At 39.3% G+C, this 57,671-nt stretch carries 53 protein-coding genes, 1 tRNA gene and 5 pseudogenes (2 of these 59 cut by a window edge); 31 read left to right on the top strand and 28 right to left on the bottom strand.

All coding sequences use genetic code 11. The features are described 5' to 3' along the window. The 4 genes from ACZ1G6_RS06555 to ACZ1G6_RS06570 all read left to right on the top strand — a co-directional run. Positions 1-840, top strand: the 3' portion of a protein-coding gene (locus tag ACZ1G6_RS06555; protein ID WP_472618568.1) for a putative bifunctional diguanylate cyclase/phosphodiesterase. It extends 456 nt beyond the left edge of the window; only the last 840 of its 1,296 coding nucleotides appear in the window; the start codon falls outside the window, past its left edge; its stop codon occupies positions 838-840. Between the two features lie 75 nt (positions 841-915). Further along, the gene (astE, locus tag ACZ1G6_RS06560) at positions 916-1,986 is read left to right on the top strand and encodes a succinylglutamate desuccinylase (RefSeq protein ID WP_472618569.1); all 1,071 of its coding nucleotides are present in this window, start codon (positions 916-918) and stop codon (positions 1,984-1,986) included. Continuing rightward, positions 1,976-2,407, top strand: coding sequence for an HIT domain-containing protein (locus tag ACZ1G6_RS06565; protein WP_472618570.1), 432 nt, complete (start codon positions 1,976-1,978; stop codon positions 2,405-2,407). Before astE ends, ACZ1G6_RS06565 begins: the two co-directional genes overlap by 11 nt. Then, positions 2,401-2,724 (top strand): heavy metal-binding domain-containing protein, encoded by a 324-nt coding sequence (locus tag ACZ1G6_RS06570; protein ID WP_472618571.1) that lies wholly within the window; start codon positions 2,401-2,403, stop codon positions 2,722-2,724. The genes ACZ1G6_RS06565 and ACZ1G6_RS06570 overlap by 7 nt, the downstream gene beginning before the upstream one ends. Before the next feature lie 51 nt (positions 2,725-2,775). Here the strand turns inward: ACZ1G6_RS06570 and ACZ1G6_RS06575 are convergent, their stop codons facing one another. From ACZ1G6_RS06575 to ACZ1G6_RS06595, 5 genes are read right to left on the bottom strand one after another with little or no spacing between them, the layout of a single operon-like run. Then, entirely contained in the window at positions 2,776-3,003 is a 228-nt protein-coding gene (locus ACZ1G6_RS06575) for a DUF2897 family protein (protein ID WP_472618572.1), read from the bottom strand. A gap of 32 nt (positions 3,004-3,035) precedes the next feature. Next, positions 3,036-3,716 carry a M15 family metallopeptidase gene (locus ACZ1G6_RS06580; RefSeq protein WP_472618573.1) on the bottom strand — a complete coding sequence of 227 codons (681 nt, stop codon included), beginning with the start codon at positions 3,714-3,716 and terminating at the stop codon, positions 3,036-3,038. A gap of 18 nt (positions 3,717-3,734) precedes the next feature. Then, positions 3,735-4,868: a succinyl-diaminopimelate desuccinylase gene (dapE, locus tag ACZ1G6_RS06585; RefSeq protein WP_472618941.1), complete on the bottom strand. Its 1,134-nt coding sequence runs from the start codon at positions 4,866-4,868 to the stop codon at positions 3,735-3,737. Then, positions 4,858-5,208, bottom strand: a complete 351-nt coding sequence (locus tag ACZ1G6_RS06590; RefSeq protein ID WP_472618574.1) for a Spx/MgsR family RNA polymerase-binding regulatory protein — start codon at positions 5,206-5,208, stop codon at positions 4,858-4,860. Before ACZ1G6_RS06590 ends, dapE begins: the two co-directional genes overlap by 11 nt. Positions 5,209-5,252: 44 nt before the next feature. Next, on the bottom strand, positions 5,253-5,636 hold the full coding sequence (locus ACZ1G6_RS06595; protein WP_472618575.1) for an ACT domain-containing protein: 384 nt from the start codon (positions 5,634-5,636) through the stop codon (positions 5,253-5,255). A 251-nt stretch (positions 5,637-5,887) separates the two neighbouring features. On the opposite strand from ACZ1G6_RS06595, the gene ACZ1G6_RS06600 reads away from it, so the two are divergent. The 5 genes from ACZ1G6_RS06600 (at position 5,888) to ACZ1G6_RS06620 (ending at position 8,862) form a co-directional block, all read left to right on the top strand. Then, the gene (locus ACZ1G6_RS06600; RefSeq protein WP_472618576.1) at positions 5,888-6,694 is read left to right on the top strand and encodes a patatin-like phospholipase family protein; all 807 of its coding nucleotides are present in this window, start codon (positions 5,888-5,890) and stop codon (positions 6,692-6,694) included. Between the two features lie 46 nt (positions 6,695-6,740). Beyond that, the gene (locus ACZ1G6_RS06605) at positions 6,741-6,956 is read left to right on the top strand and encodes a hypothetical protein (protein WP_472618577.1); all 216 of its coding nucleotides are present in this window, start codon (positions 6,741-6,743) and stop codon (positions 6,954-6,956) included. A 62-nt stretch (positions 6,957-7,018) separates the two neighbouring features. After that, a tRNA-Val gene (locus ACZ1G6_RS06610) sits at positions 7,019-7,095 on the top strand. A gap of 86 nt (positions 7,096-7,181) precedes the next feature. Next, positions 7,182-7,919, top strand: a complete 738-nt coding sequence (locus ACZ1G6_RS06615; protein WP_472618578.1) for an SDR family NAD(P)-dependent oxidoreductase — start codon at positions 7,182-7,184, stop codon at positions 7,917-7,919. A 4-nt stretch (positions 7,920-7,923) separates the two neighbouring features. Next, positions 7,924-8,862, top strand: a complete 939-nt coding sequence (locus tag ACZ1G6_RS06620) for an amidohydrolase family protein (protein WP_472618579.1) — start codon at positions 7,924-7,926, stop codon at positions 8,860-8,862. Between the two features lie 29 nt (positions 8,863-8,891). Here the strand turns inward: ACZ1G6_RS06620 and ACZ1G6_RS06625 are convergent, their stop codons facing one another. From ACZ1G6_RS06625 to ACZ1G6_RS06635, 3 genes are all read right to left on the bottom strand, one after another. Beyond that, positions 8,892-10,067, bottom strand: coding sequence for a mandelate racemase/muconate lactonizing enzyme family protein (locus tag ACZ1G6_RS06625; RefSeq protein WP_472618580.1), 1,176 nt, complete (start codon positions 10,065-10,067; stop codon positions 8,892-8,894). 17 nt (positions 10,068-10,084) lie between these two features. Next, a complete protein-coding gene (locus ACZ1G6_RS06630; protein ID WP_472618581.1) occupies positions 10,085-10,855 on the bottom strand; it encodes a class II aldolase/adducin family protein in 771 nt (256 codons plus the stop codon). A gap of 119 nt (positions 10,856-10,974) precedes the next feature. Beyond that, on the bottom strand, positions 10,975-12,012 hold the full coding sequence (locus tag ACZ1G6_RS06635; protein ID WP_472618582.1) for a DUF3080 family protein: 1,038 nt from the start codon (positions 12,010-12,012) through the stop codon (positions 10,975-10,977). Between the two features lie 221 nt (positions 12,013-12,233). Between ACZ1G6_RS06635 and thrS the strand changes: the two are divergent. The 9 genes and pseudogenes from thrS to ACZ1G6_RS06680 all read left to right on the top strand — a co-directional run bounded on the left by thrS (position 12,234) and on the right by ACZ1G6_RS06680 (position 20,064). After that, a pseudogene (thrS, locus tag ACZ1G6_RS06640) lies at positions 12,234-14,151 on the top strand (threonine--tRNA ligase). A gap of 92 nt (positions 14,152-14,243) precedes the next feature. Further along, complete coding sequence (gene infC, locus ACZ1G6_RS06645) at positions 14,244-14,561, top strand: translation initiation factor IF-3 (RefSeq protein ID WP_472618583.1); 318 nt, start codon at positions 14,244-14,246, stop codon at positions 14,559-14,561. Next, entirely contained in the window at positions 14,482-14,799 is a 318-nt protein-coding gene (gene infC, locus ACZ1G6_RS06650) for a translation initiation factor IF-3 (protein WP_472618584.1), read from the top strand. Before infC (ACZ1G6_RS06645) ends, infC (ACZ1G6_RS06650) begins: the two co-directional genes overlap by 80 nt. A 118-nt stretch (positions 14,800-14,917) precedes the next feature. Beyond that, entirely contained in the window at positions 14,918-15,115 is a 198-nt protein-coding gene (rpmI, locus tag ACZ1G6_RS06655; RefSeq protein WP_472618585.1) for a 50S ribosomal protein L35, read from the top strand. A 23-nt stretch (positions 15,116-15,138) separates the two neighbouring features. Then, positions 15,139-15,495 (top strand): 50S ribosomal protein L20, encoded by a 357-nt coding sequence (rplT, locus tag ACZ1G6_RS06660; protein ID WP_472618586.1) that lies wholly within the window; start codon positions 15,139-15,141, stop codon positions 15,493-15,495. A gap of 235 nt (positions 15,496-15,730) precedes the next feature. Next, positions 15,731-16,716, top strand: a pseudogene (gene pheS / locus ACZ1G6_RS06665) (phenylalanine--tRNA ligase subunit alpha). A 15-nt stretch (positions 16,717-16,731) separates the two neighbouring features. Beyond that, a pseudogene (gene pheT, locus ACZ1G6_RS06670) lies at positions 16,732-19,120 on the top strand (phenylalanine--tRNA ligase subunit beta). Between the two features lie 5 nt (positions 19,121-19,125). Continuing rightward, positions 19,126-19,423 (top strand): annotated as a pseudogene (locus ACZ1G6_RS06675) (integration host factor subunit alpha). A 71-nt stretch (positions 19,424-19,494) separates the two neighbouring features. Continuing rightward, entirely contained in the window at positions 19,495-20,064 is a 570-nt protein-coding gene (locus ACZ1G6_RS06680) for a hypothetical protein (protein WP_472618587.1), read from the top strand. Between the two features lie 137 nt (positions 20,065-20,201). Here the strand turns inward: ACZ1G6_RS06680 and ACZ1G6_RS06685 are convergent, their stop codons facing one another. Genes ACZ1G6_RS06685 through ACZ1G6_RS06710 form a run of 6 tightly spaced genes read right to left on the bottom strand, consistent with a single transcriptional unit; the run spans position 20,202 to position 28,322 of the window. After that, positions 20,202-22,367, bottom strand: a complete 2,166-nt coding sequence (locus ACZ1G6_RS06685) for a penicillin acylase family protein (protein ID WP_472618588.1) — start codon at positions 22,365-22,367, stop codon at positions 20,202-20,204. A 2-nt stretch (positions 22,368-22,369) separates the two neighbouring features. Then, positions 22,370-22,606 carry an ATP:cob(I)alamin adenosyltransferase gene (locus ACZ1G6_RS06690; RefSeq protein ID WP_472618942.1) on the bottom strand — a complete coding sequence of 79 codons (237 nt, stop codon included), beginning with the start codon at positions 22,604-22,606 and terminating at the stop codon, positions 22,370-22,372. Next, positions 22,557-22,919: an ATP:cob(I)alamin adenosyltransferase gene (locus ACZ1G6_RS06695; protein WP_472618589.1), complete on the bottom strand. Its 363-nt coding sequence runs from the start codon at positions 22,917-22,919 to the stop codon at positions 22,557-22,559. Before ACZ1G6_RS06695 ends, ACZ1G6_RS06690 begins: the two co-directional genes overlap by 50 nt. A gap of 3 nt (positions 22,920-22,922) precedes the next feature. After that, entirely contained in the window at positions 22,923-24,173 is a 1,251-nt protein-coding gene (locus ACZ1G6_RS06700) for a CsiV family protein (protein WP_472618590.1), read from the bottom strand. Next, positions 24,166-27,660 (bottom strand): transcription-repair coupling factor, encoded by a 3,495-nt coding sequence (gene mfd / locus ACZ1G6_RS06705; protein WP_472618591.1) that lies wholly within the window; start codon positions 27,658-27,660, stop codon positions 24,166-24,168. Before mfd ends, ACZ1G6_RS06700 begins: the two co-directional genes overlap by 8 nt. 53 nt (positions 27,661-27,713) lie before the next feature. Beyond that, positions 27,714-28,322, bottom strand: a complete 609-nt coding sequence (locus ACZ1G6_RS06710; protein ID WP_472618943.1) for a PilZ domain-containing protein — start codon at positions 28,320-28,322, stop codon at positions 27,714-27,716. A 108-nt stretch (positions 28,323-28,430) separates the two neighbouring features. On the opposite strand from ACZ1G6_RS06710, the gene ACZ1G6_RS06715 reads away from it, so the two are divergent. Both ACZ1G6_RS06715 and ACZ1G6_RS06720 read left to right on the top strand, forming a co-directional pair. After that, positions 28,431-29,627: a lipoprotein-releasing ABC transporter permease subunit gene (locus ACZ1G6_RS06715; RefSeq protein WP_472618592.1), complete on the top strand. Its 1,197-nt coding sequence runs from the start codon at positions 28,431-28,433 to the stop codon at positions 29,625-29,627. A 42-nt stretch (positions 29,628-29,669) separates the two neighbouring features. Further along, a complete protein-coding gene (locus ACZ1G6_RS06720) occupies positions 29,670-30,239 on the top strand; it encodes a phosphoribosyltransferase (RefSeq protein ID WP_472618593.1) in 570 nt (189 codons plus the stop codon). 18 nt (positions 30,240-30,257) lie between these two features. Here the strand turns inward: ACZ1G6_RS06720 and ACZ1G6_RS06725 are convergent, their stop codons facing one another. After that, positions 30,258-30,920 carry an energy-coupling factor ABC transporter permease gene (locus ACZ1G6_RS06725; RefSeq protein ID WP_472618594.1) on the bottom strand — a complete coding sequence of 221 codons (663 nt, stop codon included), beginning with the start codon at positions 30,918-30,920 and terminating at the stop codon, positions 30,258-30,260. 136 nt (positions 30,921-31,056) lie between these two features. Between ACZ1G6_RS06725 and ACZ1G6_RS06730 the strand changes: the two genes are divergently transcribed. Then, positions 31,057-32,748 (top strand): aminotransferase class V-fold PLP-dependent enzyme, encoded by a 1,692-nt coding sequence (locus ACZ1G6_RS06730; RefSeq protein ID WP_472618595.1) that lies wholly within the window; start codon positions 31,057-31,059, stop codon positions 32,746-32,748. Here ACZ1G6_RS06730 and ACZ1G6_RS06735 read toward each other — a convergent pair. Then, entirely contained in the window at positions 32,745-34,025 is a 1,281-nt protein-coding gene (locus ACZ1G6_RS06735; protein WP_472618596.1) for a glycosyltransferase, read from the bottom strand. The genes ACZ1G6_RS06730 and ACZ1G6_RS06735 overlap by 4 nt on opposite strands. 96 nt (positions 34,026-34,121) lie before the next feature. Here ACZ1G6_RS06735 and ACZ1G6_RS06740 point away from each other — a divergent pair, with 96 nt between their 5' ends. Together ACZ1G6_RS06740 and ACZ1G6_RS06745 are read left to right on the top strand one after the other, a co-directional pair. Then, positions 34,122-35,204 (top strand): 2-dehydropantoate 2-reductase, encoded by a 1,083-nt coding sequence (locus tag ACZ1G6_RS06740; RefSeq protein WP_472618597.1) that lies wholly within the window; start codon positions 34,122-34,124, stop codon positions 35,202-35,204. A gap of 23 nt (positions 35,205-35,227) precedes the next feature. Beyond that, positions 35,228-36,073: an HDOD domain-containing protein gene (locus ACZ1G6_RS06745; RefSeq protein ID WP_472618598.1), complete on the top strand. Its 846-nt coding sequence runs from the start codon at positions 35,228-35,230 to the stop codon at positions 36,071-36,073. A gap of 5 nt (positions 36,074-36,078) precedes the next feature. Here the strand turns inward: ACZ1G6_RS06745 and ACZ1G6_RS06750 are convergent, their stop codons facing one another. Further along, positions 36,079-36,885, bottom strand: coding sequence for an acyl-CoA thioesterase (locus tag ACZ1G6_RS06750; protein ID WP_472618599.1), 807 nt, complete (start codon positions 36,883-36,885; stop codon positions 36,079-36,081). Between the two features lie 107 nt (positions 36,886-36,992). Further along, positions 36,993-38,150 carry an alkane 1-monooxygenase gene (locus tag ACZ1G6_RS06755; protein ID WP_472618600.1) on the bottom strand — a complete coding sequence of 386 codons (1,158 nt, stop codon included), beginning with the start codon at positions 38,148-38,150 and terminating at the stop codon, positions 36,993-36,995. Positions 38,151-38,201: 51 nt separating this feature from the next. Here ACZ1G6_RS06755 and ACZ1G6_RS06760 point away from each other — a divergent pair, with 51 nt between their 5' ends. From ACZ1G6_RS06760 to ACZ1G6_RS06770, 3 genes are all read left to right on the top strand, one after another. Continuing rightward, positions 38,202-39,308, top strand: coding sequence for an AraC family transcriptional regulator (locus tag ACZ1G6_RS06760; protein ID WP_472618601.1), 1,107 nt, complete (start codon positions 38,202-38,204; stop codon positions 39,306-39,308). Further along, positions 39,305-40,129, top strand: coding sequence for an alpha/beta fold hydrolase (locus ACZ1G6_RS06765; RefSeq protein WP_472618602.1), 825 nt, complete (start codon positions 39,305-39,307; stop codon positions 40,127-40,129). Before ACZ1G6_RS06760 ends, ACZ1G6_RS06765 begins: the two co-directional genes overlap by 4 nt. Before the next feature lie 178 nt (positions 40,130-40,307). Beyond that, the gene (locus ACZ1G6_RS06770; protein WP_472618603.1) at positions 40,308-40,892 is read left to right on the top strand and encodes a PEP-CTERM sorting domain-containing protein; all 585 of its coding nucleotides are present in this window, start codon (positions 40,308-40,310) and stop codon (positions 40,890-40,892) included. 80 nt (positions 40,893-40,972) lie between these two features. On the opposite strand, the gene glgC is transcribed toward ACZ1G6_RS06770, so the two are convergent. Continuing rightward, entirely contained in the window at positions 40,973-42,226 is a 1,254-nt protein-coding gene (glgC, locus tag ACZ1G6_RS06775) for a glucose-1-phosphate adenylyltransferase (RefSeq protein ID WP_472618604.1), read from the bottom strand. Positions 42,227-42,407: 181 nt separating this feature from the next. Here glgC and ACZ1G6_RS06780 point away from each other — a divergent pair, with 181 nt between their 5' ends. After that, positions 42,408-43,571 carry an MFS transporter permease gene (locus tag ACZ1G6_RS06780; RefSeq protein ID WP_472618605.1) on the top strand — a complete coding sequence of 388 codons (1,164 nt, stop codon included), beginning with the start codon at positions 42,408-42,410 and terminating at the stop codon, positions 43,569-43,571. A gap of 55 nt (positions 43,572-43,626) precedes the next feature. Here the strand turns inward: ACZ1G6_RS06780 and ACZ1G6_RS06785 are convergent, their stop codons facing one another. From ACZ1G6_RS06785 to ACZ1G6_RS06810, 6 genes and pseudogenes are all read right to left on the bottom strand, one after another. Next, complete coding sequence (locus ACZ1G6_RS06785) at positions 43,627-44,535, bottom strand: hydroxymethylglutaryl-CoA lyase (protein ID WP_472618606.1); 909 nt, start codon at positions 44,533-44,535, stop codon at positions 43,627-43,629. 20 nt (positions 44,536-44,555) lie between these two features. Then, positions 44,556-46,512: pseudogene (locus ACZ1G6_RS06790) on the bottom strand (acetyl/propionyl/methylcrotonyl-CoA carboxylase subunit alpha). Further along, positions 46,505-47,293 (bottom strand): enoyl-CoA hydratase/isomerase family protein, encoded by a 789-nt coding sequence (locus tag ACZ1G6_RS06795; protein ID WP_472618607.1) that lies wholly within the window; start codon positions 47,291-47,293, stop codon positions 46,505-46,507. The pseudogene ACZ1G6_RS06790 and the gene ACZ1G6_RS06795 overlap by 8 nt, the downstream one beginning before the upstream one ends. Positions 47,294-47,334: 41 nt before the next feature. Then, a complete protein-coding gene (locus tag ACZ1G6_RS06800) occupies positions 47,335-48,939 on the bottom strand; it encodes a carboxyl transferase domain-containing protein (protein WP_472618608.1) in 1,605 nt (534 codons plus the stop codon). A gap of 110 nt (positions 48,940-49,049) precedes the next feature. Then, the gene (locus ACZ1G6_RS06805) at positions 49,050-50,219 is read right to left on the bottom strand and encodes an isovaleryl-CoA dehydrogenase (protein WP_472618944.1); all 1,170 of its coding nucleotides are present in this window, start codon (positions 50,217-50,219) and stop codon (positions 49,050-49,052) included. Next, a complete protein-coding gene (locus ACZ1G6_RS06810) occupies positions 50,219-50,611 on the bottom strand; it encodes a MerR family transcriptional regulator (protein ID WP_472618609.1) in 393 nt (130 codons plus the stop codon). The genes ACZ1G6_RS06805 and ACZ1G6_RS06810 overlap by 1 nt, the downstream gene beginning before the upstream one ends. 167 nt (positions 50,612-50,778) lie before the next feature. Between ACZ1G6_RS06810 and ACZ1G6_RS06815 the strand changes: the two genes are divergently transcribed. Further along, positions 50,779-51,963 carry a thiolase family protein gene (locus ACZ1G6_RS06815; protein WP_472618610.1) on the top strand — a complete coding sequence of 395 codons (1,185 nt, stop codon included), beginning with the start codon at positions 50,779-50,781 and terminating at the stop codon, positions 51,961-51,963. 109 nt (positions 51,964-52,072) lie between these two features. Here the strand turns inward: ACZ1G6_RS06815 and ACZ1G6_RS06820 are convergent, their stop codons facing one another. The 3 genes from ACZ1G6_RS06820 to sbcB form a co-directional block, all read right to left on the bottom strand. Next, complete coding sequence (locus tag ACZ1G6_RS06820; RefSeq protein WP_472618945.1) at positions 52,073-52,978, bottom strand: FapA family protein; 906 nt, start codon at positions 52,976-52,978, stop codon at positions 52,073-52,075. Then, positions 52,924-53,631 carry a flagellar assembly protein A gene (locus tag ACZ1G6_RS06825; protein WP_472618611.1) on the bottom strand — a complete coding sequence of 236 codons (708 nt, stop codon included), beginning with the start codon at positions 53,629-53,631 and terminating at the stop codon, positions 52,924-52,926. The genes ACZ1G6_RS06820 and ACZ1G6_RS06825 overlap by 55 nt, the downstream gene beginning before the upstream one ends. Positions 53,632-53,761: 130 nt before the next feature. After that, on the bottom strand, positions 53,762-55,198 hold the full coding sequence (gene sbcB, locus ACZ1G6_RS06830) for an exodeoxyribonuclease I (RefSeq protein WP_472618612.1): 1,437 nt from the start codon (positions 55,196-55,198) through the stop codon (positions 53,762-53,764). Between the two features lie 374 nt (positions 55,199-55,572). Between sbcB and ACZ1G6_RS06835 the strand changes: the two genes are divergently transcribed. The 3 genes from ACZ1G6_RS06835 to hrpA all read left to right on the top strand — a co-directional run. After that, on the top strand, positions 55,573-55,809 hold the full coding sequence (locus ACZ1G6_RS06835; RefSeq protein ID WP_472618613.1) for a hypothetical protein: 237 nt from the start codon (positions 55,573-55,575) through the stop codon (positions 55,807-55,809). Between the two features lie 83 nt (positions 55,810-55,892). Further along, a complete protein-coding gene (locus ACZ1G6_RS06840) occupies positions 55,893-56,957 on the top strand; it encodes an isoaspartyl peptidase/L-asparaginase family protein (protein ID WP_472618614.1) in 1,065 nt (354 codons plus the stop codon). Between the two features lie 111 nt (positions 56,958-57,068). Next, positions 57,069-57,671: the 5' portion of an ATP-dependent RNA helicase HrpA gene (gene hrpA / locus ACZ1G6_RS06845; RefSeq protein ID WP_472618615.1), read on the top strand. Its footprint extends 2,004 nt past the window's final position; 603 of the gene's 2,607 nt are visible here — the first part of the coding sequence; the start codon lies at positions 57,069-57,071; the stop codon falls past the right edge of the window.

A 57,671-nucleotide genomic window follows, 5' to 3' on the forward strand; every position in this document is an offset into this window, starting at 1 on the left:
AATCGACATGAAAACTTTACTGTTTTAAACGATGACACACAAGAATTCACGGGCAGAGGGCTCACTTTAAAAGCTGATCTTTCAAGGGCACTAAAAGAAGATGAGCTTGAGCTGTTTTTTCAAGCCAAGGTTGATTTTAATGATACAAGTATTATCGGTGGAGAGTGCTTACTTAGGTGGAATCACCCCTTAGATGGTGTAGTGTTCCCTGGCACATTACTAAAAGCCGCAGAGTCATATAACATGATGAATGAACTTGGCTATTGGACGATTGAAAGTGCCATAAGTGCGATAGCAAAAATTAATAGTTATGGCTTTGATATTTGTATCTCCGTTAATATGTCTCCGACGCAATTGTACGACCCTCACTTAACATCAAATCTAAGTAATTTGATCTTAAAATATGACATTAACCCTAAAATGTTAGAGATTGAGTTAACCGAAGACGTTGCTTTGTCCAACTCAATCTTAGTCAAACGTCAATTATCTCAAATCGCGGATATGGGCGTATCAATATCAATGGATGATTTTGGTAAAGGATACTCTAACTTAAGTTTTATCAGAGATATCGCCCTAAGTGCGATTAAAATTGACAAAGCCTTTGTGATGGAGCTGCATAAATCGCCTGTAAATGGCGCCATTGTTGAGGCAACCAAAATCATCTGTGATGCAAAACATTGTGAGACATATGCAGAAGGTATTGAGACAGTTGAACAACTAAATATGTTAAAAAGTATTGGCGTTGATAAAGGGCAAGGCTTTTTGTTTTCAAAGGCGGTGCCAATTGATACTTTCTTACTGCAATTACGAATTGGCAATTTTGCCCACGTCCTAAACTAAGTTTGAGTAAACAATCAGACTTAGGTCTGGTATTATTCTTCACAAATAAAAAATATCGCCATTCGGATTTTATTTGTGATCAAGACTTCTTCTCAAGACACTCAAAAAAAGCAAGGTATTATAGAAGCTATTACTAAAGACTATTTAGCATATTTGTTAGACACTCAGTCTCAGACCATGCCGATGTCTTTTGTATTGCCAAATGGAGTTGATGTTTCACTTATCGATGAAGGTATTATTGCGTTTAACGCCAATATGCGCGATAAAAACAAGAAAAGTATAATCTTATCTTGTGGCGTGCATGGCAACGAGACAGCACCAATTGAGATATGCAATGAACTAGTTAATTTGTTACTCAATCAAGTGTTGATGCCGACACATCGATTACTGTTTATATTTGGCAATATTCCCGCTATGAGAATAGGCGAGCGGTTTGTAGAGGAAAATCTTAATCGGCTTTTTAGTAAAAACATTAAGACTTCGAGCATTGAGGGGGAAAGGGCGCAAACACTTATGAGTGCAGTTGAGCGCTTTTTTGATGAGCAAACAACTCAAGAGCCTACGTCAAGCTGCAACGATCATAAGATTCACTATGATTTGCATACAGCAATTCGACCATCAATCAATGAAAAGTTTGCCGTTTATCCATTCTTACATGGTAAAACTCATAGTAAAGAGCAACTTGCTTTTTTATCAGATAGCGGTGTTAGTACAATTTTGCTATCACAAAGTCCAACCGCGACCTTTAGCTACTTTTCATCATTTAATTATAACGCACACGCTTTTACGGTTGAGTTAGGTAAGGTAAAACCCTTTGGGCAAAATGAAAAATCTAGATTTACTGCTATTTTCGATAATTTAAAAGACTTAATTTCGCAAGACTCGCTCAATATTTCTGCTAACAACACAAACACCTTGGAAGTGTATACGGTTAATCAAGTCATCGATAAACAAAAAGAAGATTTCACCCTGCATTTTAGCGACGATATTGCAAATTTTACCCAATTTGCAAAGGGCACCATACTAGCGAGTGAAAGTGGACAAGAATATATTGCACAATATGAAGGCGAAGCGATTGTTTTTCCCAATGCCAAGGTCGCGCTTGGACAACGAGCACTGTTAACGGTTATCCCTTATGAGCTTTAAATTAGATAAAGCACTGGAAAAGGACAGTGAGTTAATACTAGAGATAAATTCCATCCAAATACGGCTTCATAATGATGCGAGATATCCTTGGGTTTTGTTGGTGCCTATGCAAAATAATATCACCGAAATGCATCAATTAGCCCCAAACGTGCAAGAAAATATGCATCAATTAATACGCGTTTGCAGTATTGCGCTTGAAGAGCTTTTTCGACCTGACAAACTCAATACAGCGTGGATTGGAAACATTGTGAAACAATTACATATCCATATTGTGGTACGTTTTAAGTATGATGATGCTTGGCCAAATCCGATTTGGGGTTTTGGTAAGCCTATGTCATATGAACCAGCAAAGCGTGCAGCAATGATGGTAGATATAGCGCGAATAATTAGACATAAACTAGAGGGACAAAACATATGTTAATTACTACTACCAATAGTATTGAAGGTAAAAATATAGAAGCCTATTACGGCGTTGTTATTGGCGAAGCCATAATGGGGGCTAATGTTTTTAAAGACTTATTTGCATCAATTCGAGATATTGTGGGCGGTCGCTCTGGTGCATACGAGGCTGAATTAACTAAAGCGCGTAAAATTGCATTTGATGAGATTCAAAAAGAAGCACTTTCCCTAGGTGCAAATGCGGTCGTTGGTGTTGACTTAGATTATGAAGTCGTTGGCCAAAATGGCAGTATGTTGATGGTAAGCATCAGTGGCACTGCAGTAAAAGTTTCACAGTAATGGTATGCACGGATATGCCTTAATGGCATGTCCTTTTATTGAGCCTATCGTTTATTTATCTTTATTCTGTTTTTGCTTTAACGCTTCCGCTTCTTCTTTACTCAAAGAATTAAAGTCCTTATCACTATTTTCTTCTGCGTCGTCATAGGATGCTTTGTTTTCAAAGTTATCTGGAAACTTAAATGGTTTATTACTGCGTAATAGCGCAGTGATGTTACCTAGAATAATTGCCAGTACAACAACAATAATAATAACAACGGTGGTAGTGCTAAATTGCATAATAAATGACCTAACATATTTGATATTGTTGATTATACGCCTTTATTTAAGGTATATCTGTTAAATAATAATGGTAAATTTTCTAAAATAAGGTCTTTACCCAAAATATCATTATTATTTAGTAAGTTATGAAGTTGTTTAATGTCAAATTGGGTAACTATTTGGTCAGCCAGTTTTTTATATGATAGGTGCCAAGGCTCACTTGAAACGCCGCCATTATAATTAGCATAGGGAAGATAAAAACCATAGTTTTTGGCATTGGCTCTTAACCAAGCCGCTAGTGCCTCGCAGGGTCCGCCTGCTTGGTACTCTGCAGGCACTAACGTAAACTCATGATCTTTGGCCAATATATTTGATTTATCAAAAACGTCTAAATCAGTGCCCCAATGGTGGCGACTTGCACCGGGTAATGCAGACCAGAGCATAATCGCATGTATTTTCTGAATATCGTCAAGCGATGACACTGCAAGTTCTTGATCATGTATGTCAAACAATGGGAGCCTACCTGACCATTTTTTATTCCAGATTAGGCTTTGTCGTTCAAAGTTTCGATGGCTACTGCAAATCTGAAGGTCAAGACCAAAGGACTTTGCCGCTTTTTGCATGGTAAAGAATTGAGTAGCGACTTCAGACACTAGTTTGTGTTGCTCGTCCACACTCACCAAGTGGTCTTCGTGTAAACCCATGATCTGTTCTTGGGTAAGCTTAAACACAAGGTATCTCCATAGCCTTTAATTGGCTAAAAGTTCAACGAGTATTTGATAATACACTTTTTCAAGTTGTTGAACATTGCTTATATTAACGCGTTCGTCAATCTGGTGAATAGTATTGTTTTCAGGTCCCAGCTCTACAACTTGCGCGCCTGTTGGTGCAATGAATCGGCCATCAGAAGTGCCTCCAGCCGTGCTCAACTGAGTTTCAAACCCAAGTATTTCTTTTATACTCTTTTGGCAAGCTTCTACAAGGTTTCCTTGTGCAGTTAAAAATGGTTCGCCGTTATACGTCCACGAAATGTCATAATTTAATTGATATTTTGACAATATTTCTTGGGTTTTTGTGACTAACTCTTGCGCGGTAACTTCAGTTGAATACCTAAAGTTAAATATAATATCAACATTTCCAGGAACGACATTGCTGGCGCCAGTACCGGCATTTATATTTGAAATTTGCATACTGGTAGCAGGGAAAAACGCATTCCCTATGTCCCAAACAGTAGTGCTTAATTCTGCTAGAGCAGGAGAAACCTTATGTATAGGGTTATCAACAAGGTGAGGGTATGCAACGTGTCCTTGTTTGCCTTTTACCGTTAGGTTCGCGGTTAAAGAGCCTCTGCGCCCGTTTTTTATGACGTCACCGGTCTTTAATGTACTAGAAGGCTCACCTACAATACAGTAATCAATCTTTTCACTTCTGGCTTCTAGTGTATCAATAACACGGGTGGTCCCATTGATAAATGGACCTTCTTCGTCACTGGTTATCAAATACGCTATTGAGCCTTTGTGGTTGGGAAAGTCAGCGACAAAACGTTTTGTTGCTACCAACATTGCCGCCAGGCTTGCTTTCATATCAGCGGCGCCTCTTCCATATAAAAAACCGTCTTTTTCAGTCGGCGTAAAAGGAGCAAAGGACCATTTCTCTAATGGCCCTGTGGGCACCACATCGGTATGCCCAGCAAAGCAAAAAACAGGTTTACTAGTCCCTTTTCTTGCCCATAAGTTGGTAGTATCTTCAAACACCATCGTCTCGTTAGTAAAGCCGCTTTCCGCCAGTAAGGACTTCATTAAATCTTGGCAACCAGCATCATCAGGTGTAACAGAAGGCTTTTCAATAAGCGATTTGGTTAAACTAATTACATCAAGCAAGATTGAAAAACTCCTCGTAAAGTGCAGGCTTAAATCCGACAATTATTTTGTTATCAAGACACAGTATGGGTCGCTTTATCATTGAGGTATGCTCACATAAAATATCAATTATTGTCTGCTCATTGATACTCGTTTTTATATCATCAGGCAATTTGCGATAAGTCGTTCCACGTTTGTTAAGGACCGTATCAATACCAAATTCATCTATAGCCGTTTGCAATACTGCTTTATCGGCAGGCGCCTTTTTGTAATCGACAAACTCAAAGCTTAAGTCTTTTTCGTTTAGCCAAGATTTTGCTTTTTTGATGGTATCGCAATTGGCGATGCCGTACATAACTATCATATTAGCCCCTAAAAATGTTCATTAATATTGTTAACTACTAAATATTAATCAGTAAACTGATATCCTGATTTTTTTAATGCCGTAACGGCTTGATTAAGTTGATCTTGTTTGACTAATACGAAGTCAGTATCAAAGGTAGAAACGACAAAAATACTTACTTTTGCATCCGCCAACACTCCGCTTATTTGAGACATTATGCCAACTAACGATAAGTTGAGCGGTCCAAGTAGTTCCAAGACTCTCCAATCATAGTCAGTCTCTATAGATGGCAAAGAGACCGATTGTGGAAGCACAATGCTCAATTCATCCAGTGTTTTACCAATAAAAAAGATTTCACAGGCTAACACTGCTGATGGAATGCTCTGCGTCCCATCAAGGCTATGAATGGCGAACGTTTCTCTTAGCACCTTAAGTGTTTGTTTAGACATAACCTCGCCTTTAATGCTTGGAAAATAAAAATATATTGCGCCACAATGATAAAAGCTTATCCACTTATTCTGTGGATAAGTCTGTGTGTTACCTACTAGTAAGTAAATAAGAGCTTGAATAATATACCAAAAGCACATTGATTATAATACAGTCAAACACTGATTATTGTTCCTAATTAATAGTATTTATTTGTGCTTAGATATGATTATTTGTCATACTTTATACCCTTGATGAATTATAATTATAAAACATGTCACCATTATCAATCTTCGCTGGGAAAACAGCATTAAAACGAATTAAAGAAGAAGGGTTCATACCTGATTTATTTTCAGCTTTTTTAGGCGCAAGTGGTGGTCCTAAATGGTTTGTACTATATGGCCTTGATAAGGTTATTTTTAACGAGTTTATGCATCGTCGAACAAAGTCGATAGATATTATAGGCACATCTGTCGGGGCGTTTAGGGGAGCTTGTTTTGCTCAAAACGACCCTGCTGCTGCTATTGAACGCTTGGCGAATAACTACGCTAATACAATATATTCTGCAAAACCAAGTGTAGCTGAAGTGACTCAGAAAGGGACACTATTGTTATCAAAAATGCTTGGGACTGATGGTGCGATGCAAGCGACACAGTCAACAAACAAAAATTTACATATTATGATCGCTAAATGTCATGGCTTAGTGTCAAGCGAAAATAAGTTTGCACTTATGAGCGGGCTTGCTCTTGCTGCAGCTCGCAACGCAAGGGGCAGACAATATTTGTCTCGGAGTTTTACACGTTTAGTAGCATCAAGTAGGCAAACAGATTTTTCTTTTAGTGAACGCACGCCAATCCCAACTGAATTTGCCAAACTCAATTACAAAAATTTACCCAGCGCCTTAATGGCAACGGGGTCAATTCCTGCGGTGATTGAAGGGGTGAGTGATATACCCGATGTGCCACAAGGGATGTATCGAGATGGAGGGATAATTGATTATCATTTTGATATGAAGTTCCACACCCCTGACTTAGTTCTTTATCCTCATTTTTATAGTACGCCAACGCCTTGGTTGGTTTGATAAATCGCTTAAATCTAGACAATGTCATCCTGATAGCTATGATAATGTGGTATTGATTTCGCCAAGTGCTGAATTTGTAGACACTTTGCCTTACAAAAAAATCCCTGATCGTAAAGACTTTCAAGCACTTGATGCACAAACTAGGATCAAGTATTGGCAAGTTGTAATGCGCGAATCTAAAAGGCTGGCAGAAGAATTTTTAAAAATCGTTCAAAGTGAATCACCAGAAAAACACGTCAAAGAGCTACACTTAGCTAGATAGTTGTTAAAAACACTTGCGATCATTAAAAGGCATCGTTAATATACGCGTCGCATTGATGTTATGCGTCTATAGCTCAGTTGGTTAGAGCGCTACCTTGACATGGTAGAGGTCACTAGTTCGAATCTAGTTAGACGCACCAATTCTCTTTTAATGCATTTCTTACTTTGAATTCTAACAATAATCATCTTAGTATATCTGAATGGTTATTACTGTGTATTTGTGTATATGAAAACTCTCGTCATTACTGGCGGTTCGTCTGGAATAGGGCGAGCTACTGTTGAACTATTTTTGTCTAATAATTATCAAGTCTTTAACTTAGATTGTAATTCAGGTGATATCCTTGATAGCAAATTTTATCAACTGTTGAAGTGTGATATTACCAATCAACGCGATGTTACTGACGCTTTTAAACAGATCCCTGAAACACTTAAAATAGATGTTTTCATCTCTAATGCCGGTATACATTTCTCGGGTAATATGGAAAACACCCAATTAAGTGACTTTGAACGAGTATTTAATATTAATGTTAAAGGGGCTTATTTTGTTTCACAATTAGTATTGGCTCGTATGCGTCAGTATGAACAAGGAAGTGTCATTTACATGGGCTCGGACCAATCGCACATCGCCAAGCAGAATTCATTTGCTTACAATTTATCAAAGCACGCGATTGCATCAATGGCAAAAACGACGGCATTAGACTACGCACAGTACAATATTAGGGCGAACGCTCTTTGCCCAGGAACAATCGAAACGCCTTTGTACCATAAGGCAATTAATCAATATTGTGAGCGCTCAGGTGATATCGCTGCACATGTTCATGAACAGGAAGCCCAACTTCAGCCTTTGGGTCGCTTAGGGCAGGCAAAGGAGGTTGCAGAATTTGCGCTTTTTTTGGCTAGTGATAAAGCACAATTTATCACAGGGTCGCTGCAGATGATTGATGGCGGCTACACAGCTCAATAATTGTATGCAAAAAATTATTGACCCTCATGTCCATTTTATTAACCTTGATAAAGGAAAATATGAATGGTTGAGCAAAAGCAAAGCGCCTTTTTGGCCAGATAAACATCTCATTGCCCAAAACTATGGATATAAAGATTTGCAAATGCCAACGGGGCTTTCGCTATTCTCATTTGTGCATATAGAAGCGGGATTTGATAATCATGCGCCTTATAATGAAATCAACTATTGGAGTGAGCAGGCTCAGCAAAACAATCAACATAAAGGGCACTATGTAGGGTTTGCAGATTTGCTTTGCTCTTCGGTAGATTTTGCAAATGAGTGTACAAAGCTATCACAAACATCACTTCTTGTTGGTCTACGGTATATCATTGACGATGATTTCGCTGAAATTAGCAACAATAGTCTACTTTTAGACCGCGTTAGCCGAAATTTGGCATACATTGAAGAGCTTGGTCTTATCTTTGAGCTACAGATGGATCTTACAAACGAAGCCATTGTTAGTTTATTTATTCAATGTTTGCAGCAATCCAAACGTTTAAAAATAATCATTAATCATTGCGGCTTCTTGCCTCTAGGTGCCAAATTAAATTCGTATAAGCAACAAGTTAAACAATGGCACATACACGCTCGAATGTTCGCTCGATATGAGCACTGTTTTATCAAGTGCAGTGGTTTTGAGATGCAAAATAGGCTTTATACTTGGGATGATGTCTTGCAACAAATAGATACTTTAATTGATGTTTTCGGCGAAGATAGAGTTGTTTTAGCGAGTAATTTTCCATTGACATTATTGTCAAAACCGTATGAAGAATACTGGACTGGCTTGCTAAAATGCGTAAAACGATATAGTAGACAAAAGCATGATGATCAGCATAGCGAAATACGACTAATCAACAAACTTTGCTTAGAAAATGCTCAAAAAGCCTATTGTTTGAAACGATAAACGCAGAAGCGTTTATCGTCTGGAAAATACTACTTAACAGTTACATGGGGAGAACGCATTACGATTTCATCGTTAAGGTCGATCCCTAGTCCCGGTAAATCTGGAACTTTGAAGACGCCATTTTTAGGCTGATAGTCTTGCACACATAGTTCACGATTCCAGTGTTTGATGGCGTAAGTATGATGCTCATGTATTAAAAAATTAGGAATCGCAGCTTCTAATTGCAATGCAGCTGCGGTTGCAACAGGCCCACCACAGACATGAGCTTGAATTCTGATATCGTAGACATCGGCATAGTCACACACTTTCTTTGCTTCAGTAAAACCTCCACATAAACCAACATCGGGCTGTAAAACATCGATAGATTGATCCTCAAAATATGGTCGAACATCCCACCGATGATACAGTCTTTCGCCTCCAGCAATAGGCACATTTACCTTATCAGCCACTTTTTTATGCACTGCAGAATTCAAATAATTAACGGGTTCTTCAAACATCATGCAGCCAACTTCTTCAATAATACTGCCCATTTGAATCGCTGAAGCACACCCCATCAAAGAATGTGCTTCAAAAATAATATCGACTTCATCACCAACTTCTTTTCGTATAGCACGAAGACGGTCACCAAATAATTTCATTTGCTTAGGCGTAAACAATTTTGTTCTGTCAAAGCTCGAATCACCATTTTCGTCATACACGATGGGGTCAACTTTTACCGCGTCATATCCCTCAGACATAGCCTTTGCAGCAGAGCGAGCATAATCGTCAGGTGTTAGCATTTTTACGCAATCTTGACTCCAATCAAATTGTAACTGACTAGCATAAGTGCGCAGGTTGTCGTTTGTTTTACCCCCTAATAGCTTATAAACAGGAACATTAAGGGCTTTTCCTTTTATATCCCACAGGGCAGTGTCAATGGCGCTCATCGCAGCATAAAGTACTGGTCCACCTCCTAAGCCCCAAAAGCTCTCTCTTAACATCCGAGACCAAAGTAGTTCAGTTTTAAATGGATCAAAGCCGATTAATACGGCTTCAGCAATTTCTTTAATCATGGCAGCTGCAGCGCTGTGTCCCCAATCGTAGGCTAGACCAGCTTCCCCTACGCCATGAATACCTTCATCGGTATGTATGCGAACAAAAATAGGGTTCCATGGCGGACGCTCTGGACAGTGGATATCAAAAATTTCAACGTGGCTTATCTTCATGTAACATTTTGCCTTAGTTATTTATCAAAATCTGGATATAGACGTTTTACACGCCTAAGCATAGCTGGCCATGCTTTTTGGCCGCCAGTAAGTCCCGTATGTACGACGTTTGCTTGCGCTTTTATGCCTGCAATGACAGAATCATCAACCTTAACAATCTGATCAGCTGCATGCTGAAGCTTTACTTGTATTTCACACGCTTTCATCAAATCATACATGTGCATAAATGCGTCGCCGATAGTCATACCCATAGTTAATGCGCCATGATTTCTTAAAAGCATAAAATTAGCGTGTCCGAGATCTTGTTGTAAGCGGGTTATTTCCTCATCATTTACGGCTAATCCTTCATATTCATGATAGCTCATGCTCGCTAGTGCAAAAGCAGCATATTGAGAATAAGGAAGTAAGCCGTTTTCACAACTTGCAACGGCTATCGCGTCTGTATTGTGCAAATGCATTGCACATTGTTCTTCAGGGCGAGCGATATGAACGGCGCTGTGGATTGTGAAACCAGCAGGATTTATATCGTAAGGACTATTAGCATCAAGTTTATTACCGTCAATATCAATTTTTACTAAATTAGAAGCATTGATTTCTTCAAAGCTCAAGCCAAATGCATTGATTAAAAGTGACTCTGTGCCGGGAATACGAGCCGATACATGTGTGTAAATCAAATCATCCCATTGGTGCAAGTGTAATAAACGATAGCAAGCAGCTAAATCAACTCTAGTTTGCCACTCAATATTAGACACCTTATTGCGCAAGTCTAGATGAGGTAAATCGTACACGATAGATTCCTATATTACTTTTGTTTTTATTCTCAACTTTTCGTGGATGTTAGCACCAATATGCGTTCGAATATATGCATCTTTAATGCTAAGTTATCTCGCAACGCTATTAGTATTTTCTAATTGCATAGTCCAAATACCTCTTGCCATAATTCAATATGCGACTTCATTGCTTTTCTATAATCTTGATGACCTTCAATAAGGTGAGTATCAATAAATTGTTTATAGTCATCTGGAAAATGAGGATGCGTCAGCATCTTCTCAACAACAGGTGTGATTTGATAATGATAGCGGTTCAGTTGTGAGCCTAAAGGTTGAATTTTGTCAGCAAATAGACTTGTAAAGATGTTTCGCATGATCATTATTTCGTCTTGCTTGGTAACTGAATTGCATTGTGCGTCTTGCAAATATGTTTTGAGCAGCTGTGAGGATTGATTTAAATATGAGCTAAGTAAAGTTTGTGTGCGCCACATGCGTGCTAATAATCTTGATTGAGCTAAGACTTTCAAGTGTTCCTCTAGATCACTTGGAGAAAACGTATCACTTGTGAGGCTGTTACCAATGTAGTAGAGCGCTTGATAGCTTAGCTGGAACTCATCGCTGGGTTCACCTGATATAAAATCCGATGCGCTAGAAAAGTGCAGATAAATTTCGTCTGATTGAGTAAGCATATTCATCCAGACAATTGAAAGCTGTTCTTGTTTCAAAGAGCGCCAAGTTTGAAGTTTTTTCGCCAGATCAAGTTGTCTATTATGTTTGCTCTTGTCCTCTTTTGCTCTGTGGGTTATATCAACTAAAATGGCTTCACACTCAATCATTGCGTCAATTAAATCTTTTTCGTAAGAGAATCGTTTTGATGGAAGTTGCAGCTTTCCTAGCGCGGTATTACGCTGCGCAATAATTTGCTTAAGTGGGCATGCTTCAAATGCATAGAACTCTCGCAAATTGATAGAGATAGGACTAAGTTTACGTTCTAAACTTGTTTTATCAGGCGCAAGCAAACGTAAATCAGGCTTGGGTGTTTGCCATGATTGATTAGTAAAACTTGCTAACCTTTCGCTATATTTATCTAAATCAGATTTTACACGCTTGTTATCGTTGCAGGCACTTACAGTAAAAATGACAAGCAGTATAATAAGAAATCTGGGTTGAACCATGCCAACATAAGCCTCTAAGTAATGAAATGCTTATATGGATACGCAGCTAACAGTTTAATTAGCTCACTTTATGAGGATTCTTCATTGTTGAGCGATACTTGGATTGCAAGATTAGGCAGTATGTCGGTATAATCCACGCTCTTTTATGCGATGTATTTACGTCTCTATTACTTTCACTAAACAAGTGGCGCTTGGTAGGCGTCACCACTGTAAGGAATCTTATGCCTGTAATTACTCTTCCAGATGGTAGCCAACGCTCCTTTGACAAGTCTATTTGTGTTCTTGATGTGGCCAATGATATCGGCCCTGGTTTAGCAAAAGCCACCGTAGCTGGGCGCGTAGATGGCAAGTTAGTAGATGCGACTGATGAAATACATCATGATGCTAATTTACAAATAATTACGACACGCGATGATGAAGGTTTAGAGATTATCAGGCATTCTTGTGCGCATTTGCTAGGGCATGCCATTAAGCAGTTATACCCGAATGTTAAAATGGCAATTGGTCCCACAATTGATAACGGGTTTTACTACGACGTTGATTTGGAAGAGCCTCTTAATGATGAGGCACTTGTTGCGCTTGAAAAACGCATGCTGCAATTAGCGAAGACAAACTATGATGTAGTTAAGAAAGTAGTGACATGGCAAGAGGCGCGTGATGTTTTCGAACAAAGAGGCGAATCTTATAAAATAGAAATATTAGATGAAAATATAGAAAAAACAGATAAGCCTTAGTCTATATCATCATCAAGAATATGTTGACATGTGCAGAGGTCCACATGTGCCAACAATGCGTTTTTGTCATCATTTTAAGTTAATGAAGGTAGCTGGCGCATATTGGCGAGGTAACGCTGATAACAAGATGCTTCAACGTGTTTATGGAACAGCTTGGGCTGATAAAAAGCAATTGAAAGCATATCTTAATCGTCTGGAAGAAGCTGAAAAAAGAGATCATCGAAAAATTGGTAAAACACTTGATCTGTTTCATTGGCAAGAAGAAGCACCGGGTATGGTGTTTTGGCATAACGATGGTTGGACAATATACACTGAACTAGAGCGATTTATGCGCCTGAAGTTACGTGAATATGGCTATGACGAGGTAAAAGGTCCGTTAATGATGGATAGAAGCCTTTGGGAAAAATCTGGTCACTGGGATAAATATGCTGAAAACATGTTTACAACGGAGTCTGAGAAACGTGAATACGCTATAAAGCCAATGAATTGTCCTGGGCATGTGCAGATATTTAATCAAGGTTTAAAATCATACAGAGATTTACCATTAAAAATGGCTGAGTTTGGTTGTTGTCATCGTAATGAACCTTCGGGTGCCTTGCATGGATTGATGCGTGTGCGCGGCTTTACGCAAGATGATGCGCATGTGTTTTGTACAGAAGAGCAAATACTTGATGAAGTTAGTGAATGCATCAAGATGGTATATGACACGTATTCAACATTCGGATTTGAGAAAGTAGCAGTGAAATTATCTACTCGCCCAGAAAAGCGCGTAGGAAGCGACGAAATTTGGGATAAGTCAGAAAAAGCCTTGGCAGATGCCTTAGGTAAAAACGATATTGAATTTGCTTTCCAACCGGGCGAGGGTGCATTTTATGGCCCTAAGATCGAATTTACACTTTACGATTGTTTAGATAGAGCATGGCAATGCGGAACAGTACAATTAGATTTCTCCATGCCTGTAAGATTAGGCTCGACTTATGTTGCAGAAGACGGTGAAAAGAAAGTACCGGTGATGATTCATAGGGCTATATTAGGGTCAATTGAACGCTTTATTGGAATATTAACAGAAGAGTACACAGGTGCTTTTCCTACTTAGCTCGCGCCGAATCAAGTGGTGATTGCTAATATCACTGACTCTCAGTCCCAATATGTGGCAGACGTTGCTAAACAGCTTGCTGTTGAAGGTTTTAGGGTTAAACAAGACGTTAGAAACGAAAAGATTGGCTTCAAAATACGCGAGCACACTCTTAAAAAGACGCCTTACATTTTAGTGGTTGGCGACAAAGAAAAAGAATCTGGCTGTGTAGCTGTCAGAACGCGTAAAGGAGTTGATTTAGGGAGTATGCCGGTTGCAGAATTCATCGAATTATTGACAAACGACGTAAAAACTAAAAAAATTCAATAGCACTACGGTGTAGAATAGGTATAATACGCGAAATTATGGGTGAAAGATGGGTGAAAAACACTCGATTTCGTCTATAATTATCTTTTAAATGCTTGGAGGAAATACAAATTAAAGGCGCTAGTAATAAATCTCAGGGCGACAAAGCCCGTATTAATGAAGAAATTACCGTTAATGAAGTACGTTTAGTAAAAGCCGACGGCGAACAAGCCGGAGTTGTCTCGACTAACGAGGCAATGGCACTTGCTGAAGCTGATAGTTTAGATTTAGTTGAAGTTAGCCCTAATGCTAATCCTCCAGTCTGTAAAATTATGGACTACGGCAAATTTTTGTTTGAAAAGAGTAAAGCTCAAAAAGAACAAAAGAAAAAACAGAAGCAAATTCAGGTCAAGGAGATTAAATTTCGCCCTTAGCACTGATGAAGGCGATTACCAGGTAAAACTGCGCAACCTGCGTCGCTTTCTAGAAGGTGGAGATAAAGCTAAAGTCACGATTCGTTTCCGCGGACGTGAAATGGCTCACCAAGAGATTGGCATCGACTTGCTCAATAGAGTGAAAACCGATTTAGAAGAGATTGCAAATGTTGAATCTTTCCCAAACCGTGTTGAAGGTCGACAAATGATCATGGTTCTTGCACCTGTTAAGAAGTAGTTAAGGTTTACAAGTATTTAAGTCTGCACAACTTACATCACCTTGCTGCAAATACTAACCGCTTGCCAAATAGACTTATTAATTAGTCGGCAAGTCACAACAATGCGGAGTTTTAGCAATGCCTAAAATGAAATCAAATAGCGGCGCTCAGAAACGTTTTCGTAAAACGGGTTCAGGTCGCTTTAAAAGCAAACAGTCACACTTGCGTCACATTCTGACCAAGAAGTCTACTAAGCGTAAGCGTCATTTGCGTAGTAAGAAGTTAGTTCACAAGAACGATACTGCACTTATTCAACGCATGTTGCCGTACGTATAACACAGCATTTAGGAGACTGAAAAATGGCTAGAGTAAAACGCGGCGTCGTAGCACGCGCACGTCACAAAAAAGTATTAAAGCAAGCTAAAGGTTATTACGGTGCTCGCTCACGTATTTATCGCGTAGCAGCACAAGCAGTAACTAAAGCTGGACAATATGCATACCGCGACCGTCGTCAACGTAAGCGTCAGTTCCGTCAACTTTGGATTGCACGTATTAATGCAGCAGCACGTCAAAATGGCATGTCTTATTCACGATTCATCAATGGTTTGAAAAAAGCATCTGTTGAAATCGATCGTAAGATTTTAGCTGACATTGCGGTACATGATAAAGCGGCATTCACCGCTTTGGTATCAGCAGCAAAAGGCGCATTAGCGTAATCTATTTAACCCGTGCTAGTTCAATAGCATAGTTTAAGTTCTTTTTCGAAAAAGCGAGCAGGATGCTCGCTTTTTTGATCTTGTCACTTTTTATTAAATTCCCGGCTATTGAATGCAAATAAACTGCGTAAAAGCACAAAAAAGTGTGTAAAATGTGGCGGTTAATACAAATCTTTCTGTAGCTTGTCATATTGACGCTGCGGTTATAAGACATCAACGGCTCGATGAAGAGGAAATAATGGATCTTGATGCAATAATTATTGAAGCGCGTGAAGCGATTGAGGGCGCGCATACACCCAATGAGCTTGACGAAGTCCGAGTTGCTTTTATGGGCAAAAAAGGAAAAGTAACCGACCTTATGAAAGGATTAGGTGCATTATCTAAAGAAGAACGCCCAGCAGCAGGTCAAGCAATAAATGTCGTTAAGCAAGAGATTCAAAGCTTAATAAGTACCAAAGTTCAAGGTTTAAAAGATGCTCAGTTGAATGAAAAACTAGCGTCAGAATCAATTGATGTGACTTTGCCTTAGTCGTTGTAAAACTTTAGGTAACTTGCATCCGGTCAGTCGAACTATAGCTAGAATAGAGTCCTTTTTTAGTGAATTAGGCTTCAGTGTTAAGCAAGGGCCAGAAATTGAAGATGGCTTTCATAACTTTGATGCGCTGAATATTCCAAAGAATCATCCTGCTAGAGCAGACCACGATACTTTTTATTTTAATCCGAACTTAATGCTTAGAACGCAAACTTCTGGTGTTCAGATTAGAACAATGGAAACGGAAAAACCACCCCTTCGTATTATATCGCCAGGCCGTGTATATCGAAACGATTATGATCAGACTCATACGCCTATGTTTCACTAAGGTAGAAGGGCTTATGCTAGATACCAATGTCAGTTTTGCTGAACTTAAGGGGATCTTGAGTGATTTTTTAAAGCACTTTTTTGAAGAAGATCTACAAGTAAGATTCAGACCCTCTTATTTTCCTTTCACCGAGCCATCACTTGAAGTTGACGTGATGGGGAAAAATGGTAAATGGTTGGAAGTACTAGGCTGCGGCATGGTTCACCCTAACGTACTGAAAGCCGTCAATATCGATCCTGAGCAATTCACAGGTTTTGCCTTTGGAATGGGAGTTGAACGGTTAACTATGCTCAGATATGGCGTAACCGATCTCCGGTCATTTTTTGAAAATGACGTGCGTTTTTTAAGACAGTTTACATAGAAATAGAGTTATTAGATGAAATTTAGTGAATCTTGGTTAAGAGAATGGGTAAGTCCTAGTATTGGCACCGAAGCATTATCAGAGCAGTTGAGTATGGCGGGTCTAGAAGTTGACTCTGTAGAGCCGGTAGCGGGGAGTTTTAGCGGCGTAGTAATTGGACAAGTAGTTGAATGTGGTCAGCACCCCAATGCAGATAAATTGAAAGTCACCAAAATAGATATAGGCGAGCCTGAATTACTTGATATCGTTTGTGGCGCGCCTAACTGTCGATTTGGTCTAAAAGTCGCTGTTGCCGTGGTTGGTGCTATTTTACCGGGTAATTTCAAAATTAAAAAAGCCAAATTACGCTCAGAGCCTTCTTTTGGCATGCTATGTAGTTTTTCAGAGCTGGGCATGGGTGATGACCATGATGGGATTATAGAGTTACCGACGGATGCTCCAATAGGAAAAGACTTACGCGAATACCTTGATCTTGACGACAATATAATCGAGATAGATTTAACACCAAATAGGGCGGACTGTTTAGGTATTAAAGGTATTGCAAGAGAAGTAGGCGTCTTAAACCAGTTAGATGTTAATCATATAGAAGCCACGTCATCTGAGTCTACATCTTCTAAACAGCGGAATATCCACATTGAGGCTCCTGAGGCTTGTCCAACATATTTAGGACGCGTGATTGAAAATGTCGATTTAAGTCAAGAATCGCCATTATGGTTAAAGGAAAAACTTCGTCGCAGTGGTGTGCGAGCAATTGATCCTGTCGTTGATGTTACCAATTACGTATTATTAGAGCTTGGACATCCTATGCACGCTTTTGATAATGATAAGTTACAGGGTGATATCATTATTCGACAAGCCAAAGCGTCTGAACAATTGGTTTTGTTAGATGGCAATGAGGTAAAGTTGAATGAAGATACTTTAGTTATAGCAGATGAAAATAAGGCATTGGCTATTGCCGGTATTTTTGGTGGACAAGATTCGGGTGTAAACGATAAAACCCAATCAATATTTTTAGAGTCGGCGTTCTTTTCTCCTGACGCAATCTTAGGAAAAGCACGTCAGTATGGCTTACACACAGATGCTTCGCATCGCTATGAGCGTGGCGTAGACCCACAATTGCAAGCCCAAGCTATGGATAGAGCCAGCGAACTTTTGCTCAGCATTGTCGGCGGCAGCGCTGGTCCCATTACTATTGCTCAAAGTCAGCCACATTTGCCCAAAAGAGAACAAGTTACACTTCGTAAGTCAAGGCTAAGACGTCTTTTAGGTATGGAGATAGCAGCAAACCGAGTCAGCGATATCTTGAATCGTTTAGGTATGCAGGTAAATGAATCAGATGAAGGGTGGACTGTGACGGCACCTTCATATCGATTTGATATTGCTATAGAAGAGGACTTAATTGAAGAAGTCGCTCGGGTATATGGTTACAACAATATTGTTAATCATGCACCAATGGCTGAATTAGCGATGACGCCAAGCCAAGAGGGAATGACTAAGTTATCTAGTTTTAAACAGTTTTTATGCACTCAAGGTATGCATGAGGCTATTACTTATTCATTTGTGGATCCTAAAAAGCAAGATTTGTTATTTCCTCAAGACAATAAAATGCTCCTACCTCATCCAATTAGTGCAGACATGTCGGTCATGCGAGTAAGTTTATTACCTTAGTTTATTGCAAGCTTTGTCCTATAACCAAAAACGACAACAAAATAATCTTTCATTTTTTGAGTCAGGTTTGGTTTTTACTCAGGATGAAACAGCCGAAAATAACGTTTCTCAAGAAGCAAAATTAGCCGCCGTGGTGAGTGGAAATACCCACAATGAGCATTGGGGTATTCCAAATAGAGCATTTGATTTTTACGACCTCAAAGGAATTGTAGAATCGCTTGTGAGTCTCAGCGCTGGTGAATTAGACATCGAGTTTGTCAAATCACAGCATAGTGCACTTCATCCGGGGCAGTGCGCAGAAATTAAGCTTGCAGAGAAGTCGATAGGGTTTATAGGGGCTATTCACCCTAAATTTGAGAAACCACTCGGGCTACAAGGTAAAACCTTTGCTTTTGAGCTTTCTATAGAAGCAATTTCACCACGTAAGTTACCGTCTGCGGCAGCGATTTCAAAGTTTCCAGCAATACGAAGAGACCTTGCAATTGTTGTTTCAGATCAAGTCGAAACAGGTAAATTGCTAAAAAGTATCGAAAAAATTGGAATATCTGAACTTGTTGACATAAACTTGTTTGATATATATACAGGAGAAGGTATCAATGACGGTGAAAAGAGCCTTGCCTTATCCATTTGGTTACAAAGCGTTGAAAAGACCTTAGAAGATCAAGATATACAAAATACTGTCGATATTGTAGTAAGACATTTGCGAGACAATTTTAGTGCAGCATTAAGAGATTAAAATATATGGCATTGACCAAAGCAGATATGGCCGAACATTTAAACGAAAAGTTAGGCTTAAACAAGAAAGAAGCAAAAGACTTAGTCGAATTGTTTTTTGAAGAAATAAAGGCTTGTTTAGAGTCAGGTGAACAGGTGAAATTATCTGGTTTTGGGAACTTTGACCTAAGAACTAAAAATGAACGGCCGGGGCGTAATCCTAAAACAGGTGAAGATATCCCAATCAAAGCTAGGCGTGTTGTCACTTTTAGGCCTTAGTCAAAAACTTAAAAGCCGTGTTGAAAATATACAAGCTGCAAAATAAAGGCTTAGTTAACTTTGATTTTAAGTAATAAAAAATTATCATTTTCGATAATAAAAAAACGCACATCATTGATGTGCGTTTTTTTATTACTATTTTCCTGCACAGATGTAAGTAGTGATGGTCAAGAGCAAATTAAAGACTCTCAAAATGCTACTGGCGATGCTGTTCAAGAAATCGAGACACCATTATTAACTTTGACTGAATTGTTATCGGCTGAAGATGTTAAAAATGGTCTAGCAAGTGCAGCGGCAATACAAGACAAAGAAGCGATTGTATATTGGCAAAATGCATTATTATCGGCGGCAGATGAAGTTAATTTGAGCGCTGAACAGACAAAGCTAATATCAGGAGAGCAGGGAAAGGTGTTTCTTGAGTTTCAAGGTATGAAAACAAATTACCAAAGAGAGTTTGAGTTTGCATTTTTAGAATTTCAAGACATAACCCCAATCTTTGAGCGTTATCCTGCTTTTAAAAATATGCACGAGGAATCTAAAACCCTGATTGAAAATCGAGACCGTTTAATATTATCCGTTGCAAATGAACTTAAAATGTCAGGCTATCAAGGGGATGCGATACAAGAGGCTAGACGTCAATGGCAATCCTTTGCCAAAGAGAATTTATCGTCCTCAAGCTCACTGTGAGACAAACTGTAAGGTACTTTGAATACTTTGTGGCAATAACGGCGTATTCTTGTGGGTCGCATACTCGTTAATTCCAGAACTAAAATAAGGCGATAATACATGAGCCGACTGCCCCCCTGAGTACGGTCAATATTGCTTTATCTAGATTGCCAAGGCCTTACGATAAGGCGTTGCGAGGCGCCAAAACTATTAGACTGTACTGCTGGCGTATAACTATCCCCAAACCCTTCATATACAGGCATATTGAGATATTCACCAAGTGGGCCTAGTTGTGCCGAGAAAGGATGTTTTATCGCTAGTTTGTTGATGTTTCCCCAAGTTAATTCATTAATGTCTCTGGTTTTTGGGCTGTAAGTGTCTAGAAGTCGTTCCTTAGTTTTATCAAAAGCATAAATGAAGAATTCTTGATAGGTGGTATAGGCCTTTGGTAACCAAGACAAATCTTGCTCATTGATAAGATGCCAAACAGCGGTATCAATATCTCTTAGGATATAAGATGTGGATAGATTATAGTTGTTTAAGTCTTCATTAATGGGGGCTAAAAGCTGATTAATAACAGTGCTACGAAACCTTCGGACTAAGGTATAGCCAATAGAATCAGGGCAGGCGCAAGCTTCCCATGCATTTAATGCAGATATCTCATCACTATACACCTCAGGGGAATTGCTAAGTGCATCAATAAGCAGTTGATGCCAAGGTTTCAAAAATAGTGCTCGATTGTCCAACTGGATATCATAAAAATCTTGCTCATTATATTGGTCTTTTGTCGCCATAAGCTCAACAATTTGCAATTGTCTCGGGCCTAAAGCATAGCCACCGTTGCCATAACGAATAAGATCTTTTGTGCCTACAATTCTTGCATTTGCAGTAATGAGCTTACTTGATTCAGACGTGCTACGCATCGCTGGATTTAATTTCGCCGAACTCCAACCTACGTCATCAAATTGTGTTTGTTGTATTGCGTGCCTAGCAATAGGGCTTCTGCCTGTCACCGCGCCAGTAAGTTGCCAAGCTGCATCACCTTGTGCACTTGCGATAACCATATTTTGTACTGGCATTCTGACGCCTTTTGCAAACTCTAAAGCGCTTTTTACATCACTGTAATGAGGCATATAGGCGATTTGCATGTTTACGGCATAGTCAGTGTGCGCGACCCATTTTAATGCATATTTTTTATTATTAAATTCACGCACAGGCCCATATTGGCTCATTTCAATGTCCAATGTATGCTCTGTATCTTTGCCTTTAATGATTTCTGTTACTGTTTGGGTTTGGGTTTCATCATCAAGCTCTATCCAATCGACATTATCAACATTAGAATTGGTAAATCCCCACGCAATTTGATTGGTGCTACCTACAATGATCGCAGGTGTGCCTGGAAGGCTGACACCCGTAACTTGTATATCATTGCCTTGATGACGATAATTTAATTGCGCTCTATACCAAATTACGGGGACACTAAGCCCTAAATGCATATCGTTACTTAACATTGCGCTTTGCGTATCAGTATGTTCGCCAGAGACAACCCAGTTATTACTTCCGTAATCAGGTTGTTCAAGTACCGTTTGATAGTCTGCGGTAGATGCAGTCTTATTGTGAAACAAAAGGTCTAAGTTAGGAATAATGGGGTCGATTAGTGGTATTTTTGAGTTATCAATTGCAGACTGATAAGGGCTTGGAAGGGTAAAGAAACGATACATTTCATCACCATAAAGCTCTTTTAAGGCGGTTAAACGAAAATCTATTTCAGTTTGTGCTCTTTGAAGATCTAAATACATGCTAAATGTGGCTAAAATACTATCTTTAGGCTCCCATTTTTCAAATTCGCCACCAGTCAAATAATACTCAACAGGCAGCATGCTTAAGCTTTCAGCGGCATCATTTACACCTTTAGAGTAGTGTTCTAATAAGCGAATCGACGTTGCTGGAAGGCGCGTTAAAATGATTTGCGCTCTTTTTCCTAATTGGTGAAAGCGGTGACGCTTGTCAACATTTAGTGCTACATCGCCTACAAGGGCCGATAATTCACCGCTGGCTTGGCGTCTAAGTAAGTCTAACTGGAATAGCCTATCTTGCGCATGGGCGTAACCAAGCAAATAGGCGCTATCAAACTGGTTCTCAGCTTCAATGATTGCTGTACCAATTGTATCTCTGCTTAACGAGGCCGGACTTATTATGGTTTCAGAGCTAATTTTACCGTCCAAGGTAGGTAAACTTGCGCGTAAAGCCAATACTGCCAACAGGACAAGCAATATTGCAAGTGTGCAGGCGACAAACACAGACCGCTTAATAATTGTCAGCATAATTAAACCTCTATATCAGGCTGGGATAATTCCACGTTTACATAACGAGCGGCTACAAACAAATAATCAGACAAACGATTAATGTATTGCATTGCAAGCCTGTTCACTTGATGATGTTTTGCTACCGTTACTAAACAGCGTTCCGCGCGCCTAGTAATTGTTCGAGCTATATGAAGGTTAGCCGCTATTTCACTGCCACCTTGGCAATATGAACTTTGTTTGAGGTGGCAGCTTTTCAGTTAAGGTATCAATTTGATTTTCAAGTTTACTAACGGTGTAGGCTTCTAAATTATCATTTTCTGATAGAGCAAAGCCAATGGTAAAAATTTCAAATTGAATTTGCTGTAGTGTCTTTAAAAGGTGTTCAAAAGCAGTAGAAGAAAAAAGAGCGTTTTGTTTAAGTAGCAATGCTGAGCAAAGGCCAATGTATGAATTTAACTCATCTAAACTTCCGTAGCATTCGAGTAAAGCGTCGTCTTTATCTACCTTAAGCACTTTATTGGCGTAGATTGACGTTTTACCTTTATCACCTTGCTTGGTATAGATTTTCATTTACTAACCGCCGTTTGATTCTGGATTGTCTATGATTACTTCGTCTGCAGGTATTGGTTTAACAAAACGTTCCAACCTTACAAGTATACCCAAAGTAGGGTGGTCAAAATAATGTATTTGTTTACTGATAATGCGTCTACGTTGCTTAAAAGGAAATACCTGCAGTTGTTGGTTATTATCTGAATCAATAAACTTTTTATAGTGTTTAAATTCGCCATCTAAGTGTAAGTAAGGAATGCCATTAACGTAATCTAAATAAACTTTAAACAAGCCTTCAACTTCCCATTGGTTTTGATAGGAAGTCACCGGCAAAGTTGTTTCAACTAGCTCTTCACTGTCGAGTGATAACCAATCAATTTCTTGATTGAGCGATAGTTTGTCATTTAGTTGTTCAAAAAATAAAGTTTGAGGGACATTCTGCTGAAGCGCTAAGGCTTTGCTTTTTTCGTATACATCGTTGAGTTCCTCAAAGCTTGGGCCATTTTTAATGCTCAAAAATTCCCCCGCTTTTACTTTTATAAAAGGTTCGTTTTGTTGACCAAACTGCACATTTTGATTCCATGCTGTGTATAACAGAGGTTTTATGCCTCTTTGTCTTGAGAGCGTTGCAACATAATCCTCAAGTGCAAGGGGGGTTGTTTGTGTAAGATAGTGTCTTATACCGGCTCTGCTATCTTTATTTAGTAATCTTGTGGGGATTTTCTCACCAATTGAGTTGATCATTGCAAGCGGCAGGTGAAACTCGTCAATTAGCGAATTGGACAGCAAATTGATTTTTTGACTGACATCATCATTTTTACAAGATAAGCGATACCAATTTGCATCATAATCAGGAGCATCTACGAGGGCATTTTGTTCATCTGTAAGGCTTAAGCTTAATTGATAATTAGAGTTATCAAATACACTATCAACGTTCAGTCTATTTGGATTGGCTGCATCACAATCGATAAGCCCACGTTTAAGTCTATCTAGAGGCTTGTATCTATTCTGAAGCTCAATTGAAAAAATATCTAAGTGTGTGCCAGCAGAAAATGGAAAGTCTGCTTTAGAAAAGTCTTCGTTATTTGATGGCGCAAGCGATCGCTCAAATACAAATAACTCAACTGTAAACCACCACTTTTGGTCTTCATCACTTTGACTGTATGCAATATGACTCCACATTAAACTAAGGAACAATACAAAAATAATCGCGCTACGAATGTTTAGATTGCAACAGTAAGAAAAGGCATTCTGATAATTTAAATTGTTACGCATAACCATCCTGAGTCATATCATTTAACAAATTTTCAATAAACTCTAAGCGCTGAGAGGCATCTTGAGTTTTGATATTAAACTTGAGTTTATTGGGACCATCAAATTTATAAATTTGTGGTTTCTTTTGTATTAGTGAAATTAAATACCCAGCATCAATAGGTGTGCTTTGCATAAACTCAATAGTACCACCCTGTGCGCTGGCTTCAATCTTATTTATCCCCATTGATTTTGCCTGTATTTTCAATAGTGATTGGGACACTAGATTTTTTGCAGCTTGTGGTAATAAACCAAAACGGTCTATCAGTTCTATCTGAATATCATTTATTTCATCTTCATCTTTACAGTTAGCAAGCTTTTTATACATGGCAAGACGAAGATTAACGTCACCGATATAATCTTCAGGTAGCAAAGCAGGTATTCTTAACTCAATATCTGTCTGTTTAGTTAGTGTATCTGATAAACTTGGCTCCTTGCCTTCTTTTAACGCCTCAACAGCGTTCTCAAGCATCTCCATATACAAATTAAAACCAATAGCATTTATCTGGCCAGATTGCTCATCTCCTAATAACTCACCAGCCCCACGTATTTCTAAATCATGAGTCGCAAGCGCAAAGCCTGCGCCAAGTGTTTCTAATGAAGCAATTGCTTCTAAGCGCTTCGCGGCATCTTTTGTCATTCTGCGTGGATGAGGCGTCAGTAAATATGCATAAGCTTGGTGATGAGAGCGACCAACACGGCCTCTTAATTGGTGCAATTGCGCTAAACCCAAATGATCCGCTCTATCCATTATGATGGTGTTAGCTGTAGAAACATCTATACCTGTTTCAATGATGGTGGAACAAACGAGCACATTATATCGTTGATGATAAAAATCATTCATCACGTTTTCTAATTCTCGCTCCTTCATTTGGCCATGACCAATGGCAATACGCGCTTCAGGCACAATCTCGGCAATCTCACTAGCGGTTTTTTCAATCGTTTTGACCTCATTATGCAAAAAGTAAACTTGACCGCCGCGCAGTATTTCTCGCATGATCGCTTCACGAATCACTTCATCGTGCCGCTGTTGAACAAATGTTTTGACCGCTAGCCTTTTTGCTGGCGGTGTGGCAATGATAGATAAATCACGCATGCCACTTAAAGCCATATTTAAGGTTCGTGGAATTGGCGTGGCGGTTAAAGTAAGTATATCTACATCAGCCCTAAGTGCTTTAAAACGCTCTTTTTGACGAACACCGAATCTATGCTCTTCATCAATAATGACTAAACCTAGATCCTTGAATTTGACATCTTTTTGAATAAGCTTGTGTGTGCCAACAATGATATCTACTTTGCCATCCTCTAAATCTTCCATTATTTGTTTTTGCTGCTTAGGGGAAACAAATCTTGAAACAACTTCAATTTTAAACGGGAATTGTGAAAATCTATTTTTAAAATTCTCATAATGTTGCTGCGCCAAGAGAGTGGTGGGAACTAAAATCGCGACTTGTTTTGCATGATTGGCGCTAATGAACGCTGCTCGCATGGCTACTTCTGTTTTGCCAAAGCCAACATCGCCACATACTAATCTGTCCATTGCATTTTTGCCGCCCATATCTTGTAGTACGGCGTTAATTGATTTTTCTTGGTCAGGTGTTTCAGCGAAAGCAAAACTGTCAGCGAATCTATTATAATCCTGCCAGTCTATAGGATAGGCATATCCGGGTTTTGCTGCTCGCTTTGCATACACATCTAATAACTGTGCGGCAACATCTCTAACTTTTTCAGCGGCTTTTTGTTTTGCTTTTGACCAAGTGTCGTTTCCCAATAAATGTAGGGGAGCATGCTGAGCATCGCCACTATAGCGGCTTATTAAATGTAATGAAGAAACAGGTACGTACAATTTGGCCTGTTTTGCATATTCAATGGTTAGAAATTCAGTTGCAACTCCGCCTGCATCTAGAGTATTTAGACCAATAAAGCGACCTACACCGTGTTCTAAATGTACAACAGGTGAGCCTTCTGATAGTTCTGCTAAATTTCTAATAATCGCGCTTTCGTCAACGCTTGCAGCACTTGTTCGTGTTTTTCTGCGGCTTACTTTTTGCCCTAAAAGTTGCTTTTCGGTAATAATAAGCAGTGATGCATCATTTGATTGACAATCAAAGCTGTCTTCAAGGTTTCCAATACAGATATTAGCTTGGTGTTTATGGGAAATTGCTTGCTTGAAATCAGCTTGACTTGTGAGCGGAATATTAGCTTTGTTTAGTATATCAATTAGACTTTGTTCATGGCCTTGAGATTCTGCAACAAATACAACAGGCTTGCCTACGCTTAACGCTTTTTTTACCTCGGCTTGAATAGCTGAATAAGGATTGGTGGCAAGAGTATCTATCGTAATATTATGAATTGCTTGAGTATTAAAATTAACGCTACTGGCAGAGTTTCGTTTCCCTTCAGAGATAATTGTGGCTCTTGGCCACGCTTTTAGTGTTCTATTTAGCTCGTCTGTTGGCAGAAACAATTGCTCGGGGGCAAGTAAGGGTCGTTGTAAATTATATTTATATTGCTCGTATCGATTACTTAAATCATGCCAAAACTTATCACAATCTTCGTTAAACCCCTCAAAACTAATCATAAGTGCATCTTCGTGCAAGTAATCAAAAAGGGTGGCTATGTTTTCAAAAAACAAGGGAAGATAGGATTCAATCCCACCTGGCATAGTGCCTTTACTAACTTGATAAAGAATCGAATCTTGTTCGTTTGCCGATGCTTGATTAAAAAGGGCCAAATATCTAGCTCTAAATCCACTGATAGCCTCTTTGCTACTAGGGAATTCGCGCGCAGGGAGCAATCTTATATTTTTAACTTTTTCTAAGCTTCTCTGAGTAGATGGGTCAAAAAAGCTAATAGTATCAATTTCATCATCAAATAAATCAATCCGAAAGGGGCGCTCACTACCCATGGGAAACAAATCAATAATTGAGCCTCTGACACAAAACTCGCTGTGAGACATTACTTGGCTCACATGCAAGTAACCAGATTTTTCCAAATTTCGCCTAAATTCACTTGGTACCAAGGTTTGACCTGTTTCTAGGTAGAGTAGGTGTTGACCTACGTATTCAACAGGAGCCAGTCTTTGCATTAAAGTATTGATAGGTACTAAAAAGATCCCCGCTTGCTTTTTACTCAATAGATACAAGGTTTCTAGGCGTTTTGAAACGATATCTTGATGGGGTGAAAAATGATCGTATGGTAAGGTTTCCCAATTAGGGAACAAGTAAACATCAACACTATCGGCATCACAAAAAAAACGTATTTCTTTTTCAAGAGCGATGGCATGTGCTGAATCTTTTGTAATAACAATAAGCGGCCCATTATGAGCTTTACCCGCATTAGCGATGCTTAAGGCTTGAGATGCTCCATATAATCCCGTCCATTTAATATTGTCTGGGATTTTTCGTTGTCGTAGCGTTTGTGGTAAGCGTGGGCATAAAATAGACGACATAAACTACATATTGCTCGTAAAAATATAGAAAATAAAAGTGAATATCCGTCTAATTATTCTTGATGTTGCTTTCTTAAAGCTTTTGTTTGCAAATGCAAACTAGCTCTGACTAAAAGCTCTTGGTCTTCTTCTCGAATATGAGTGAACACTAAGCTGGTATTAAAGACGTCTGGATATTCCGTATGTTGTTCGCATTTTATCACCTCAGCGTATGAATAAATAGCGGCCGACTCACTTTCGATAAATAATTTTAGGATATGTTTGCTACCAATGACCAAAGCAGACGAGGTCTCTACAACAGCTCCGCCGCCACCAAATTTATTGGCCACGGCTTGCTCGTCTTCTTTATCTTGTTGTTGAAGAATATAAGACATCATTAGGTCAATTTTTTTCGATTGGTGATTCAAAAAAGACACAAGGTGATCTAAATTCTCTCCTAAGCCTCGAAGAGGCTTAAGCGCTGAGTGTTGCACTTGTGACATCTCAGACGCTATTTTGAACGCGTAAGGCATATTTTCAATAAAGGCGCTTATGGTGAGTTCGTTTGCATCACTTGGCAATTCGCTTATGTTCGCTTTAACACGATAAGGGACCAAGTAAAATGCTTCAAACAGCGCTTTTTTCTCTTCGGGACTCGCTTCTACTGCTCGTTGTATGGGCATATCGGCCAAGTTAACTTCCTTCTTATTCAGCAAGCTTTCTTTTGATACCCAAATAATAGTAAACTTACTGTATAAAATCAGCTTTTTTATTGTGGCTACTTACCATTCATGTCCTTATCAGCTTTTATTGCATTGCGCTACTCTCAATCAGGCACAAAACAGAGCTTTGTGGCGTTCATTAATTTGTTTTCAATTATAGGTATCACACTTGGGATCGCAGCACTGATTGTTGTTTTGTCGGTTATGAATGGATTAGAGGGGCAACTGAAAAAGCGAGTGCTAGGTATCGTCCCACATATAGTGGTTAACCAAGAAACCGATTTAGATTTACCCGACGAACTAAGTCAAAATATCTTGGCACAAGTTGCTTTTAGTGAACAAGAAGTTATTGTGCAATCGTCAAAAGCCATTAGTGGCCTCTTAGCCCAAGGCATAGAGCCTAAAGCGAGCGAAAAGTATTCGGTAATTGCTCAAAATATCATTTCTGGCGATTGGCACAGCATTGAATCTTCCAGTTTCAATGTCGCTATTAGCAGTATATTAGCAAGTCAATTAGATGTGACCATTGGTAGTCAATTGCGCATGATTTCTACAAATGCAAGTGTTTTTTCACCCCTAGGTCGGATACCTAGCCAGCGTTTAGTAACCATCAGTGCTATTTTTAGTGTTAACTCTGAAATGGATGATAAGGTCATTATCATGCATATAGACGATTTAGCACGATTATCGCGCAAAAAGACAGCTCAAATTAGACAAACGAGGTTGTTCCTTAATGACGCATTTACTGATCAGCGTTTATCTTCTTATTTTGTTGAAAACAATATTGAAGCTCGCTTCTGGAGAGAGAGGCAAGGGCCCTTGTTTGATGCGGTTAAAATGGAAAAAAATATGATGTCGCTCATGCTCTTGCTGGTTATTGCAGTGGCGGCGTTTAATGTCGTATCCGCTTTAGTCATGGTGGTAAGCGAAAAACAAGCTGACATTGCAATTTTGCAGACTCAAGGGATGTTACCATCCGATATCAGGAATATTTTTCTGTTAAACGGCACATTTAATGGTATTCAAGGGATTTTATTTGGTCTTAGCGTAGGTTTGCTGGGATGTTGGTTTTTAAATGATATCTTATCTTTACTCGGCGTTAATTTGGGCTTTGGCGAAAATGGACAGAGTTTGCCAATAGAAATTGACATTAATCAATTGCTCATCATATCGCTTTGCTCGTTTGGTTTATGCTTAATGGCTAGTTGGTATCCAGCAAATAAAGCACAAACTATTAATCCCGCCAATAGCTTGCGTAGTGAATAATTGGTATCATTTATTGAAAATATAAGTAATTAAAGGTGTATTGTGGATAAAGTATTTATCAGCTCGTCATCGTTGCTACAAGATTCGTTCAAGGTGGCGGCACAGGTCTATGATGATGGTTTTAGACCAGATTTTATTGTTGGCATTTGGCGTGGTGGAGCGCCTATAGGTATTGCAGTTCAAGAGTTCTTTGAGTTTAAAGAAGCACCGACGGATCATATTGCGGTGCGGACATCCTCATACTACGGAATCAATCAGCAATCAAAAGAGATTAAAGTTCATGGCTTACACTATTTGGTAGAAAACGCTAACGCAAACGATAAGCTGCTGATTGTGGATGATGTGTTTGATTCAGGTCGAAGTATTGAAGCACTAATTAATCAGATACATACGCTTATGCGCCTAAATGCGCCAAAAGATATCCGTATTGCTACGCCATATTTTAAACCAAAAAATAACAAAACACAGACTAGTTTGGTACCAGATTATTTTGTTCACGAAAGTGAAGAATGGCTAGTGTTTCCTCATGAGTTAGCAGGTTTAAGTAAGGAAGAAATAATCGAAGGGAAAACTGAATTATCCGGCTTGACGGACATTTTGTTTGATAAGTAACACCAAAAGCTTGCTCGCTTACTTACCGTTTAAATAGAACTTGTCACTCCAAGTGTATATTAGATCCGGTTTGTAAGCGATTAAGCACGTCATGCTAAATCCATTGAAAAATGCCTCTGGAAATATCATCAACAAGGTCATTTGTGTGTAATTGTACATTATCACATCAAATGTATAGATGCCGTCTATCCAAAAATATGCGCTCATGCAGAGCATTTTGACGGCCATTGTTAACATACCCGGAAAAAAAGCGCACACAAACACATAAACGAACATTTGTCGCTCTACTTTGTGGAAAGTAAATGAATATATCGCGTAGGTGATGACAATTGGCAGATAGACGCCAATCACTAAATTGACGCCCAGCATGTTCCAACTTTCATTCCCAATCAAGGTGCTAGACACAATGAGCAGGGTACCTACCAACATTGCCCATCGAAATCCAAGAACTAAGGTTAAAGTGGTTAACCATAGAAAATGCATTACCAATCCATCATATATACTCACCCGAAATAACCACAAAACAAACACTGCAGTAGCGGCGCCAAATACGATATGCTGCCATCTTTTTTGTTTAACTAAAATTTGAAAATCGGTATTCATTGCGACTTTTGTAATACAAATAATCGCTAGCAGAAGGCTGATCAGTTGAAGAAAACTCAAATGGAACTCGGTAAACATAAATACTTATTGTTAGAATACCAAATCTCTTACTTGCAAATAAAGGCTTGAGAAAATTAAATCGCAACACAGTGTCAACTCATTACTCACAGTGTTGTATAATTATTCGCAAATGACTTCCAAAAGACCATTGTTAATGACACAGCGCTTTAGACAGGTATTTCCTTTTTTTAATCACGACACTGAAGTGTCAGAAAATAATACTGTTTATTTAGACAACGCCGCAACTACCCAAAAGCACGAATCAGTAATGCAAGCCGTTGAGCAATATACGATTAGCTTCAATGCAAATGTCCATAGGGGCGGATATCGTATCGCTCAAAAAGCGACTAATGCTTATGAAAAAGCAAGATTGACGCTAGCTTCATTTTTAAACGCAAAAGAACAGGAGCTTGTTTTTACCAGCGGTGCGACAGAGGCAATTAATATGATTGCTCAAGGTTTGGATACGTCTATGCTAAGTGGCAACAATATTCTTATATGTGAAAGTGAGCATCACGCTAATATATTACCGTGGCAACGATTTGCGCAACAACACAATATGTCGATAATCCATATTCCTATCGGCGAAATGGGCGCTTTTAGCGAAGATATAGAAGCAAACATGCTAAAAATGATAGATGACGATGTTGCAATAATTGCCATCGCTCATGCATCAAATGCATTAGGTAATGTTTATCCAATTAAAGCAATAAGTCATAAAGCAAAGCAGCATAAAGCGATTACCGTCATTGATGGCACGCAAGCAGCACCTCATATTGATATATGCGTACAAGACTTAGGATGTGACTTTTATGTTATTAGTGGGCATAAAATGTACGCTAGTACGGGGACTGGAGCATTTTATGGTCGTTTTGATTTATTGGAAAAAATGACACCTTCTAAATTAGGCGGTGAGATGATTACGAAGGTCAGCTTTGATAGCTTTTCATGTCAACAAGCCCCGCTTAAATTTGAAGGCGGCACACCCAATATTAGTGGAGTACTTGGATTAGCGAGTGCAGCTCACTTTCTTCAGTCAAATTTTGTAGAGATTCGTGATCACGAATATTCTCTATTTGTTTATTTGTTAGACGCATTAGCAAAAATGCCATCTATTACGCTATATGGTATGTGTCGGCAATATCAAAAACAGCCTGATTCGATTTTATTATGTCGAATACTTCCGCTTGTTTCTTTTACTGTGGACGGCATCCATAACAATGATGTTGCACAAGCGTTATATCAAAAAGGTATTGCGCTTAGGGCCGGCCATCACTGCGCGATGCCATTAATGAGTAATTTGAACATTGAAGGTACATTGAGAGTTTCTATTGCCTGTTATAATACAAAAGAGGATATAAAAATGTTTTTGGAAGCTTTGAATGCCATTGTTTCCAAAGAACCTTATTCACATTCAAATTGCATGCATGGTCAACAGGCTTCAATAGATGAGTCAGCATCAGCTCAAACTATCAAAAGTATTATCACTGGCATTGAGTCAGCCAAGGATTGGAATGAAAAACATAGGCAGCTTTTGTTTCTTAGTCGTCATTTGAGGCAACTTGAAGCTTGTGAGTGTAACGAGGTCAACGCAGTATCTGGTTGCGAAGCACAGGTATGGATTGATGTTCGAGATGACGGCCTATTATACGCGCATTCTACAAGTAAAGTGATACGTGGCATCTTATGCATATTGGTGTTTTACTTTGATCATCATAGTGATGCATACCACCGTTCGATAGAAGATGTTGAAGAGTACTTAAATGTGCTTGGCTTACATCGTTACTTCAGTCAAGGACGCAGAGACGGCATTAGAAAGGTGATTGAGCGAATTACCAGCTTCTAGGTTTGCTTTTTGTTTTTAGCCTCAATCCACTGACTCATATATTTACTGCTTTGGAATTGTTGATGACTGAGCATTTTTTGTAAAAACTGGCGCTCACGATTTTTATGCCTTAAGGCAAAGCCATCGCTTATAGCATCTAATAAGCCCCTTTGGTTGCGCTGCGGGTCATATTCTTGCTCAATAATATTACGCCCTTGGTCTCGAGCTAGATTCCATTTCTCTTGATTTTGATAGAGTAATATTGTTTGTTCGATGAAAGTTTGTATATCGGTACAAACTTTACCAGGCCAAACTTGCTTTGTGATCCCCTCGGCTCCAATTTCACTGGTGACACTAGGTGTTTGGCAGCGCATGGCATCAAGTAGCTTACCCTTTACACCAGCCCCAAATTGCAATGGGGCTAGCATTAATCTGGCCTTGGATACAACTTCAAATTGATTGTCTGCAAAACCGTGAACGTACAAACCATTTTTTTTATTTTCAAGGCTTTTAACTTTTGCTGGTAAATACGCTCCATAGATATGGCACTTTAGTTCAGGGAAAGATTTCTTTAGTTTTTTAAAGACTGCAGGCCAAATATTCTCGGCTAATAGTTTAACTGCGTGATAATTAGGCTCATGTCTAAAATTACCAATAAATATCATATCCTGTTTTTCAAAAAATGAGTTCTTAATATTTATTTTTTTATCAATGATATCGGGCACAATAAATGGCGCACGCTTTACTTGTGATGTAGGTAGGGCAAACTGTTTAGTGAGTAATTCATATTCAAAACTCGAAAGTACTAGATTTAGATCTGCTTGATAAACACAAGCCATTTCACGCACACTTAAATCATTGTGTAAATAATGACGTAAATCACTCTGCGTTATGGCATTTGCAGGTTGAAAATCTGCAAATACACGTGACTTATGAACGAGTTGACGTGCTCGTCGTAAAAAATGTAAGTCTTCGGCGTCTAAAATGAGAAAGGCATCTGGACATTCATGTTTAACACGCCAAGCATATTGTTCGAAGCTTAAAAACCGGTCAAATATAACAATGTCTGGATTAATTGATCTGATACTAGCATTAAAACTATTATCGTTTAATAAGCTATCAAAGCATTCTACGCCAAGTGGCTCTAGGGTCGCGCTTTTATCTGATTTTTCAGCCGAGGAACAAAAGTAAACTTTCCAACTTTCATGTAAACAGGCGTTGATATAGCTCAATATGTTTTGACCTGCGGCAGAAGAACGCGGCTCTGGCCATACGAAACCTATAAATAATACCTTCAATTGACTAGTCCTAAGCAATATTTAAGTGGCATAAATTGTAGGACGCGATAATACTATATAAATGTCTGGCTTGCATAACTATGAGGAATACAGTTCATGCCTACTACAAGGGCAGCAAATAGCAAAATTAGTACTGATGCTCACCACTTGATTTATGGTGCAGGGTTAATTGGGTGCTATTTGGGCGCAGCTTTTATGAGTGTTGGACAAACGGTTTCATTTGTAGCTCGTCCTAAAATGATTCAAAAAATTGGTCTTGGGCTTACTATTTCTGATTATCATGGTAACGAGTTCTGTAGTGCTGCACATAGCGTAATACCCAAAAAAGTGGTTTGTGAAAATACGCTTCATGAGTTGGATAACGACATTGATATTGTGTGGTTAACTGTAAAATGTCTTTCTTTACATGATGTTGTTGATAGTTTGCGTGAAATAGTTAACCACCAAAGCATTATTATTTGTTGTCAAAATGGCGTCAGCAATCATCTAGTGATAAAACAAGCATTCCCAGAAAATCTCGTTCTTAGAGCAATGGTTCCGTTTAACGTAGTGAATGATAATGATGCTCACTTTCATCGAGGTTCCCAAGGTTTGATGAGTTTAGAGTTAAATAATGAAAGTGAGGAATCTATCAAATGGTTAGCTAGGCAGTTAAACAGTGATCTATTGCCTATCGCCATTACATACGATATGACCGCTTTGCAATGGGCTAAGCTTCAGATTAACCTTGGAAATGCAGTTAATGCCTTGGCCGATATTCCTGTAAAATCGATGTTAGAAAATGCTGATTATCGGTACTTTATTGCTGGTATGATGCAAGAATTATTAACCCTTAGTCAAAAGAAAAAAATAAAGTTACCTAAAGTAGCTAATGTCCCTAATAAATACATCCCTTATATTTTAAAGTTACCAAATGTCCTCTTTAAGCGTTTGGCACATAAAATGCTTCAAGTAGATCCAAAAGTCAGGACGAGTATGTTTTGGGATATAAATGCCAATAAACAGACAGAAATTGACTACATAAACGGCTTTATTGTGTCGCAAGCGTCAAACCTTGGTGTACAAGTGCCTTTTAATCAGTTTATCGTCGAGCAGATAAAAAATTCAGAGGCAGGTCAACGACCTAGTAGTGACGAATTTTTAAAAGCGGTAAAGTCCATTAACCAGCGTTACCAGTAAAATAAGGGGGTAAAATCTCGTTTATGAATGCAATCGACTATGCGCAAAAAGCGAATGAGTTATTCGCATTAAAAGACACCGCCAATCAATTACGAGAGTTATTTGATAAAGACTCATCATCTACAAAAGATATTGCTGATATTGTTAATTCTGACCCTAGTTTGACTGTTCATTTACTTAAGTATGCTAACAGCTCGATCTTTAGATTTGAGCGTAAAATTGAGTCATTGGAAAAAGCGATACAAGTGATTGGACTTCAGTCTGTATACGAATTTGCATTAGTGTTCGGAATGACGAATATGTTTGGGCGTGAACATGAAAAGTATATTGATGCGAACAAGTTTTGGAAGCAAAGCGTGCTATGTGCATTGTATGCTATGGATATCGCAAAACACTTAAAGATGAAAAACGCCTCAAAATTATATACAGCGGGGCTACTGCACAATGTTGGAGAGTTAGTTGTACTTCGAGTAAGCCCAAGTTTAGCTAGAGACTGCAATCGAGTATATGAACATTACTACCCAAAGCAAGTTCAGGAAGAAATCCTAGGGTTTACATTTGCAGATATTTCAGCCGCTTTACTCCAAAGATGGCTCATCCCAGATATACTGGTGTCTGCAGTTGCAATGCAGCATCATGATGATACCCCTGCAATTACAATTGAATCTCAAATTGTTCAATTGTCATACAGTTTAGCGCTTGTGCAAGTATTTGATGAGATTTACACGATTGATGACGATGTTCCAGACTTTTTATTCCAAAGCCTTGGTTTAGAGCAAGAGTTTCTTGGAGCACTTGTTGAATCAAAACAAGAACAATACGAGACGCTTGCCTCCATATTCAGAATCGCAAGCGCCCAAAGTAAATGATGAGATTAGTCAAATACGGCTACAGTTTGTCGGCTTAATGCTATTACCTCTCCATCAGCGTCCCAAATTGTTGCCTCGGTATGTCCATAACCACCTGCGGCTTGCCTTGTATCAGCTTTGTACGCAAGCCAGTCCGTTGATTTTATTGTTCTGTGGGGATGAATAAAATCAACATTCCAACTAACAGTACTTGCCGGGGCAGGCCATTTCAACATTTGTAAAAGTGTTGGCGGCCAAGCATCAATGATTGCAATAATATGAGCATCATTTATTACATTTGATGCTTTTTTATATCGCATCCAACCATAGTAAGAACTCGATTTTTTGCCCGTAAAGGGGATGCCTCCTTCATTAATAGACAATTCAAAATGACGCAAAAACTTAGGAGTGACTTTAGGGATTTGTGGTATGAATTTAGCTTTTTCTGGCACCGCCATCATGTGCTTTTCATTGTTTTCGACAATGATTTTTGAGTCACGATTTTGCGCAAAACAAAATTGACTTAACACACATACTTTACCGTCTTGTATAGCTCTTGCATGAATCTGCGACACGTTTTTACCGATGCGTACTTGCTCTATTGTAATCGTAAATGGTACTTCACTTAGTAAAGGTCCTACAAAATTGGTGCTCATGGAGCGAAGCACTCTGTCAGGCTCAACATAACTTTTTGCGGCAATAAATAGCATCCCCGCACTTATTCCACCATATACAGTGCGTCCCTGAGACCAAGACTTATCAATTAAGAAACTATGGTCACTTTTGGTATTGTGCAAAGATGCTTGTAATAAGTACTCGTCGATATTCTTCATGTTTATGCTCCAAAGCCAGACATATCATGCGATACATCTGGTCTGATTAGTTGTGCATAATATTAGTGCAATTGTTAGAATATGCAAGTTAGGAGTGAAGCATCCTACTATTGTAAAATGGCAAACAAGCGATTTTTGGATTTGTTTTTGTTTTGTTGCTGCAAGATAGCGAGCTCTTTGTCATTAGCAAAATGTTCATCCCAATGTTTAAGTTTTGGTGCCATCAATTTAAACCACAAAGGAGGAATAAGTGTAATGACAATAGTGGATATATAACCACTTATCATCATTGGTGAAGATTCCATCGGCATTAGCTTTTCAAAGGGGGCGGAGGCTTGTGCATGATGGTGTGAATGTCTTGGAAGATTGAACATTGCCCAACAACTCACGCGTCTGTTAGAATTCCAGGAGTGTCTAGGACGCACAGGCTCTCTTGAATCCCTAACCAATCCGTAGTGCTCCATGTAATTGACAATTTCTAGTATGATTTTAGCGTTGAGCCCTACTAGTGAGACGAAAAGTAGGGCTTGCCAGCTTCCCGTTAAGCTCACTAATGCAAGTATACTAAAGGTCATTGCCCAACCCCTCAAGTAGCGATTATGGATACTTAAAATGCCTTGTTGTTTGCGTTTTAGACGTTTTGATTCAATCGCCCAAGCCGATTTGTTTGTTCCATAGATTGCATAAGGTACATGGACATATACGCTGCGTCCGCGAGGCGCCGTGACGGGATCATCACTTGTGGCCACTTTTGCATGATGGTTGTATACATGTTCAATTGAAAAGTTTGCATCAAAGCTAAATGCCATTAACCATCGACCAAGACTTACATCAAACTTAGAGCCAATTCGATGAACAAGTTCATGTGCCACCACCGTTGCTACACCTGCGAGCATGAACGCGGCAAATATTATAGCAACGCCAAGTTGCGCTATTGTTGTGTTATTTTTCGCTGTTACAAAATCGTAGTGAAGAAGTTCTGATAACCAGCTCATAAATGCCCACTGATATGGAGTGACTAACCATATACAGATTGTGACAATCAACAGGCTAAGGGGCAATGCGCCATATAGCATGATATTAAGTAGGATCTTAAAATCAAGCGTAGGAGTGCTGTGATCATCGCCTAAAATTGCATCACCCACTACATACACTAAAATAAATAGTGCAAAACCAAGGTAAATAAAGTTTTGAGCAAGCAGTAAAAACATGCATGCAATTAAAACAATTGCGTAGTAATGAAAAAATTTAGCGTAATGCAACATGGTACTTCTCCTATGAATTAACCATAGTTTGCATCGAATAAACACGATTAAGTGAGAGTTAAAAACGACAATAATGAGTCATTTATTGCCAAATGGCTGTTAATGACGTATCTTTTCATTATATTAGCTAGTTTGGTAGTTGAAGTATCTATGCAACACATTCCTATTTATTACTTGGGACACTTAATTACAGTACTAGAAGAAAATAATGTGGATACTCAAGCTTGGTTAACGCAAAACGGTCTAAAATTTGATGCCTTATTAAACGAACAATATAGTATCCCCGCGTCGTCTTTTGATAACTTACTTATTGACGCAATTTCTCGGCAATTTTCTAAGCATCTAGGATTAAGTGTCGGCAAAAAATTACAAATTGCCCATCATGGTACATTTGGCCTGGGCCTATTGAACTGCAGCGATGTGGCTCAAATGCTAGAGTTTGTGAAACAATTTCTTGCTATTCGTATTCCCTTTATCGAAATCAATATATTGACTAAAGAAGATCAAGTCTTAGTTTTGGCCAAAGATACTCATTGGGATGAGCAATTACACCGTTTCATAATAGAGGCGGTAACGGGCGCTGTAGTGAATATATTTGATGTTTTACAGCAAAAAGTACCAAAACTTAAAATGCAAAAAATATTTTTTGATTATCCTCAGCCCAGCTATGTGGACAAGTATAACGAGTATTTACCGGTCAGTTTTGAATTTGAACATGCATATTGTGGCATTGTGTTTTCAAAGGAAATGTTGAATTTGAGTATACCTAATGTGGATAGGCTAAGTTACTTGCAAGCTAAGCAAGCGTGCCAAGAGGAGTTAGAGAAACACTATCAGCACGCAAGTTACATTGGGAAGGTAAAGCAGTGTTTAATGCAATTTGATAATCAAAGGCCATCATTAGAGCAAGTTGCTCAGTTATTACATACCAGCCCACGCAGTTTACATCGCTATCTAAAAGAGGAGGGAACAAGCTTTAAGCAGCAACTTGATCAGCACCAAGCATCTGTTGCCAAAGAATGCTTGATAGTATATCGCTATTCAATCTCCGAAACGGCTGCTCATTTGGGGTATTTAGATATTGCGAATTTTAGGCGTGCATTTAAACGATGGTATCAATGCACTCCTAGTGATTTTATACAGGAACAAAAAAGGTGATAGAACAACAAGCACAAACAACTGTTCACTTTGCGCATGCGAACGGATTTCCTAGTGGTAGTTATCAAAAAATGTTTTCTGGCTTTTCATCAAAATATCAGCTTATTGCAATCGATAAATTTGCCCACAACCCTAAATATCCATTAAATGATAATTGGCAAAATCAAGTGAGTGAGTTAATTGATTATGTAGAAGCACATCAATTACAACAAAAGAAACAATTACCAGTGGTGCTAGTTGGTCACTCTTTTGGTGGGGTAATATCATACATGGCGGCGTGTACGCGCCCTGATTTATTCTGTGGCCTTATTATGCTAGACCCGCCTTTAGCAACAGGACTAGCTAGGTATGTCTTTCGAGCCATTAAAAAGACTAAATTTATAGACCATATTACGCCTGCTGGCATGACTAGTATTCGAAATCATCGATGGAAGCATGGCACTGATTTACATCAGTATTTTTCACAAAAGAAGTTATTTAAAGACTTCGATCCACAATGTATTGAAGATTATGTGGCATCCGTAATTGAGCAGCAAGGCGATAGTTTAGTACTCAATTTTGATGTAGCAACTGAAGCTAACATTTTTCGAACTTTGCCTCATAACCTCCCTGAATACGCAGGTAAACTAACTATACCAAGTGTATTAATTACCAGTCGAAATACAGATGTGTGCGTGCCAGTTTTACGAAATCCTTTTTTAAAAGCAAATCCATCGGTTAAACATATAGAGTTTGACAAGGGAGGTCATATGTTTCCCCTAGAGTACCCACATGAAGTTGGACAGATAATTAACAAATGCATAAGGTCTTTTGCATTATAAGTTAACCCAGTCAATTTAATACCTGAAAATAGAGGCTGTACATATCTTTATATACTGTCAGAAAATTTTACACTATTTTATCGTCGCATTTTAAGTAATTGTTTTATAATTGATTTTTGCTTGGCTCGATTATTGCAAATCATAAATTTTTTAATAAAAAACATAGGGAAATTATTCAGTGAAATATTTAATGATTGCTTTACTGGTCGTTGGGAGCGTTTTCTTTACAAGTGCTTCTAAAGCCGCGTTAATTTCGGTAAGTTCTGGCCCGCAAGCAGAGCTGGATTTAAATGGTGATAGAATAGTTGATCCATTTACCTTTACATTTTTAAATTTGCGACAGCTTGATGCGACAGAAACGTCGATTGAAGTGATGTTTAACTTTATCGGTTTGGATTTAGATTCTAGAAGTGAATTTTTAGTCACCGCAGTGACAAATTCTGCAGGCTCTTTCGCTCTAGGTCAATGGTCAAGTGTTGTGCTTACCAATCCTAACCCAAGATCCTATAATTATGATGGCACAGCTACAGCTAGTTTATTGCTATCAACAATTGGTGGGTTTTCAGGTGGTGATTTAACGTTGATTATGACACCGTCTGATTCTGTGAATGCATATGTAAGTGGCTCAACGTCTCGTTGTAGAACTAATTGTGGTGGGTCGTTAAGTGCGACACTTACTTACAACGCTGTGCCTTCACCATCTACCATAGGTTTGCTATTAGCAGGAATTTTTGCAGTAGTTTGGTCAAGAAGAGCGAAATAGTGGTAAGCAACAAAGGATGACTTTGGTTCATCACAAAAAAGAGCGCTCAAATAGCGCTCTTTTTTTTGTTTATACCAATTTTAAAGTGTGTTTAGCATTTCTCTAGTTACCAGCACCACGCCATTTTGTGAGACTCGAAATCCTCTAGCAATATCTTCGTCATGGTCAAATCCGATAATCATGTTATCAGGCACCACGCAGCCTCTGTCAATGATGGCTTTGTTGATTTTTGCGCCTTTTCCAATAGATGCGTTGGGTAAAATGACAGCTTCATTGATAATCGCGCTTGAGAATATGTTCACGTTCGAGAACAGAATACTTGATTTAACCGTTGAGCCGGAAATAATACACCCACCTGAGACTAGGGAGTTTAGCGCTTCGCCTTTATTGTGCTCATTCTCATAGACGAATTTAGCAGGTGGCAGTTGTTCTTGGTAGGTCCAAATTGGCCACAGTTTGTCGTAAAGGTTAAGTTCAGGTACAGGAGCAACAAGCTCCATATTAGCTTCCCAAAAACTATCAAGCGTCCCTACATCACGCCAGTAAGAGTCGTTTTTTGCACTCTTTTTAAAATCAAAAGCACAAACACGATAGTTATCGATAATGCTAGGAATAATGTCTTTGCCAAAATCATGGTCAGAATTTGGATTAAGAGAATCACGTTCTAGCTGTTCGAATAAAAAATCGGTATCAAAAACGTAATTACCCATTGAAGCTAGACAACTGTCTGGGTCGTCAGGTAAAGGAGCAGGGGAGCTTGGTTTTTCTATAAAGCCATTAACTTGATTATTGTCATCGATTGAAATAACCCCAAATGCCCCTTTTGCTTGTTCAATTGGTACAGACATGCAACTTACGGTCATTTTTGCGCCAGATTCCACATGCTGTGCCAACATCGGGCCATAATCCATTCTATAGATGTGGTCGCCCGATAAAATCATTACATATTTGGGTAATTCGTCTCGGATAATATCAATATTTTGATACACAGCATCGGCTGTACCTTGATACCAATCCTCTGAAAAACGCTGAGAAGCGGGAAGTACTTCAACTGATTCGCCTAATTCTTTTTTAAAGTGCCCCCATCCACGCACAAGGTGCCTAATAAGAGAGTGCGATTTATATTGAGTCAATACTCCAATGTTGCGTATCCCTGAATTGATACAATTGGAAAGAGGGAAGTCGATAATTCGGAATTTTCCACCAAAATATAAAGCAGGTTTAGCACGCCAGTTGGTCAATTCATGAAGTCTTGAGCCGCGCCCGCCTGCAAGCACTAAGGCATAAGTGTCTCTTGTTAAGTTACTGATATAACGATTATTTGGTTTTTCCATTTGCTACCCCCTATAGGCATACTCTTTAACATACTAAGTGATTATTTTTTTGCGAGCAATCAAAACACGCTAAGATGCGTAAATAATAAGACGCAGCAATTTAAACCAATCTAGTAATCACGATTATGTGTAATACCTATAAAAGGAAAGTATTATCGTTAAACTACAAATCGCAGTATCTTTGATACTGACAAAGATAAGTGACATACTATTATCACCAAAAACAACCTTACCCACCTTAATGCAAGCTGCTGGTGCTCCTGCTTACTTAAGTAACTTACTAGTACCTATAAGAGAATCTGGTGCTTTATTACCGCAAGCTTTGTTCGCGCGAATGTTACGCTCTTATGAAAAGCGCCATCATATTTGGCAACTTGGTATCATAATTCAAATAACAACAAGCATTCTGATGATAATCTCCGCGCTTTGGATGTCGGGTTTTGTGGCAGGACTTAGCATTTTGGTTGCATTATCTGTTTGGAGTCTAAGTCGGTCATTGTGTTCTTTAGTCATGAAAGATATTCAAGGAAAACACATTGATAAAGGTAAAAGAGGGCATTTAATAGGGGCTGCGGGTACTATTTCTGGGTTTATTAGTCTAACAGTGTCAATCATCGCTATTTACGCCAAAAATGCGCAAATGTTGGACGAAACATATAAATTAATCGCGATTGCCTTAATTGCTACTTGTAGTCAGGTATTTGCATTTGGTGTTTTATTCAATGTAAAAACGAAAGTCAAAGTTCTACAAAAAGTAGAAACCTCAAAGAAACGCGAAGCACTCAGGCTTCGGCTTAAATTATTTATTGCTGCGCGTGCCTTGATGAGTCATACAGCGCTTGTTGCTCCTTTTTTTATTCTTGCTTATTCAGGGAGTAAATTTGGCATATTAGCTTATTTTTTGGCTGCCCAAGCCTTAGCTAGTTTAGTATCTTCATATGTATGGGGAAGAGTTAGTGATTATAGTGCAGTATTATCAATGCAAATAGGTACAAGTATTTGTGTTTTAGCCACTATTACCTTAATTGCTGGCTATTATGCTTATGAAATCATGCTTGAGTATCCTTATGTATTGGTCGCTTTGTTTCTATTATTGCAACTTGGGTATGAAGGGGTAAGGAGCGGGCGCAAAATTTATGCAATTGATATAAGTAGTGGACAAGATAGAACCGAGTTTGTTGCTTTTTCTAATACGGTTGTTGGCGCTTTTATGCTTGCGGCAGGGGGGATATACGCTGCTATTGATGCAATTTTGCTTGACCCGCTTGGTTTTATTTTGATTACCATGGTGTGCCTAATGCTAATAGGTATTTTCATTAGTTTCTGGCTTGATAATGAAAAATAGAGCGTTTATATCATTGTGTGCGTTAAAGCATGCAGTGAATGAGACTGCATGACAATTATGCTTTGGTTGCCAATATCGCTTTTGCCGTTTTTGATTGATTATCTCTTTGTAAAATGTTGCTTATCCAATCGCCGGTTTCGATGAGTTTATTTAAGTCAATGCCCGTGTCGATGTTCGATTCGCTTAACATATAAACAAGATCCTCACTAGCGAGATTGCCTGATGCGCCTTTAGCGTATGGACAACCACCTAGACCAGCCACACTTGCATCAAAGGTTGCAATACCTTCTTGTAAGCCAACTAATACATTGCTTAAGGCTTGACCATATGTATCATGGCAATGAAGAGCTAATTTATCACTAGGCATGCTGCTAAGTAATAGGCTTAGTAATTGTTGTGTTTTTAGCGCAGATCCTACACCGATGGTATCTCCCAATGATACTTCATAGCAGCCTAAGTCGAACAGTGTAGCGCTTATATCTTTGACGGCCTGTTTCGAGACTTCGCCTTCGTAAGGACAACCTAGGGCACAAGATACATATCCTCGAACGGGTATGTTATCGCGATTTGCTTGCTTAATGACGGTAGCAAAACGCTCTATACTTTGCTCGATTGAACAGTTAATGTTCTTTTGCGAAAAACTTTCAGATGCACTAGCAAATACTGCGACGACATCTGCACCTGATGCTTTCGCATCATCATAACCTCTTAAATTGGGCGTTAAGGCACTATAGATAGTACCTTTTTTCCTTTTGATAGTTGTTAATACCTCATTTGAGTTTGCCATTTGCGGCACCCATTTGGGTGAGACAAAGCTGCCTGCTTCAACATGAGACATCCCAGATTCTGATAAGCTATCAATTAGTTGGACTTTCTGAGCTGCGCTTAGCGCTTTGTTTTCATTTTGCAAACCATCTCTTGCGCCTACTTCAATCACATTTACAAATGAAGGTAAATTGGACATCTTATTTCGCCTTTTCTTTATTAGTCGGTATCAGAAGTAACGGTCAATAAGACGGCACCACCATCTACTCGCATGCCACTTTTAACAAAACTAGCGTCAACGACACCGTCATAAGGTGCTTTTAAGCTATGTTCCATTTTCATCGCCTCTACAATAACAAGAAGCTGTCCTTTGCTGACGTTTTCTCCTTCGCTGACCAATACATTGACAACTGTACCGTTCATTGGCGCCAAAATATCCCCTGCATGAAGCGCATCAGATTGGGTTCCCAAATCAGGTGGAATTTTGTCAACAGTCAGTAAGCCTTGGTCAGACAATAAATAAAGCTTTCGCGAATTTTCATAATAATCGCACTGCCATTTTTCATTGTTTGTTTCAATAAATAGTTTATCGGACGCTTTGTTCACACGATATTCATAGTGTTTGGTATCATATAAAAAGCGGCATCTGCCAGCGTTTTGTTGATAATGCGCGATATCAAATTCAAGATCTTCTATATTAAATTTAATATTTTTATGATACTCGTGGTTCAATCTAAAGCCTGATAAGGTATCTTGGTCAACTGTTGCATGAAGCGCCGCAACGATGCTGATAACTGCTTTATCACTTAAGGCATTTGATTGCTGATTAATAAGCGCTTCATGTCTTTCAACAAAATCTGTAGTGAGTTCAGCATTCACAAAAGGCTTGCTAGTCGCGACTTTTATCAAATATGGAATATTGGTAACTAAACCACACAACATATATTGCTTGAGACTTTTGACGAGTAAATTTAATGCTTTGTCTCTATCATCAGACCAGACAATTAACTTTGATATCATGGGGTCATAATATATAGATACTTCATCATGCGTGACAACTCCTGTATCAACTCTCACGTTTTGATTGGTATCAGGTGCTTGAAGGTATTCAATTAAACCGGTTGCTGGCAAAAAATCATTGTTGGGGTCTTCAGCGTATATTCTAGCTTCAAATGCATGTCCAGAGCAGCGAAGTTGTGCTTGTGATTTTGGTAACACTTGATTGTTTGCAACAGATATCTGCCACTCTACTAAATCTTCTCCTGTTATAAACTCAGTGACTGGATGCTCAACTTGCAAGCGAGTATTCATCTCCATAAAATAAAATGCACCGTCGCTATCTAGCAGAAACTCTACCGTGCCTGCACCAACGTAATCAATTGCAAACGCAGCTTTTAATGCTGCTTCGCCCATTTGTTGCCTAAGAGTGTCACTTAATCCGGGGGCTGGAGCTTCTTCTATTATTTTTTGGTGTCTTCGTTGAACGGAACAGTCTCTTTCAAACAAATAAACACCATTGCCATGATGATCACAAAAAACTTGGATTTCTACATGTCTTGGCTCTGTTAAGTACTTTTCAATCAGCATATGATCGTCACTGAAGCTCTTCATTGACTCTCGCTTAGCCGCATTTAATGCATCAATGAAGTCTTCATCTTTCCATACTTGCCGCATTCCTTTTCCGCCGCCACCTGCAGCAGCTTTTAGAAGAACAGGGTAGCCCATCCGTTGTGCTTGTTCGTGTAAAAAAGCAGGGGATTGTTCATCACCATGATAGCCTTAGTACAAGAGGAACATTTGCTTTTTCCATGATTGTTTTTGCGGCCGATTTACTTCCCATAGCGTTAATAGCATCTGCAGGAGGACCTATAAAGATAATCCCATTGTCCTGACATTCATCTGCAAAAAGCGCATTCTCGGACAAAAAGCCATATCCAGGATGGATTGCGTCAACATTATACTCTACTGCTTTTGCGATAATGCTATTGCCCTTTAAATAGCTTTTACTTGCTTCGGCTTCACCGATATAAATAGCTTCGTCTGCCATTTTTACGTGTTGAGCGCTTCGGTCCGCGTCTGAATAAACGGCTACTGTGTCTATTCCTAGGCGTTTTGCTGTTTTGATTATACGGCAAGCAATTTCACCTCTATTAGCAATCAGTATTTTATTAATCATGTTTGATAATCCAATTTGCAGGGCGTTTATTCAAAAAAGCAGTTAGGCCTTCTTGACCTTCATCCGATACTCTTATGGCTGCAATTTTTTTGCTCGTATACGCGATTAACTCTTCGTCAATGTTTTGATAGCTCACATCTTTAACCAGTTGTTTTGCCTGGGACACTGCTTTTGGGCCATTTTTAAGAAGGCTGTCGATGACACTTTGTACTTGAGTATCTAAATCTTCTTCACTCACAGCTTCACTAATCAAACCGATTCTTCGGGCTCGTCTCGCAGAAAAAACATCCGCGGTCATAAATAGGTATTTAGCAACACGAGGCCCTAAGGCTTCTATTACGTATGGGGATATAGTCGCAGGAATAAGTCCTAATTTAACTTCGCTCAAGCAAAATTTACTTAATCTACTAGCGATAGCAATGTCACAACATGCGACTAATCCAACTGCGCCACCAAAAGCTGCACCTTGAACCCTTGCAATCGTTGGTTTGTCGATTGAATATAGTGCATGAAGCATATCCGCTAATTTTTGCGCGTCGCGGCGATTTTCATCTTCAGTGTACGACGCCATTTTCTTCATCCAATTCAAATCGGCACCTGCACTAAATGATTTGCCATTAGACTGCAGTACCATTACACGGATTGCGTCATCATTTTGGACTTTAACAAAGCTCTCATGTAAAGCGCTAATAACATCTTCATTGAAGGCATTATGTAGCTCAGGCCGGTTAAGCGTAACCTTTGCAATAGCGTTCTCTACACTAAATTCAACAAAACTCATATTATGTTCTCATTTTTATTACGCAGTATTTTTACTCGCGTTTACATTCTAAACACACCAAATTTAGTGTCGCTAATTTCTTTATTACTCGCTGCTTTTAATGCAAGAGACAATACTTTTCTAGTATCTGCGGGGTCAATAACACCATCATCCCATAAACGAGCCGACGCGTAATATGGATGACCTTGCTTTTCATATGTCTCGATGACGGGTTGTTTAATGTCGTCGATATCGCTATCACTAAGTGTTTCGCCGTTTCTTTGAGCTTGCCCAATTTTTACTTGCGCAAGCACACCTGCTGCTTGAGCTCCGCCCATCACCGAAATTCGTGCATTAGGCCACATAAATAAAAATCTTGGGTCATATGCTCGTCCACACATGCCATAATTACCTGCACCAAAACTACCTCCAATTAATACGGTTAGTTTAGGCACGTTTGCACAGGCAACAGCCGTTACCATTTTAGCGCCATGCTTTGCAATACCGCCTGCTTCGTATTGTTTACCAACCATAAAACCTGTGATGTTTTGTAAAAATATTAAGGGGATACGTCTTTGGCAGCATAGCTCAATAAAATGTGCACCTTTTTGGGCAGATTCGGCGAATAATATGCCATTGTTACCTAAAATACCGACGTCGTATCCATCTATTTTGGCAAAACCACAGACAAGGGTTTCACCAAAGAGTGCTTTAAATTCATGAAAATCACTATCATCCACAATACGCGCAATGATTTCTCTGACATCGTAAGGCTGCTTGCTATCTTTAGGGATAATCCCGTAAATCTCTTCTGCGCTATATCGAGGTGAAATACTGGCATGTTGAGACAAATATTTATCATTTCGATTTAATCTTGCAACGGCGTCTCTGGCTATACTTAACGCTTGTTGGTCATTATTAGCTAAATGATCCACTACACCCGATGTACGACAGTGAACATCGCCTCCGCCTAATTCTTCGGCCGTCACCACTTCGCCTGTTGCAGCTTGAACAAGTGGTGGTCCGCCTAAAAAGATAGTACCTTGTTCTCTCACAATGATTGATTCATCTGCCATTGCAGGCACATATGCACCTCCAGCAGTACATGAGCCCATCACCACTGCAATTTGTGGAATATTCATCGCTGACATATTCGCTTGATTGAAAAAAATTCGACCAAAATGCTCTTTGTCTGGAAAAACATCGTCTTGCCTTGGTAAATTTGCGCCGCCAGAATCGACTAAATAAATACAAGGTAGATTATTTTCAATCGCAACAGTTTGCGCTCGAAGGTGCTTTTTAACGGTCAAAGGATAGTACGTCCCGCCTTTGACCGTTGCATCGTTTGCGACGATCATACACTCAATGCCATTGACTGAACCAATACCCGCTATCACGCCAGCACAAGGCACATAGTCATCATATACTTCATAAGCTGCAAGTTGTGCAATCTCTAGAAAGGCAGTATTAGGGTCTATTAAATTTTCTATGCGTTCTCTAGGTAGTAATTTACCCCTAGAAAGGTGACGTTCACGCGCTTTTTCACCGCCGCCAAGCATAATTTTAGCGACGGTTTGACGCAAATCATCAACTTGGAATTGCATATGAGCTTTATTTTGCAAGAACGCTTCACTGGCAGTATTTATTTTTGATTCAATGACGGGCACGGATATATTCCTTGAAAAGCATGTCTATTCAGACTAGTAGAAAAACAAAATTTAACAAAAAAGAACTAAAGCTTTAAAGCCATCGTTCTTTTTCGTTTTATCACGAGTATTTATTTTGATTCGTTAAACAATTCGCGACCAATTAGCATGCGACGTATTTCAGATGTTCCTGCTCCAATCTCGTATAGCTTGGCGTCTCTTAGTAGTCTGCCGGTTGGATATTCGTTGATGTAGCCGTTTCCACCCAATAGTTGGATTGCATCCAATGCCATTTTGGTAGCCAATTCAGCTGAATACAAAATGGCTCCGGCGGCGTCTTTTCGGGTGGTCTCACCACGATCACAGGATTTTGCGACTGCATACACATACGCACGAGCGGCATTCATCTGTGTATACATATCCGCTACTTTGCCCTGAACAAGTTGAAACTCACCAATTGACTTACCAAATTGACTACGGTCATGAATGTAAGGAACAACCGCGTCCATACAAGCTTGCATGATCCCCAAAGGACCTCCCGATAAAACAAGGCGCTCGTAATCTAAACCACTCATTAGCACCTTAACACCACCACCAATCTCACCAAGAATGTTGGATGCGGGAACCACAGCGTCATCAAATACTAATTCACAAGTATTTGATGAGCGCATACCAAGCTTATCTAGTTTTTGTGCTTGGCTAAATCCAGGGGTATCTTTTTCAACGATAAAAGCAGTAATTCCTTTAGAGCCGCCGTTGACATCCGTTTTAGCGTAGATGATAAAAGTAGCAGCGTCAGGACCATTTGTTATCCACATTTTATTGCCGTTTAGCACATAATCGTCGCCTTTTCTATCAGCTCGTAGTTTCATACTCACTACATCTGAACCCGCATTAGGCTCGCTCATTGCTAGCGCGCCAACATGCTCTCCACTTACTAAAGAAGGGAGGTATTTTTCTTTTTGCGCTTGACTGCCATTTTTATAAAGCTGATTAACACACAAGTTAGAGTGGGCACCATAGCTTAAACCAATGCCAGCAGAGGCGCGGCTTATTTCTTCCATGGCGACGGTATGTGCTAAATACCCCATGTTAGATCCACCAAATTCTTCACTTACGGTTACACCAAGCAGCCCCATTTCACCTAATTTAGGCCACAACTCGTTAGGAAAACTATTTTGTTCGTCCGCTTTTTCAGCTAGTGGAGCAATTTCATTTTGCGCAAAGTTATATACATGCTCGCGTAGCATGTCGATGTCTTCGCCAAGGCCGAAGTTTAGTGTTGGATAGGGCGCAGTAATCATGCAATACCTCGTTTTATATCGTTAAGTTCAATTTGACAGCGGGCCTCAACATCGTCTAATTCATTCATTAGCATTTGAATATCATTAAATTGCTGTTGCAGGACGGCTCTTTTTGTTTTGGTGAGCTCAAGCATCGTCTCAAGCTGAGCCTCGGAATTATTATTTGCATCGTATAACTCAAAGAGCTTTTTAATTTCAGCTAATGAAAAGCCTAGTCTTTTACCACGAAGAATGAGTTTAAGGCGTACCTTATCTTTAAGATAATAGATGCGTGCTTGGCCGTCTCGTTCAGGCGCTAACAAGCCTTGTTCTTCGTAAAAACGAATAGAACGAGGTGTAATATCGTAATGTTTTGATAGTTCGCCAATGCTAAAGGTCGTTACACTCATAAGCCGTGATGTTAATAATCATAAAATTTACATAATAATGACTTTACGTTTACGTAAAGTCAAGTTAACGTAAAGGTAAAGTGAAGTTTGACATTATTAAATGTCATAAGACAGAATGTTGAAATGGTCGAAAGTTTTAAGTGTTAAGCAACGTTTAAGGAACAGCAATGAGTGATTCAGTAGTTATTGTAGCAGCAAAAAGAACCGCAATGGGCGGGTTTATGGGTGGCTTGTCAAACGTGCCATCTCCAGAACTTGGCGGTATAGCAATAAAATCAGCGATGGAAACCCTAACGCAAAAAACATCGCAAGCGATTACGATAGATGAGGTAATTATGGGGTGTGTTTTACCAGCTGGTTTGGGGCAGGCACCTGCTAGGCAAGCTAGCTTAAACGCCCAATTGCCTTTATCGACTGGCGCAACAACTATCAATAAAGTCTGTGGCTCAGGAATGAAGGCAGTTATGTTAGCACATGATCTCATAAAGTCTGGTTCGATAGATGCAGCCATCGCTGGTGGAATGGAAAGTATGAGTAATGCACCCTATATATTGTCAAAAGCACGTGCAGGCTATCGTATGGGGCATGGTCAAACGTTTGATCATATGATGTTAGATGGCTTAGAAAATGCCTACGATGGCAAAGCGATGGGGTGTTTTGCGCAAGATACCGCCGATGCGCAAAACATCACAAGGCAACAAATGGATGAGTTTGCTATTAGCTCTTTAACACGCGCTCAAAACGCAATTGATAGTGGTGCTTTTGATAACGAAATTGCCCCTGTTACGGTAAAAAGTAGAAAGGGACAATCGGTTATCGATACTGATGAAGGTCCAGGCAATGCTAAAATAGAGAAGATCCCTAGTCTACGCGCTGCCTTTAAAAAAGATGGCACTGTGACAGCTGCAAATTCTAGTTCTATCTCTGACGGAGCTTCAGCGCTTGTGGTTATGTCTCAAGCTAAAGCAAATGCATTAGGACTGCCTATTCTAGCAACGATAAAAGCACATGCAACGAATGCGCTGGCACCTGAAGATTTCACTGTTGCCCCCGTTGGTGCCATTGAAAAGGTCTTGGATAAAGCAGGGTGGAAAAGCGATGATGTTGATCTGTTTGAAATAAATGAAGCGTTTGCAATGGTGACTATGTTAGCAATTAATCATCTTAAGCTAGATATTGATAAAGTTAACGTAAATGGTGGAGCTTGTGCGTTGGGACATCCCATTGGGGCTTCAGGTGCACGTATTTTAGTCACCTTAATTCATGCATTACGAAACCAAGGTAAATCAAAAGGCCTTGCTGCCTTGTGTATTGGTGGCGGAGAGGCGACTGCAATTGCAATAGAAGTCTAGAGTGTTAGGCGCTACTACGGTTTATTTAATTGGTTCGTAGCGCCAGCTTCCATCTTCTAGTGCAACGCGACATGCGTTGGTTTCCGTATCTGCTTTCCAAATCTTTTTATTAAGCTTGATAACAACGCCATGGAAATAGCTCTTTAGTCGCTACCACTTTCGCATTGGATTCGTAAGTGTCCTTCATCCTTTGCAGTTTATTCATCGTCTCACGTAGCCAGTTTAGCAGTATTCGTTCCGATTCAAGTTCACTGTTGAGGTCACGCAGTTTATTTTTCAGCGATGCGGGTATGTATTTGTTATTAATGCTGGATACCTTTAACTCGTGGTCTGCATTAGAACTAGATAATTGTTTAAATAATTCGCCAATTGAGTCTAAACGCTCACAAACAATATTGTATCCGTCGCTATAATCAATTATTAGCTCACTGCCTGAAATGGCGCCAACGCTGCCCGCAGTAATTGTTGATTGGCATTTAACGGTGCTAGCAAATAGGTTTCCTTTTGGGTTATCAATTTTACCAACAACGACTGAACCTCTGCATCGTACCCTGGAATAAGCAAGCTGCTTACTAACATTTATATCTTTACCACACACTAAATCAAGTCCTTGGCCATGTGAAATAAAGACACTTCCTTTTGCCACTAACTGACAATCAGCCTCATTCATTTTGCCCATAGCGCCTTGTGTGATAATAATATCACCACCAGACCTGATATAGGCTGATTCGACAAAGCCATTAATCGTCACGTCACCTTTTGCAATGATTTGCATATTTTCAGTAACGTCGCCGGTGACAATTACTGCGCCTTCATATTTAATATTGCCTGTTCCAACATTAACACCTTGACACTCATATACATCATCGACATACATTTGGTCATTTTTAAATTTTGCTTGTCCCGCCATGCTAGCTAAAATTAGATCGTTATCGCTGGTATCGATCTCGGTGTTTGCACCTAAATCAATATCCTTAAGTTCGCCTGGTGTTGGTGCAAGGGGCTCATTTTTAATAGTATAACCAGGGCGGCCATTACCTTAGGTGGCATTCTCATTGCGATTTTTGTACCGGGAATGACGCAAAGTACGTCGCCTAAATTGCGCATGTCGACTTTGTCACCATCAGCTTCTTGGGGTTGTAAAACACGCTCAAGTGCATTAGGGACAAGCGGTTTAATATAAGAGTCCTTGCCCTGTCTAGGCGGCAGTCCTACAGCAACCACTAAACTCATTGTTTCGCCGGGTTCTGCTTGAGCAATTTGGTCGATTAAGGTTTTGATCCGTTTTTTACTAATCCCTCGACAGATTCCGTGTTCGGCAAGTAGTGCGACAACCTCTGGTAAAGTTATAGTTGGACCTTTGAAAGGGGCTTGAATGACTAAGGTCGCTTGCATGTTATCAGGCGATATTTTTACTTTCGCTTCAGCTTTTTTGAGTTCGCCAATTTCAAACTCAAAGCTATCCATATCGCCATTAACTTCATTTTTTGTCGTAATGTCTTTTAATGCCAACAGTTTGTCTTTTGAGACTACATAATGATCATAGTCACCTTGTTGTATAAAAAAAGATATTTCATCCACATCTAACACACCCTCAATCATTAACGGATCTACCGATAGCAAAAGGGTTTGCTCATCATCAGAAATGTGTACATTTATGCCATTCATTATGTCAATGCGTGCTCATCTGTTTGTTCATTATGCTTAATCCTGCTAGCGGTCTTAGCACATTAAAAAATAATACTATGTAATGAGTATCGACCGCTATACCTAAATCAATAGTGTAGGTATTAATATTTTAGTGATTGACTAATTGCTGGCCGTAAATTCTTAGTTTTTTAAGCAACGCAAGCTTTTCTGGCTGTTGTGAATGTTGAATCGCTAAATCATCAATCGTGCGAAAATATTCCTCAATGGAGAGACACTCAGGTTTGTGATTCATGGTCAGTCTCTTGATTTGGTGAGCTTGCCACTGCTGCTGTTCTATTTCATTAAGTGTATAAATATAATGTCTTGCTCTATACCGAAATAATCGTTTCTTTAGTGATTCGCTAGAAAATTTTTCTGCAAAACTTTCTAATTGAAAAGGCTCGGTTTCTCGCAGTTGTGACATCAGTGACATGTCTTGTGATGAAGGAAATTCACTGGCATAAAGTTGAGCATCGATATCATCATACAACTCATAGCTTTTTGCATTTTCATATGCTTTTAATAATACATCACATTTTTGAAACAGCTTGTCACACTGTTTTAAACGCTTGTAGTTGTTTCTACAAAAGTCTATATCCACCCCAATCCTTGACGCATTTTCTGCTGATAGCATTTTGGCAGGAGCAATAAAAGGAGATTTGTTAATACTAAGCGTTGGTATGACAGATTTGACTTGTATTATGTGATCGTCAGTCAGAGAATCGATATGTTCAAAGCAAGACATAAGTACATCAATCGGCTTTGATAAATCGATGTACGTAAATGCATTATTGTTTGTAGGATGGCGACCAATAGGCATTATTAAACTAGTGCAAGATTGCTCACTACTGATATAACCACTGACATGTATAAGCGCGCCTAATTGGTTTTCTTGCAGTATATCGAGTACTTTTGATTTATTTCTTAGTTGCCAGTAGTAATCATATAACTTGGGATGGTTGTGCTTAATGAGTTTTGCCATTTCTATGGTGGCTTTTACATCACCTAAAGCGTCATGAGCGTTATCATGTTCGATGCCGTTGTGTATTGATAGGGTATCTAATTTAAAGCAAGGTCTTCCGTTATCATACTTAGGCCACTGAATGTTGTCTGGTCTGAGTGCATAACAAGCTCGAACCAAATCAATGATATCCCAGCGTGAATTGCCATTTCGATATTCTCTGTCATATACCGGGAAAAAGTTCCGATAAAATAAAAAGCGAGTGACTTCGTCGTCAAATTTGAAACTATTGTAGCCGGCAACACAGGTACTCGCCTGGTTCATATGTTGATAAATTTTATCGGCGAATTCTGGTTCACTAATTCCAAACTTTTGTGTTTGCATCGGATGTAAGCCTGTTACCAGACACGCTTGTGGATGCGGAAGGTAATCGATTGGCATTTGACACATGTAATTGATGGGTTTAACCGTCTCAATGATATTCAGATCTAAGTCAGTTCTGATCGCAGCAAATTGAGATGGAAAATCAAAACATGGTGTGGTTCCCCATGTTTCATAGTCGTGCCACAGGATGCTATGTGTCAAGGCGCTCTCTTATTGTAATGAAAGAATCGAAATATTAGCGTAATTGCTCCTACTATTGAACCTAATTGTACACTGTTCCACTGCGCTTTCTCGTGTTTTTCCGGTTTGATGGCAAACATAAACTAATCAAAAGTAGTATATTCTAAAATGTGTCTTAGAATTATGTACTAAGAATATTTTTGTCTATTTTGTTGGCACATAAAAAATATCAGTAAGCTTTGTCTTTGTTTTTAAAACGTAAAGTATTTTGGTTGTAAAATAAGGTCTGAATAGCTTGCTCTTAAGTCAAAAAAGGAATAGATAAACTTAGCTTTTATTTTATGATTACTGCAATAACTTATGCTTTACAGGTTTCGATGAAAAGGAATGCACGTATGCAAGAGATTTTCAGATTGGGAACGCTAAATAATGCTCAACAGTTACACAATGCAATGGGCTCGTCGATAGCGCCGTATTTTTCAATGCGTAAACTTCGCATTATTTACACACAGCTACAACGTAGTGATGAGTTTGAATTTACTAATTTTGAGGACTTTTGTCATCAAGTATTGCATGCCGTTACGCCACAAAATGAATTGTATAGATGGCAAGCAATTGCTGCTCGACGTTAAGTAAAATATAGGTGATTTTCGTTTAAAGTCGCTAGACAATATCCACTTTAGCTCTTATTCTGGCAAAAACTCAGGATTTTGCCATGTCACACAATCACCATTTACGCCTTAAAATAAAGTTTCTCAGTTTGTCTTTAGGCATGTTTACATGCTTACAGGCCAATGCGCTTACAGCGGATAGTCATCAATCAAATAAGACCGCACCTGTGGCGATCGCTATTCATGGTGGCGCTGGGACGATTTTAAAAGAGAACTTAAGTGACGAAAAAGAAGCTGAACTTAGAAAGGTGTTGGAAGAAGCGTTAAAACTAGGGCATCGTCACCTTATGTCTGGAGATGATGGCGTAGAAGCTGTAACCGCTGCGATCATTCACTTAGAAGACTCTCCTTTGTTCAATGCTGGTTTTGGTGCTGTATATACGTTTGATGGTAGTCACGAATTAGATGCTTCGATTATGCACGGCAAAGACAAAAATGCTGGAGCAGTAGCGGGAGTGACTCGTGTAAAGAACCCTATACTGGCTGCACGCTTAGTTATGGAGACCTCTGAACATGTTATGTTGACGGGCGAGGGAGCACAGCAATACGCACAGCTTTATGAGCTAGAGCAAGTTCCTAATACGTATTTTAATACCGATTTTAGAAAAAATGCCTTGGACAAAGCCAAAGAAAAAATCTTATCGCAGTCATCTGCCTTATTGAGTCCTAAAGCGCTAGTTGAATTTCAAGATTACAAATTTGGGACAGTGGGAGCCGTTGTTTTAGATCAGCAAGGCAACCTAGTGGCAGGCACATCTACCGGTGGTATGACAGCAAAACGCTATGGTAGGGTTGGGGATTCTCCAATTATTGGCGCAGGAACCTTTGCAGACAATACTTCTTGCGCAGTTTCCGCCACGGGGCATGGGGAGTATTTTATTCGCCACAACGTTGCCTCGGATATATGTGCCAGAGTGAAATATCAGGGAGTTTCACTTGAAGAGGCATCCAAAACCGTGCTGTTTGACGTATTAAATGCAGATGCGGGTAGCGGTGGTGTGATAGCAATTGATGCCAAAGGTAATATTGCAATGCCTTTTAATACCGCGGGCATGTATAGAGCAAGCATCGATGTTAATGGTGAAATGACAATCGCCATTTATAAATAAATCTTATTTGTAAGATATTCATTCATTACAAATGTCAGCATAGGTAAAAAGTTAGTTTTATATGTCCAACGCTAATGCAATTGATCTTTGTATGAACAAAGACCGGTTTTTTTGCAAAAGGCCAAAAGAGAAATCGACTCACTTCCTGAATCGGATAGCAAGCAAGCTAAGTTGGACGATTGGGTAATTTCATATCAAAAATCAGCAAACATATTAGCTGACAGGCAAGCTATTGCCCTTGATATTACCTATCCAGATCTTCCCGTATCAGACAAACGTGATGATATAAAAGCCCTAATTCAGTCCAATCAGGTAGTAATCATAGCCGGTGAGACGGGCTCTGGTAAAACAACTCAAATTCCTAAAATGTGCCTTGAACTTGGTTTAGGTCGCAAAGGAATGATTGCTCATACTCAACCTCGACGCCTAGCTGCTCGAAGTGTTGCCAATCGTATATCAGAAGAGCTAAACGTTGAGTTAGGTGACATAGTTGGGTTTAAAGTTCGTTTTACCGATAAAGTATCATCGAAAAGCTTAGTGAAGTTACTAACTGATGGTATGTTATTGGCTGAAATACAGCAGGATAAATACCTTAGTCAGTACGATGCCATCATAATTGATGAGGCACATGAAAGAAGCCTAAATATTGATTTTTTACTTGGCTACTTGAAAAGAATTTTACCCAAACGTCCAGATTTAAAACTGATTATTACC

This window comes from Glaciecola sp. HA4-3 (genome assembly GCF_055693685.1).

What these genes read in the sequence shown, in the direction of transcription:
- ACZ1G6_RS06565 (WP_472618570.1), top strand. Translation starts at nt 1,976, where the DNA reads ATGAGCTTTAAATTAGATAAAGCACTGGAAAAGGACAGTGAGTTAATA.
- ACZ1G6_RS06570 (WP_472618571.1), top strand. Translation starts at nt 2,401, where the DNA reads ATGTTAATTACTACTACCAATAGTATTGAAGGTAAAAATATAGAAGCC.
- ACZ1G6_RS06575 (WP_472618572.1), bottom strand. Translation starts at nt 3,003, where the DNA reads ATGCAATTTAGCACTACCACCGTTGTTATTATTATTGTTGTTGTACTG.
- ACZ1G6_RS06590 (WP_472618574.1), bottom strand. Translation starts at nt 5,208, where the DNA reads ATGATAGTTATGTACGGCATCGCCAATTGCGATACCATCAAAAAAGCA.
- ACZ1G6_RS06595 (WP_472618575.1), bottom strand. Translation starts at nt 5,636, where the DNA reads ATGTCTAAACAAACACTTAAGGTGCTAAGAGAAACGTTCGCCATTCAT.
- ACZ1G6_RS06600 (WP_472618576.1), top strand. Translation starts at nt 5,888, where the DNA reads ATGTCACCATTATCAATCTTCGCTGGGAAAACAGCATTAAAACGAATT.
- ACZ1G6_RS06615 (WP_472618578.1), top strand. Translation starts at nt 7,182, where the DNA reads ATGAAAACTCTCGTCATTACTGGCGGTTCGTCTGGAATAGGGCGAGCT.
- ACZ1G6_RS06620 (WP_472618579.1), top strand. Translation starts at nt 7,924, where the DNA reads ATGCAAAAAATTATTGACCCTCATGTCCATTTTATTAACCTTGATAAA.
- ACZ1G6_RS06625 (WP_472618580.1), bottom strand. Translation starts at nt 10,067, where the DNA reads ATGAAGATAAGCCACGTTGAAATTTTTGATATCCACTGTCCAGAGCGT.
- ACZ1G6_RS06635 (WP_472618582.1), bottom strand. Translation starts at nt 12,012, where the DNA reads ATGGTTCAACCCAGATTTCTTATTATACTGCTTGTCATTTTTACTGTA.
- rpmI (WP_472618585.1), top strand. Translation starts at nt 14,918, where the DNA reads ATGCCTAAAATGAAATCAAATAGCGGCGCTCAGAAACGTTTTCGTAAA.
- rplT (WP_472618586.1), top strand. Translation starts at nt 15,139, where the DNA reads ATGGCTAGAGTAAAACGCGGCGTCGTAGCACGCGCACGTCACAAAAAA.
- ACZ1G6_RS06680 (WP_472618587.1), top strand. Translation starts at nt 19,495, where the DNA reads ATGTGCGTTTTTTTATTACTATTTTCCTGCACAGATGTAAGTAGTGAT.
- ACZ1G6_RS06685 (WP_472618588.1), bottom strand. Translation starts at nt 22,367, where the DNA reads ATGCTGACAATTATTAAGCGGTCTGTGTTTGTCGCCTGCACACTTGCA.
- ACZ1G6_RS06695 (WP_472618589.1), bottom strand. Translation starts at nt 22,919, where the DNA reads ATGAAAATCTATACCAAGCAAGGTGATAAAGGTAAAACGTCAATCTAC.
- ACZ1G6_RS06700 (WP_472618590.1), bottom strand. Translation starts at nt 24,173, where the DNA reads ATGCGTAACAATTTAAATTATCAGAATGCCTTTTCTTACTGTTGCAAT.
- mfd (WP_472618591.1), bottom strand. Translation starts at nt 27,660, where the DNA reads ATGTCGTCTATTTTATGCCCACGCTTACCACAAACGCTACGACAACGA.
- ACZ1G6_RS06710 (WP_472618943.1), bottom strand. Translation starts at nt 28,322, where the DNA reads ATGCCCATACAACGAGCAGTAGAAGCGAGTCCCGAAGAGAAAAAAGCG.
- ACZ1G6_RS06715 (WP_472618592.1), top strand. Translation starts at nt 28,431, where the DNA reads ATGTCCTTATCAGCTTTTATTGCATTGCGCTACTCTCAATCAGGCACA.
- ACZ1G6_RS06725 (WP_472618594.1), bottom strand. Translation starts at nt 30,920, where the DNA reads ATGTTTACCGAGTTCCATTTGAGTTTTCTTCAACTGATCAGCCTTCTG.
- ACZ1G6_RS06730 (WP_472618595.1), top strand. Translation starts at nt 31,057, where the DNA reads ATGACACAGCGCTTTAGACAGGTATTTCCTTTTTTTAATCACGACACT.
- ACZ1G6_RS06740 (WP_472618597.1), top strand. Translation starts at nt 34,122, where the DNA reads ATGCCTACTACAAGGGCAGCAAATAGCAAAATTAGTACTGATGCTCAC.
- ACZ1G6_RS06745 (WP_472618598.1), top strand. Translation starts at nt 35,228, where the DNA reads ATGAATGCAATCGACTATGCGCAAAAAGCGAATGAGTTATTCGCATTA.
- ACZ1G6_RS06750 (WP_472618599.1), bottom strand. Translation starts at nt 36,885, where the DNA reads ATGAAGAATATCGACGAGTACTTATTACAAGCATCTTTGCACAATACC.
- ACZ1G6_RS06755 (WP_472618600.1), bottom strand. Translation starts at nt 38,150, where the DNA reads ATGTTGCATTACGCTAAATTTTTTCATTACTACGCAATTGTTTTAATT.
- glgC (WP_472618604.1), bottom strand. Translation starts at nt 42,226, where the DNA reads ATGGAAAAACCAAATAATCGTTATATCAGTAACTTAACAAGAGACACT.
- ACZ1G6_RS06785 (WP_472618606.1), bottom strand. Translation starts at nt 44,535, where the DNA reads ATGTCCAATTTACCTTCATTTGTAAATGTGATTGAAGTAGGCGCAAGA.
- ACZ1G6_RS06795 (WP_472618607.1), bottom strand. Translation starts at nt 47,293, where the DNA reads ATGAGTTTTGTTGAATTTAGTGTAGAGAACGCTATTGCAAAGGTTACG.
- ACZ1G6_RS06810 (WP_472618609.1), bottom strand. Translation starts at nt 50,611, where the DNA reads ATGAGTGTAACGACCTTTAGCATTGGCGAACTATCAAAACATTACGAT.
- ACZ1G6_RS06815 (WP_472618610.1), top strand. Translation starts at nt 50,779, where the DNA reads ATGAGTGATTCAGTAGTTATTGTAGCAGCAAAAAGAACCGCAATGGGC.
- ACZ1G6_RS06825 (WP_472618611.1), bottom strand. Translation starts at nt 53,631, where the DNA reads ATGAATGGCATAAATGTACACATTTCTGATGATGAGCAAACCCTTTTG.
- ACZ1G6_RS06835 (WP_472618613.1), top strand. Translation starts at nt 55,573, where the DNA reads ATGCAAGAGATTTTCAGATTGGGAACGCTAAATAATGCTCAACAGTTA.
- ACZ1G6_RS06840 (WP_472618614.1), top strand. Translation starts at nt 55,893, where the DNA reads ATGTCACACAATCACCATTTACGCCTTAAAATAAAGTTTCTCAGTTTG.